Raw genomic sequence first — 57,671 nt, 5'->3', positions numbered from 1 at the left:
TTGGGATGGTAGGGTTACGCATTTAAACGAACAAGCGCAAGGGCCCATCCAGTCTTCTTTTGAAATGGGGGCTGATCCCAAAGTGGTGGTAGAAAAAATCAATTCCATGCCAGGCTATGTCAAGCTCTTTAGAAAAGCTTATGGCTCTAAAGTCAAAATTGATTTTAAATTGATCGCTGATAGTATCGCTATGTTTGAAGCCACGCTTATTACCCCAAGCCGTTATGACGATTTTTTAAGAGGTAATCCTAAAGCGCTCAGCAAAGCCGAAAAAGAAGGGCTGAATTTATTCATTTCTAAAGGCTGTGTGGCTTGCCATAACGGCATCAATCTTGGGGGAACGATGCAGCCTTTTAGGGTGGTCAAACCTTATAAATTCGCTAATGTAGGCGATTTCAAAGGCGATAAAAACGGGCTTGTGAAAGTGCCTACTTTAAGGAATATCACCGAAACGATGCCCTATTTCCATAACGGGCAATTCTGGGATGTCAAGGATGCGATTAAAGAAATGGGCTCTATCCAGTTAGGCATTGAAATCAGCGATGAAGAAGCGAAAAAAATTGAAACTTTCTTTGGAGCCTTAAGGGGTAAAAAACCTAAAATACTCTATCCAGAACTCCCTGTAATGACAGACAAAACCCCTAAACCCTCTTTTTGATTTTAAAAAGTCCTTTTAAGGGGGCTTTGATTATGAAAACTCTAGGGTCAAAACAACTTAAACTCTAAAAGCCTTAAGTTATCTTGATTTATCATAATTATCTTTCTTTAGCCTTTCTTTCTTGTTCTTTTTCCTCAAAAATTTTTCTATGATACGCCAAATATTGCATTCTTCTATCATTTAATATATCTTTAAAAATGCCGTTATTTAGATTAAGTTGCGATTTGAGTTTGTGGTTATTTTCCAATAGATAAGAGAATTTTAATTGCTTGTTTTCATCAATAGTAATAAAATGTTTATCAAATAAAGCGTCTGCATTAGCGACTAACAATAAGCCATTATTAATATCGTATTTTTCTTCTTCATCGCAATCGCTATAGCCTTTAATATGTGATGCTCTGAATAAAGTTTTCATATCATCAAAATCAGCTTCAATATAAGTTAATGGGCAAAAAATAGACCTATCTATCGTAGTGTAATTCATCATCTCGAACGCCAACGCTTCTCGCCATTTGTTTTGGTGTTGTCGTTGTATCTTTTCTTCTTGAAATAGAGTGGATTTTTTAGTGGCTAGATTATTTTCTCTTTTGAGTTTTTGCTCTTGATAAATTTGCCATTTAGAATTAGTTACTCCTAAAAGGCTAAAAAATAAAGGATTTCTAAAAGGCATAATAAATAAATTCTTTTTCGTTTGAGTTTTTTCTATCAAAAGATACAGTAAGTCATTCTTAAATAGGTTGTGTCGCAATTTGTCAAATTCTACATCTTCAGCCATACCTATGCCATGCACAGCTTGACGGAGTTCTATAGGCGTAAAATCTTGATTATTAAGGATCGGATACGACATGGTATTGGCGTTAAATTGTTTAGGGTTAAAATTTTTATGGAGTTTTTCAAAGATTTTTAAAGTGTCTTTAAAATGGAAGTTCTCTAAAACATCATTGACTAAAAACACTTTAGCATAATCGTTGATTTTAATGTGGTCCTCTCTTGTAACTTTGCGTTTTTTAACGCTATCTCTAGGATTTGGCATATCCAAATCTTTCCAAAATCTTATGGACATGCCAATATTAGATTGTTTAGCAACTTCAAACTTTCTATTTTCTCGTTGCTCTATCTCTTGCATTTCTTTTGTGCTTAAATAATAGAGTAAATTTTTATCCAAACTTTCATCATTTTTCATTTTGGCAAAGTTAGGCAAATCTGAATGGCTTAACATTTTATAGTAGAGAATATACTCACTGCTTCTATATTTATCCATATAATCATATAAAGATTGAGACTTATCAACAATGATTTCTTGAATTTCCTCAAAATTTTCCACTCTATAGATGTTTTTCTTTTGCTTAGAATTACCCATTTTTAACCCTTTTTTAAAAATAATTCACAATGTTTTTTAATCGCTTTAGCTAGAGCGAAGCTTACATTCACACTGACTGCATTACCAAATTGCTTATAGCTTTGAGTGTCAGAGACAACTTGTTTGAAATTGCTAGGAAACCCTTGTAATTTTCTAGCTTCATTAGGGGTTAGACGCCTAATAATAGAGTAATTATTGTCTTTATAGCGTTCCCAATTTTTTAAATCCGTGTAGTAGTTATCTTGACTAGCTCTGTGGCATTTATGCATAGTAGCTGTGAGGGTTTTTGCAATGGGAGTATCTATGCTAGGCTCTACAATATAGCCTTTTGTCCCTTTTCCTAAAATGGTTTTAATCATTTTTTGAGAGATGAAATATTTTAATTCCACTTGTTTGTCTAATAAGTCTAAAGCGCTTATTTTACAAGGGATTTTTGCAGGAAAAACAAATTCTAGATTTGTGAAACTATTTTTTCTTAAGGCAACAATAAATACACGATTGCGCTGTTGAGGGATACCAAAATCTAGGGTATTTAAAATATCGTAATTAACTTGATAATCAAGCTCATTCAATTCAAAAAGGATGCGTTTAAAACTCTCCCCCTTATTGTGATTGATTAAATTTTTAACATTTTCTAAAACAACAATCTTAGGTCTATGTTTTTTAATGATTTCACAAATAGTGAAAAATAAAGTTCCCCTCTTATCTTCAAAACCTTGCAAAGAACCTAAAGTGGAAAAAGGCTGACAAGGAAAACCACCTATTAAAATATCATGCCCACAAATATGGTCTTTTTCAATTTCAATATCACCTAAGATAATATTTTGTCCTATATTAGCTTTATAAGTCTCTACTGCATGCTTATCAAAATCATTCGCCCATACAATTTCAAAGCCATTTTGTATAAACCCTAAATCAATCCCTCCAATACCACTAAACAAACTTGCAATTTTCATCAAATAACCTTAATGATTTCTTTAATTAGGGCGATTAAGACATCTACTACAATAGAATTGCCTGCCTGTTTGTATCCTTGAGCTTTAGAAACGACAATTTTATAATCATCATCAAAGCCCATAAGCCTATGAGCTTCTCGCACGCTTAAAGAACGCACTCTATCATTAGTGGTAACATAATTGTTCACGCTTGAGCGGTGGTGGTTTCCCATAGTAGAGAGCAAAGCTCTTGCGATAGGCAAATCAATTTTAGCATCAGCATGATAGAAGTTTTTTGTGCCTGCACTCAAGCAGTATTTAAGAAGTTTCTCACTTAGAAAATACTTTTCATCCACTAATTCCCCACCCAAAAAGGACTTGGTATCTAAAATAGCGTTTTTGCTCAATAAATTCCCCTCTTTAATATTGTCTTGCAATAAATCTTGCATAGTGATAGTGAGTTCTTTAGGACTAGGGAATGTAAAATTAGCGCATTTTTCTTGTTCTTTAAAACCCACCAAAAATAAACGCCTACGCCCTTGTGGAATGCCATAATTTCTCGCATCTAAAATTCCATACTTATAATGATAATCCAAACTCTCAAAAGCTTTTTGGATTACTTCAAAAGTTTTCCCTTTATCATGCCTTAGCATCCCATAGACATTTTCAAAAATAAAAACCTTAGGCTTGATTTCATTTAGCACTCTAATATAATCATAAAATAAAGTGCCTCTAGTGTCTTCCAATCCTAGTTTATTCCCAATACTTGAAAAACTCTGGCATGGACTACCACCCACTAAAATATCCACTTTACCTATGAAGTCTGTGCCATCAAGCAACTTAATATCTTGAAAAAAACAATCATTTTGAATAGTATAGTTAGCTAAATAAGATTGTTTAACGAAATTAGTTTTTCTGCTATGTTGTTTATAGAGATTATTTGTGTAATTTTTCTTTTCTTTTATACTAGAAAGACTTTTGATTTTATTTAATTCTGCATCATAATCTAATTTTAAATCAATATTTCCATTATCACAAGCAAATAAAATTTCATGTTCTAAATCTAGACGCTTTAAAGCCCATTCAAACGCTCCTATACCACTAAATACACTAGCTACTTTTAGCATTAAACCAGTGCAAACCTATTTGTTTCATTTAATCTCAATTGAAACCCTAGAGAGTTTAAAACTAAAAAGAATACTTTAGTGCAAGGATTTTTCTTAATTTTAAATTCCCTATAAATACAACTTCTATTCAAAGTCGTTTCTTTAGCAATATTATCAAAGCCTTTGGATTTGACCAATTGGTATAAAGCAGTGCAAAATTCATCTGTTTTTTCTTTTTGAATCAATTCATTGAGATACAACAATACTTCTTCTTTAGTGGTCAAGTAATAAGCTACTTTAGTGTCTAATTGTTTTAATTTGATAGGTTTCAAGTTTTCCCTCATTTTGCTCTTTATGGTGTGCGTAATCTTTTGCTATAGATTAGGGGTAACTTTGAGTAAATAGATCTTGCATAAAATCCCTTGAGTGAAAAGTTAAAAAAATTATAGCGTAAAATTTATGTTCAAATTATTGATTGTAAAAAATGCTTTTAGCATTTTTTAGATTTTATGACTAACATTCCATTGGATCAAAACAAAAACCCCTATATTACAACACAAAACATAAACTCATGGCGTTTTCAAATAAATTTTCATTTTTTGGTTGTCTAAAATGAGCGTGTCCTTGCCCTTAGTTACCGTAAAATTACCCTTAAAATTCTCCATAAATTCTAATTCAAACGCCATTAAATGCTCATCTTTACACACTTTTCTTGAAATCCCGCTATCTTCAATCCCAATGTGCCTATCGCCCTGCCATACATAGCTGGCAAAATACCGGTTGCAATAGCCTTTCCCATAAATACGATTTTCTTTTTGATCAAACACAAACTCTCCCATAGAGTTTTTGGGCTTTGGCTTCTTTTTAAAAAGCTCATACCAGTGTTTTCTTTTTTCTTTTTGCTCTTGCTCTTTGGCTTCAATCGCTATTTTATCTTCAGGCAAAGCGGTATTTAGAGAGGGATCTTGCTCTTCTTCATGCTCTCTAAAAGCGCTATCAGCGAGCATGGTTTCAATGTCATAGACTTGATGGTTCATTTCTACTTTTTGGATATGCCAATCGTTGCTAGAAAGTTTTTTATCAAACATTTTTAAAAAAAAACACCCCGAAAAGACACAAGCCGTTAAAACGCTTGCTCCAGCCAATCGTAAATTCAAACAATTCCTCCTTATTTTTTTAATGGGCTTACGCTTTGCGCTTCAATGGCTTTTTTAATCAAAGAAATCGCTTCTTGCATCGCTTGCACGCTTACATGTTGGAGGGATTGTATCGCGCTTTCTTGAAAATCTTGATTGCCATTTTTACTCGTTTTGGTCGTTTTATTTTCCAAGCTAGAAATATTTTCATGCTTAATGATCACTCCAGAATGCGAATCGCCTTTCACGCTAATATCATAGCCTAGCGCAAATTCCGCCCTATAGGTAGAATTTTCTTTTTCTAAAAGAGAAAACGATAAAATCGTAAAACGAACCGCATAAGTGGGCGCGCCCGCACCATAAGGGGGCAAAGCCACGCCTAAGCATGCTTTTTGCGCTTCTTGCATGAACATGGTTTTTAACATGTTGCGAGGCAAGTCTATCCATTTTTGGTGCTTCCCATGCGTGATCTGCCCGTCTTGCGCTTTAAAAACGATCTCTTTAGTGTTGAATAAATCCGCACTCAAAATACTAATGAGCCTCACTTCAGTCAAAGGTTTAGGGCATTGCGTGATTTCAAAAGAACTCGCATTCAAATCATAAGTTCTGATCTCTGGCAGCATTTGTTTTAAATTGATGCTCAAGCAACCCTGAAGCAATAGGGCTAATGCTGATGAGAGTGAAAAGATTTTTATCGCCGTAGCTCTCATGATTATTTCCTTTCTCCAAAAATCGTTTTATAGGGGTTAGCGTCAAATTTGTCTATCAAAGCAGAGCCTTTTTCCACAAAATTATCAATGTTTCTTAAGCTCAACTGCGCTTGCATGATTAAGGGAGTGAACATCGCCTTAAAGTCGTATTGCCCCTGTTTGACGCGCTTATCCACATCTAAAGCCACATTATTGACATTAGAAACAAGGTTGTTAGCGTTGTTGATCAAAGAATCAAATTGAGTCTTTCTTGAATCCAAGTTAGCGATGAGATCATCTACTGAAGCGAGAATGTGCTTGAATTTTTCCACATTTTCATCGTCTAAAATCCTATTCACATTCCTAATCGCTTTCATCACTTCTTGCACCACTTGATTAGCATCACCGCTCAAGCGATCCATAAGCCCTTCTTTAAAGATTAAAATCCGCTCTCCCTTATCGCCACTACCATAAAATTCTTCATTGTGGCTTTGCTCTAAGGCTAAAAATTTTAACCCCATAAACCCTCTAGAAGAAACCGCCACTTTGGAGTCTTTACGGATCTTAACGCTGGATTTAATCATCAAATCCAAACGGACCACCCCCACTTTATCCTTTGTAAAACCCACCTTGATGACATTACCCACTTGAATCCCTTTGTAATTAATGGGCGAGTTGGTCGCAATGCCTCCCAAGTCTTTGTCCGTATAGACCACATATTCATAATACTTTCCGTCATCTAATCCCAAATGGCCTAGCCATAAAATAAAGCCTACCATGCACACTAAGCATAAAAAGAAGAGCCCGCCGATTAAAGTGTAATTCACATGCCTTTCCAAAATTTCTCTCCTCGTGTTGAATTGAATAAATTGCCTTCATCTAGCCCTTGAGTTTGAGCTTTTTTGATAAAATCTTTTAAATCCCCATTAAACTCTAATAGCCCGTCTTTGAGCATGATAAACCGATCCACGCAATCATGCACGGAGTCTAAATCATGCGTAATCATCACCACCGTAAGCTGCAAGCTCTCTTTGAGCGTCATGATCAATTCGTCAAATTTGCCCGCGCTATAAGGATCTAGCCCGCTTGTTGGCTCATCTAAAAATAAAATCTCCGGATTAGTCGCCATAGCCCTTGCTATACCCACGCGCTTTTTCATCCCCCCACTCAATTCATAGGGGTAAAGGTGGTAAGCCCTAGGGGGCAAACCCACTTTTTCAATCCACATTTTAGAAATTTCTTCAACAATTTTTTTAGAATAAGCGCCGTATTGCTCTAGCATCACGCCCACATTTTCTAAAACCGTTAAAGAGCTATAGAGCGCGCCAAACTGGAAGCAAATCCCGCAGCGGTTAAAAATCTTTTGCTGCTCTCTTTCTTTGAGTTTCCATATATCTTCCCCAAAAAGCAACACTTCCCCCTTTGTAGGGCGATTGAGCAAGATCATGCACCTTAAAAGCGTGCTTTTACCGCTCCCTGAACCCCCTAAAATCGCCATCACTTCGCCCTTATGCACGCTAAAACTCACGCCCCTATGGATAATGGTGCTTCCAAAAGCGCTATGGAGATCCTTCACTTCAATTAAGACTTGATTGTTAGTAGCACTCATCATATATTCAACTTAGAAAAGAGAATAGAAAAAACAGCGTCTAAAAAAATGATCCAAAACAAAGCGTTCACGACGCTAATGGTGGTCAAGCGCCCAATGCTCTCGGTATCCCCCTTGACTTCAAACCCGCGCATGCACCCCACCATCGCAATCGCAAACCCCCAAAAAGGGGCTTTGACAATCCCTACCAAAAAATGATTCCAGCCCACTGTGTCATGCAGTCTATCTATATAACTCGGGAAGCCCAAATCCAATTGGTATTTAATCGCAAACATGCCCCCAAGAATGGCGAACGCATCAGCGATAAACACCAATAAAGGCAAAACAATCACTAAGGCTAACACCCTAGGCAACACTAAAAATTCAAAAGGGTTAAAGCCCATGGTTTTCATCGCATCCAATTCTTCAGTGATCTTCATCACCCCAATTTGGGCGGTAAAACTGCTCGCGCTCCTCCCGGCCACCACGAGGGTTAAAATGAAAGGGCCGATCTCTCTTAAAGCGAGTTTAGCCGTCATTTCCACCGACATTAAAGGCGCGCCCATGTCTTGTAATTGTAAAGCCCCTTGTAAAGCAACGGCAAACCCCACGATAAACACCGTTAAAATACTCACCGGCAAAACCTTAAACCCGGATTCATTAATATGATAGAGCAAAGGAGTGATGCAAAAGCGTTTGGGGTTGAAAACGCTTTTAATGAAGTAAAATAAAATCATGCCGCAAAAATTGAACGCGTTTAAAAAGGTGTTATAAGTTTCTACGATACTCTTACCCAATTTAGTGATCATGAGTTCGTATTTTTTGCCCGCTTTTTTAGATTCCAAATCGTCTTCTTTTTCAAGCCAGTCTTTAACCACTTTCAAAGCACAAGCGTTATTCTCGCTCACATTACACAATTCAATGTTTAAAGAACGCTCCTTGATGAGATCAAATAAAAACATGCCAAAAACAAAATCTATTTTTTGGCACCCTGAAAAATCCATTCTTAAAGACCCTTGATGATCCAATAAATTTTTTTTCAACTCATCTAAACGAAACACGCTCGTTCTAAAATCCCAATCCCCTCTTAAAATCAGCACAGAGTTAGCCCCATCTTTACGCATCTCTAAAAATTTTTGTTTCTCTGTCTTCATTAAAATACATTCTCTCTTAGATTAGGTAAAATCTATTAACAAAATTTTGTTTGTTAAAACGACTATTTTAACACAATGATAAACCAAAAAGTTAAACAACATTCCGTTTAATAAAGGATTAATTATTTTTAAAATGTTTAAAAAAATCATTTTTTTGTGCGTTTTTTTGATAGGGGGATTTGTCATTCCACCCCTTGATGCCATGCCTATTTTGCGCAATAAAACCCCCAAAAAAAATTACCAAGAAGCCCATGAAAAGCTCTATAGAAGCATCATTAACCGCCAAAAACTCACACGTAAAAAAAGCGGGTGGTATTTTTTAGGGGGGGTTGGCGCTGTAGAAGCCATTAGAGACTATCAAGGCAAGGAAATGAAAGATTGGATCGCCACGCTCAATTTAAAAACCGGCGTGCAAAGTTTTTTTAAAAAATACATCGGGATTAGGGGGGTTTTTGCATGGGATCTTGGGTCAGGAAAAGTGAATTACCAAAGCCATAAAGATCCTACCAACTCTTTTTTTACCATGCTTGCGGTGGGTTTGGATGTGATTATGGAATTCCCTTTAGGGAGTTATAAGCATTATTTGGGGGCGTTTGGGGGAGCTAGGGGGGCTTTAGTCGTTTATACAGACAAGCAAAATTTCAAGTTTTTTAAACATTCGGTGGTTTCAGGGGGCTTAGCGATTAATGGGGGGGTTATGCTCACGCTTTTTTTAAGACACCGCATTGAATTAGGGTTTAAAATCTTACCCACCGCCAGATTGCTTTCTAGCTCCAAACGCTTTGAGACTTCGCCCTTATTTTATGCGGCATACAGCTATAAATTTTAACCTTTTAGCCAACTTCAAAAATCCAATCTTTGGGGGCTTCTTGTTCGCCTTGTTGGATGGATAAAAGCAAGTCATAGAGTTGTTTAGTAATATGGCCCGGTGCTTCAAAAAAATAAGACTTGTTGTTATGTGCGATTTCTTTAATGGGCGTAATGATTGCGGCTGTCCCACACGCTCCGGCTTCTTTAAACGCGCCCAACTCATCCATTAAGATTTCCCTCTCTTCTGTGTTCAGGTTCAAATATTCTTTAGCCAAAACCATCAAACTTTTTCTGGTAACGCTTGGTAAAATGCTTGGCGAATGCGGGGTGATAAAGGCATTATCATGCGTGATGCCAAAAAAATTCGCCGCCCCCACTTCTTCAATTTTAGTGTGCGTGGCAGGATCTAAATAAATGCAATCATCATAGCCTTGCTCTGTAGCCATTTTATGGGCTAACAGGCTTGCAGCATAATTCCCCCCCACTTTCACCCCACCGGTGCCTTTAGGCGCGGCCCTATCAAAAATCGTAGTGATAAACCTAGCCCCTCCTTTTTCTATACCCCCCTTAAAATACGCCCCCACCGGTGCGCAAAACACGACAAAAAGGTATTCATTAGCCGGCTTTACCCCCAAATTATCCCCCACGCCTATGACAAAAGGGCGCAAATACAAACTCGCCCCGCTTTTATAAGGAGCGAGCCATTTTTGATTCGCTTTGACTACTTCAGCGCATGCCCTTAGAAACAGCTCTTCGCTCACTTTGGGCATGAGCAGTCTTTCGCATGAAGTTTGCAAGCGTTTGGCGTTTTCTAAAGGGCGAAAAAGTAAAGCTTTCCCCTTTTGAGAGCGGTAAGCCTTCAAGCCTTCAAAACAAGCCTGCCCGTAGTGCAAGACCGGCGAGCCTTCGCTGAGCTGTAACACATTTTCGCTCACCAATTCGCCTTGCGACCACGAGCCGTTTTTATAAGTAGCGATAAAGCGGAAATCCGTTTTAATGTAGCTAAAGCCTAAATTTTTCCAGTCTAAATTCTCTAAATTTGGCATTTCACACCTTTAAATGGATAGTTTCAGGTGTGATTGTATCTAAAAAGGGGTTAAAAATCCCTCAAGTAACTGATTTGAAACGCATAAACTCTGCGCACATCAGCCTGCAAGGTGTATCCCTTTTCGTTGGTGATAGAGAAAAGCCGGTGCGTGATCGTAGGCACTTTAATCCCTAATTCCAAACTATTGTGTTTAGCGATATGGGTGCGGATCCCAAACTTCCATAAAAACTGGAAATTCGCCGGGCTATAACTGGAATTGCTGTGGTGCTTTGCATAATGAGCGATCTCTTTACTGATGCTCGTTGCCCAACTATCCCCAGCCAATTGGATCCCCACCACAAAACCAAAAACCATGTTTTCTTTATTCACAAAATTCCACAGCGTATCTAGCCCCACACCATAAGTGAATAAATTGACATAGTATTGCCCTTGATAGGAATCCCTTTCGGTTAAAGTCGTCCCTCCAAAACTAAAGCTATTGTAAATAAACCCGCTCTCGCCCACCGGAATACCCTTTTTCATCACGCCAAAGCGGTTGTGTGCGTAGTCAAAAAACCCATAATAACGCGCACCAAACCATTTTTTCTTGCCAAAAAATTGCTTATAGCCCGCTTCAAAACCCGCTCCTGCGTAAGGCGGGAACTTTATCAAAGGCTTTTGCAAGCCGTTGTCATTCACCATTTTAGTCTGATTTTGTATCATGCTCACCTGGTAATTGACTCCCACAAAAGCCGCGCTCTCTTCAGCGCTCGCTAAAACACCCAAAGCCCCTAATAATATAATTCTTTTCAGCATTCAGTCTTTTCCCTTTATTTTTTGATAACCACTTTATATTATATTAGCTTAACATGGTTAAGTATTACTTATAAAGAAATAATAATATATTTTTTCTTAAACTCAATTAAAAAACTAACCTTTTAGTTCATTCCAACGCTTAGCTACAAACGCGCTCGTTTCTAGCGGCACCCTCAAAGGATACACTTCATCATTAAGAATGCGTTGGATTTCTTGCTGCAACTCTGAGGCGTTTTTTTCTTCAATCTCAAAAATCAATTCGTCATGCACTTGTAAAAGCAGCCTCACTGAAGGGTTATTTTTGAAACGCTCGCTCACTTTGAGCATGCCTAATTTCAATAAATCGCTCGCGCTCCCTTGAAAAATCGCATTCACGCCCTCTCGCAAATAATTGCCCTTGATGTAATCATTCACGCCATTAAAATCAAACACCCGATAACGCCCAAGCAAAGTGAAGGCTTTAGAAGTTTTTAAAATCTCTTCTTTCATGCGGTTTAAATAATCTTTGATGCTAGGGAATCGTTTGAAATACGCTTCTATGTAGCTTTTAGCCTCATTTAAAGAGATGTTTAAAGTTTCGCTCAATTTCTTACTCCCCATGCCATACACCAGCCCAAAATTAATGCTTTTAGCGATGGATCGTTTTTCTTTGGCCAAATCTCCACCAAACAACGCCTTAGAAGTTTCTAAATGGATGTCTCGCCCCTTTAAAAACGCCTCCATTAAATCCTTATCCTGGCTGAAATGGGCTAATAAGCGCAATTCAATCTGCGAATAATCCACCCCTAACAAACAATATTCTTTAGAGCTAGCAATAAAGCCCTTACGAATGAGTAAGCCTTTAGGCGATCGCACCGGGATATTTTGCAAATTAGGCGAATGCGAGCTTAAACGCCCGGTAGCTGTGCCGGTTTGGATGAAAGTGGTATGGATTTTATCGTCTTTGTCTTTTAGGCGCAATAAGGGGGTGGTATAAGTGTTAAAAAGCTTATTCAATTCTCGGTATTCTAAAATCAAAGGGATGCTTGGGTGCTTGTCTAGGATTTTTAACAAGTTTTTTTCATCGGTAGAGTGGCTTTTATTTTTAGGAGGCCCTAATTTTTCATACAAGACTTCGCCAAGTTGCTTAGGCGAATTGAGGTTAAAATCCACGCCGATTAGATCCAAAATTTGGCGCTCTAAAACTTTTAATTCATCTTTAAACTCCTGCTCTAAGCACTTGAAATAAGGCGCATCAATCTTAAAGCCTTGAAATTCCATGCCCATTAAAACTTTCACAAACGGCGTTTCAATGTCTCTAGCCAAAGTGAGCAAACCCTCTTCTAGCCCCCCTTTTTCAAAGTATTCGCACAAACGCTTTAAAGCGTTTAATTCCAAACTCAATCGCTCTAATTTTTCCGCCTTGCTTGTTGTTTTAAAATCTTTGATTTTTTCATGCGGGATTAAATCTTCTTTTAAGTATTCCTTTAAAACCTCATCAAACCCCACTTTTTCCGGATTCTTTAAAAACGCTAAAATTTGAGTGTCCTGGATGCGGATATTTTCCAAAGACACCTGGTATTTGGCTTTTAAAAAGCTCAATAAGGGTTTTAAATCATGCCCAATGATTTGCGCATGCTGTAAGATTTGAGAAAAAGCGTTTTCTAAAAACTCTAAAGAAAAGGGCGAAAATAACGCCTCTTCTAAAGGTAAAAAATAGCCTTGATCTTGTAATAAAAACGCTAGGGCCAGAATTTTTTTGTCTTTATCTAGCACCAAGCGCATAAAAACCCTAGTGTTAGGGTTTTCTAATTTTTCTAAAAACATGCTAAAAGATGCGGCACTTTCTAAAACGATCATGCGCGATTTTTTAGTGGCGTTGTCTAAGGCGGGGGCGTTTTCTAATATAGGGGCGTTTTCTAAAATTAAGGGCGTAGGGGAATTTTCTAAATCCCTTAAAGTGGAAATAAAACCATATTCTTTCAATTCGTCTTTAATTTTCAATAAGGGGTTTTCGCTAGGAAAAGCGCAACTTAAAAAATCAAATTCTTTAATGCATTCTCTTTCTAAAGTGGCTAATTCTTTGCTTAAAAACGCGCTCTCTTTGTCGTCTATAAGGGCTTGATACATTTTAGGGCTGAGTAAATTTTTCGCCAAGTCTAAATTTTCATAGATTTTTTCCAAACTCCCCAATTGCTGTAACAATTCCTTAGCGTTCTTGCTCCCAATGCCTTTAACCCCCTTGTAATTATCGCTGCTATCCCCCACAATGCCCTGATAATCCGTGAATTGACTCGGCAAAATCCCGTATTTTTCCACGCAATCTTTCGCCAAAAACTCCGTTTTGCCATCAAAAAGCGCGATCTTATCGCTCAAAAGCTGGTTAAAATCCTTATCTTTAGAATAAATGCGCGTTTTATAAGGGCTTAGCGTGGCTAGAGTGGCGATCACATCATCAGCTTCAAACCCTCCCACTTCCACGCAAGTAAAACCCATTTTTTGCAACCATTCTAAAGCGATAGGGATTTGTAAAAGCATCTCTTTAGGGGCGTCTTTGCGATTTTGTTTGTATTCGCCCAATTTTTCAGCTCTTTTAGTTTTAGTCTGGCTTTCTAGAGCGAACACGATAAAAGGCATGTTTTTTCTGTCTTTATAAAATTTTTTAACCATGCCCACAAGCCCCGTTAAAAGCCCTGTAGGAAAGCCCTTATCGTTCGTTAAAGGCTTATTTTTAGCGCTCATGTAATAGCTTCTAAACAAATACGCAAAAGTATCAATTAAAGCTAAAGTCCCCTCTTTAATGACTGGCTGCTCCATTCAATCCCTTTTTAATCAAGCGAATTTTAAATTTATTGTAACACAAGCTAGCGCACTTAAAACCCCTTTTAAAATAACGAGTCTTTTTGAACGGGTGTTTCTTGGCTGATGATTTCTTTTGTGGCCTGGATTTTAGCGTTGCAGTATTGAGCCACGCCTTGAATAATTTGTTTCATCAAGGCGTTGATTAGGGTGCGCATGAAATGAAAATCAATATCCTCAAGGGTTTGAGCGTTAGCGGTGGGTTTTAGGGGTAGTTGGATTTTTTGCTCCCTAAAAGTTTTATCAATATCCCTAACCAATACGCTTAATAAAGGGCGTTTTAAGGCGTTTAAAAGCGTTGTGAAGTAGTGGGCTATGCGTAAATTAATTTTATTTTCAATTTCAGTTTTTGGCGTGATTTTTCGCATGAATTGTCCCGCATACCATGACTTTTTACGATAGAAAAAATCCATTTGTAAAAGCCCTAAACTCCAAGTAAATGGTGGGTTTAAATTTTCTGCATTGACAAATCCTGTGGTTTGCAAAACGCCTTGATTTTGAGAAGTTCTTGTAATATAATCGTAATCTTGTCCTTGAGTTAAAGCGTCTTTATTAAAGCTTAAGGTTTTTTCAATTTCAAACAAATCCCCTAATCTGAAGTGTTGCCATGTTAAGCCGCATGGGGTATTACCCCCCCCCCAGAATTATTGAAAACGTTAAGGGCGTTTTCTTCATCGCTAGAAAGGGTGGTGTTTTCTAGCCCTGTAGCTTTTAAGTAAGCCTCAAGTTCGGCGAGCCGACACTGCTCAAGTTCGGCTATGAATTTTTCCATGAAATCAAAATCAATATCCTCAAGGGTTTGAGTTTTAGCGGTGGGTTTTAGGGGTAGAGAAATTAACTCGTTTTTAACTTTATTCCACCCTGCTTTATTTGTCCATTCGTATTTACTATTATTATAAATAACTTTTGAAATAGCACATACAAAAAATAAATATTCTTTATCGTTAAGCTTTTTATCGCCAATAAATTCAATAGCGTAAGCGTCTTGTAATACGCAAAATTCATGGGGTTGGTAAAATGTAGCCCCGGTGTTAGCCCCATTAGCAGAAATTGAAATAACATTTTTTAAAACCGTGGCATTTTCTTTTGGCACAAAATTATTTAACCCTTGATTTAAAATCCCTGCAGTTAGGGCTGGTAATTCATGCGTTGGAGTTTTTTCCTTTGGTAATTGTGCAGTTTGATAAGGTAATGGCTTTATAATAATTTTTTCAAACAAATCCCCTAATCTGAACTCGCCCCACTTAATAGCGTTGAGTTGGCTACTAAGGGGGCCAATCACTTTGGGGGCGTTTGGTTTTTTAAAATCAAGCCCACTTCATAAGAAAGGTAATCGGCTATCGTTCTTTTAAAATCCTCTAATTCGGGTTTGGTGTCGGTGGGTTTATTTTGGTTCCAATCGCTCCCGTTTTTGGGGTCTATGGTGTTTTCATAATAGTCATCTTCGCTTAAAAATTTCAAACATGATTGGCCAATATGGACTAAATCCACGACTTCGTTGTAGCGCTCTTTGGCGTTATGCGTGTCTTTTAAATTGTGGCTGGCTTTGGCTTTTTTACGATTCGCTCTAGCGTAGCCGTCGTTACTGAAATTAATAAATTTCACCCTTTGCTTAGCGTCATGCTTTTCATTGACTCTAAAAACATAGATATGGGTTTGAACGCTGCTTTTACCGATGAATAAATCTAAAGGCATTTTAATGCTCGCTAAAAGCGTGTGTTTTTCTAAAATCCTTACATTGTATTCTTTGGCTTTGCCACTGCCGGCGCTTGATTGGATGATCACGCTCGCATAACCGCTTTGCATTTTTGCTAAAGCCTGCTCCACAAACACCATGCCATTACCGCTAGCGGAATAAGGTGGGTTTAAAACAAAGGCGTTAGCTTTAAATTCTTTATTATTGACTTTGCCATCAAAACCGCTCAAGCTGTTTTGGTTTAAGATTTGACTGCTCCCATCGCCCATTAAAATCATGTTTAACACCGCTAAAATATAGATTTTTTGTAATTTTTCTATGCCTAAAAGTTGCTTGGCTTTAATATGGGCGATTTTTTGCTCTAATTCCTCTGGACTAGTGATACGCTTTTTAGCGTCTTCTATCATTAAATTCATGCTTGCGACTAATAACCCGGTGCTTCCGGTAGCAAAATCCCACACGAAACTATCCTTATTGACTTTGGAGAGTCTGGCTAAAAGCGTGGCGACATAAGGGGGTGTGAGCACCACATCGTTTAATTGGTCTTGCGTGAAACCCAGCCAGCGATACATTTCATTGAACAATTTACCGGTAAAATCCGTGCTAAGACCGATTTTATAATAAATGCCCAAATTATCCACGATTTCACTAAAACAGCGCTTCAAACGGCTTTCGCCATCAATGGCTTTGTTGTCGTTTTCGTTTTTTAATAAAGGCTCTAATAAAGAAATAATGCTTTGCTTTTTTTCTTGGGGCAAATGTTTATGCTCTAAAAAGGATTGGATTTTTCTGAGCATGATGTCGCCATCTCTTTGATGGACCTCATCGCTGGATTTTAGATCTTCTTTTTTTAGGGGGGCTACCAAATTAGAGATGCCTAAATTAGCGATAATGCTTGCAACAACTAAATACAAGCGATCTTCTTCGCTTAAAGAAAGCTTTTCTTTTTTATAAATATCATTATTGAGACGAGTCAAGCAGTCTTCTATTTCTTGGTTTTTCTTTTCTCTAATGCGCTCTAAATCTTCATCGCTTAAAGAAAGGGTGTCTACTCGTTTAATAAAGTCGTTAAAATGCTTACGGCTTAAAAAGGATAGATCGCTATAACCTTGCTCGCCTTTTGAAACATCTATCCCCATGCCCAAATTGCTTTTATTCACATAATAGACAGCGATTTGAGAGCATATACCGCCCTTATTGTCTTTATAGCCTGTGATGCCTATGGCGATGCATTCAGTGTAGCTCGTGTGGTGTAAAATCGCATTAGCGTAATGTAAAGCCCCATTTAGGGCGTATTCTCTAATGTTTTTATAATGAGGTTCATGATTTTTAAAATTTTCTACCAGTTTGTTTTTGTCTAATTTAATGAGCTTATCTTTTAGCCCTTTGTATTCTATTAAAATAGGGACTCTTCTGTTGGGGTCTTGTGTGTTTAATAAAAGTTTCACATCAGGGCGGTTACCCCCTAAACCCCCATTTTTAGAAGCGTAATTTTTTAAAGCTTCATCAATTTCTTTATTTAAGCTTTCTTGCTCTAATTTGTAGTTTAGTTGGTATTTTCTCAATTCGTTGTTGAACTTATCAGCGATTAAAGGCTCAATGGATTGAACTTTATTCATGGGTATCCTTTTAAAAAACAAAATTATAACTCATTCATCCGCACTGCAAAGCGCTATCGCAAAGTGGGCTTTGATGTTTAGAGTTTTAAGGTATTTTAGGGCTTCTTTTAGGGTGGTGCCGGTGGTGATAATGTCATCTAATAAAAAATAATCTAAACTTTCATCGCCTTTGAAAGTGAAATCCCGTGGGTTATTGGCGCGAAATTCTAGGCTTTTCCCGGCATACGAAACAGCGTTAGCCGCCCTTAAAGTCCCATAAGTGGGTTTTAAATTCCCTTGACAAAAGCCTTTTAAAAGCGCGGCGGAATGCGAGTAAAAGGATTTGATTTTATCATCAATGGCGATGCCATAAAGGGGGATATTCAAGCCTTGTTCTTGCAGGATTTTCACAAATTCCGCGCCGGCTTTTTGAGAAAGCAAGGGCAAAATGCGAGAGCCAATCAGCGCGTATTTGCTTTTAATGAGCTCTTCTATTTCGCTATAAGCGTAAAAACTATACACGCTCACGCCCTCTAAAACCCTTACTTTTAAGCTTAAGGGCAGATCGTTTAGGCAATTTGGGCAAAGGGGCTTAAAAGAAAGCTTCAAACAAGTTAAACAACGCATTTTATAAAAGCGGTGATTTTTTCGTGCAAGTTTTTAGCGCTTTCTTTAGCGTTTAGTTCCAAAACTTCGCACCCGAATTTTTCTTTTAGCGCGTAAGCGTGGGTTTTGAGCTTTTGCTGGATATGAAGTAATTTTTCTATGCCTTGGTTTTCTATTTTGTCTAAACTTTTAAGGCTTAAGCGCTGTTTTAAGCCCTCTTTGTCTATCACTAAAAGAACGATTTTTGCAGGCAAGATGCTTTGAGTGGCAAGCAGGTTTAATTCTAAGCTTGAAAATTGGCTATAAGCCATGCCAGAAATCAAGCTCCTGTCGCTAATGATGAGCTTTTTTTCTTTCAATGCCGGTTTGATCACGCTTTCTGTATGCTCAGCCCTATCGCTTAAAAATAAAAACGCTCGGGCTAATTCGCTGATATTTTCATTCAAAGCGATATATCTTAAACTTTCGCCCATTCTCGTCCCCCCTGGCTCTTTGGTAAAAAGGGCGTTTTTAAACCGGTCTTTTAATAATCCTACTTGAGTGCTTTTGCCCGCGCCATCAACGCCTTCTAACACCACATACATTTTTTAAACCTTTGAAATCAAAGGATAAATTTCTTCAGGCACTAAATGGCTCGCATCGCCCTTATGCACGATAATGGATCGCACGATAGAAGAGCTGATGAAAGCGTTTTGTAAAGTGGGCATGAAATACAAGGTCTCTAATTCGTGGTTTAAGGATTTGTTCGCATAGCCCATTTGCAATTCGTATTCAAAATCGCTCACCACCCTTAAACCTCTCACTAACACCTTACAATGGTATTCTTTAGCCAGATTGGCTAATAGCCCTTCAAACGCCACGCATTCTACATTTTTAAAACTTTTAGTGGTCAGTTGCATCATTTTCAAGCGTTCATCTAAACTGAACATGGGGTTTTTAGCGCTTGAGTGCGCCACAGCGACAATGAGCTTTTCAAACAATTCGCTAGAGCGGTGGATAATGTCTATATGCCCGTTAGTGACCGGATCAAAAGTGCCTGGGTAAATGCCGATTTTTTGCATCAGTTCATTCCCCATCGTGGGTATAAGTCATTTTCTATCCCTAGGCTGTCAAACCACTTCCCCACTAAAAAATCTTGCATCGCTTCTAAAGTCTTGCTCTGGGTGTAATAAGTCATCATCGGCGGCGCAATGATCGCATTAGAATGGGCGAGTTTGAGCAAATTTTCCAACATAATAGCACTTAAAGGCATTTCTCTAGGGGCAATGAGTAAGGGGCGCTTTTCTTTAAGCATCACAGACGCGCTCCTAGAGATCAAATCCCCCCCAAAGCCATGCGCGATTTTAGCCACCATGTCCATGCTCGCTGGAATGATCGCCATTTTATGGATACCATAGCTCCCTGAGGCAATGCTCGCATGAATGTCTTGCTCGTTGAAAAAAGTAGCACTAGGCCGTAAATCTTTCATGGCGTTTTTAAGGTTGATGTTAGATTCTTCTAACGCCACGACATGCGCATTTTTAGACGCCACGACAAAAACTTCAATTTCTTTGGGTAATTTTTCTAAAAACCGCAAGGCTAGGGGTATCCCGCTCGCTCCACTGATGCCTAAAACCAATTTCATGAATGTCCTTTATAAGATTTGCGCTTTAGAGCTGCTCAACACTTTTGCTTTGAGTATTTTATTGCTTTCTAAATTTTTCGCTTGAATGATTTGATTAAGCGCGCCATTTTCTAGGGCTTTTAGGCTTATTTCTATGCTGATTTGCCCCTCTTCATACACCCCGGTGATGATGTCGTTTTTACGCACGATGATTAAGGCTTGGGTTTTATCCGTGCTTAAAAGCGTGTTAGGGGGGATAAAATTTTTCGCGCTCACTCTATCAATCGCGCCCTCTAATAAGGGGTTAGAAAGCGCGCCAAACGAAACGCGCTCTTTTTGAGTGTTGTTAGCGGTGATGTTTTCATCTTTTTTAATCGCGCTTATGCTTTTAAAAGCCTGCATGCTGCCTATCACGCTATAACGCACCGGTAGGCGTAAATTAGGCTCATTTTCCAATCTTAAAAACACGACCCCATCTTTTTTAAGCTTGTTAGAAGTGCTCAATTCATAGCTTAAAATGAAAGCGTGAGAAAAACGCTCCGGGATTTCTAAGTTAATGGTTTCAATTTCCAATTTTAAGTCTTGGTATTCTTTGAGGTAAGCTTCTTTAATCTCTGCTTTAAGCGCGTTTGAATCCAGAGCAAATAGCGCGTTTAAACAGATAAAAAAAAGGATTAAAATTTTCAAAACTCGTTATCCACTTTTTCCACAAATTTTTCTGAGATTTTATCATAGACATTCCCTCCGCAATTGATTTTCAAGCACAAACCGCTCAAGCCTTTTTCTACGCCTAAAACCCTCCCGGTGCCAAAAATCTTATGTTTGATCAAATCCCCCACTTTAATGGGCGCGTCTTTTTGGTGATTTTGTTTAGGGGTTTGATCGGTTTGGAGCAGCTTGGCTTCTTCTAAAAACACAGAGGGCGAGCAAGAAATTTTCCTCCCAAAATACGAACGCTCTTTGACATAAGAGAGCTGCAATCCTTCTTTAGCCCTAGTGATCGCCACGTAAGCCAAGCGCCTTTCTTCTTCCAAATCGCTTTCTTGATTGAACCCCCTATGCGGGAAAAACCCTTCTTCTAACCCGATCACAAACACATGCTTAAACTCCAATCCCTTACTCATATGCACGCTCATGCAACTCACTTTTTGCGCGTTTTCTGTATTATGGACATCCAGCGCGCTTTCATTCAAAAAATCCAACAGAGAATGCGTGGGGTTAGTTTTAAAACGCTCTTTCACTAAACTTAAAAGCTCTTTAACAAAACCCTCTCTTTCTTCGTAATTGTCTTCTTTTTCATAGCTTTTTAAAAGGTTAGTTTCTTCTAAAAACCGCTCGCAAAACTTCTCTACTGAAATTCCAAAAGCCTCCCTCAAACGCCCTATCATGGCCATGAATTTCTTTAAAGCGTATTCGTTTTTAGGGTTGAGTTTGTCTTTAAACGCCCCAATTTTTAGCGCTTCTTCTAAATCCAAACCCTCTTCATCTAAAAGAGAAAAAATCCATTCTTGAGTGATCTTGCCAAGGCCTCTTGGGGGCTTGTTTAAAACGCGCTTAATAAAAAAGCGATCGTCTTTTTTCGCCACTACATGCATGAACGCCAAAGCGTCTTTAACCTCAGCTCTTTCATAAAAACTCACTGCACCAATGAGCCTATAAGGGATATTCAAAGCGTTCAAGCTCTCTTCAATGCTACGGCTAAGCCCGTTTAAGCGGTACAAGATAGCGATATTTTCTAAATTCTCGCCTTTCTTTAAAAGGGCTTTGATCTGATAAGCCACATCCAAGCTCTCTTCTTTTTGCGTGGGGTATTCTTTACAAATCACGCTTTTGTGCGAGCCTTTGAAACTTTGAAGCGTTTTAATGTGGCGGTGTTGGTTATGGCTGATGAGAGAGTTAGCGCACGCTAAGATTTCAGCGCTAGAGCGGTAGTTGGTCTCTAATTTCACTATTTTAGCCCCTTTAAAATGCTTGGAAAAATTTAAAATGTTAGAAATATCGGCCCCCCTAAAACCATAAATGCTCTGATCGTCATCGCCCACCACGCACAAATTATGGTGCGTGCAACTCAATTGTTTTAAAAATTCTAATTGTAAGGCGTTCGTGTCTTGATACTCATCTACCATGATGTAATGGTAGCGTTCGCTAGTCTCTTTGGCGAGTTTTTCATTATCTTGTAAAATCTTAAGGCTTAAACAAAGCAAATCGTCAAAATCCACTAAATTGTCTTTTTTGAGCGCGTTTTGATAAAGCTCATACGCTTTATAGCATTCGCTATCTTGCATGCTCAAATCCATCATGCCGTTTTTGATTTGAGAAATATTGGCTCTAAAGTTTGAAATTTTGAGCTGTTTGCAGAGCGTTTTCACTTCATCGCTATCTAGCACCGAAAAATCGCACGCCCTTTTTAAAAGATTCATGTGTTGCCTTAAAAACAGCAAGCCAAAACGATGGAAAGTGCAAAGCAAGGGGGGGATAAGGGCTTGGTTTTTCAACAATTTCAAAGCCCTTTCTTGCATTTCTTTACTCGCTTTATTGGTGAAAGTGAGCGTTAAAGTGTTTTCGCTAGGCACGCCACAAGCGCCAATCAAATACGCTAAACGGCTCGTTAAAGTTTTAGTCTTACCGCTCCCAGCTCCCGCTAAAATCAATAAAGGCCCTTGAATGTGGCATGCAGCGATTTTTTGCGCTTCGTTCAAATTGTCTAAAATGCTTTTTTCAAAACCCATTATTCTAAAAACTCGCCCTTTTCTTCTTGATTCAAACGCTCTTTTAAAAGGTTGGTATCAATTTCAAAATCAAAATAGGGCGAAGAAAAATCAGAGGTTTTAATGGCTAAAAAATGGTTTAATGCTGATTTCAAGTCCCCCTTTCTTTGATACAACAACCCTAAAGCGTAACGGATATTTTCATTATTCGGATCGTCTAATTTCCCCAATTCTAGCCATAAAGCGGCGTTATTGTAATTGCTTTGCGCGATATAAGTCAAACCCGCTAGGATTTTTAAACGCACCTCATTATCCTTAAGCCCGCTAATTAAGTTTTGATACAACGCGCTCGCTTTTTCATACTGGCCTTGAAACAAACTCACTAGCGCTAAATTTTCTAACCAATCGTTAGGGGCTTCGCCCTCTTCTAAACTGGCGATTTTTTGCTCTAATAATCTTTCTTGGTGATCCAAATCATTGACCATAAATCCCATGTAAGTGTAGAAATGACGCCCTAAAATGGGCCCTTGCATGGTTTGATCCCAACTGATTTTACGCGAATCTAAAAGGGTGTAAATGCTTAAAGTGTGGCGGATACTCGCATCATAATACGAGACGATTTCATAAAAGATATTAGAGATGAGATCTTTAGGGAGCATTTTTTTTAAATTCCCAAAAGATTGCACCATCAATTTTTTATCCTTGCTCTCTTTAGCGAACACCGCTTCTAGCGCGTAATAAAAAGGGAGTTTTTTAGGGGCGTTTTTAAGCCAGTCCATATCCCAATTGGTGCGGTAATTCAAATAAGCGATGAGCGAAGAGAGTAAAGCTTTTTGCGTGGGGCTAGAAAAATCCTGACTGTAAAAATTCTCTGTGATTTCTCTTAAAAACTCCGTGGTGTCTTCGTGGGTGAAATGCGAGGCTAAAATCGCAAAAACCGCGCTCAAATAATCCGCAGAATTCAAATGAAAAGCCCTTAAAAAATGGAAATAAGCTTTGTGGTAATTTTCCAATTGCGCATAAATCAAGCCCGTATTATAATGGAGGAGCGCGTTATTGGGGCTGTTTTTTAAAGACAAATCAAAAAAAGAAAGGGCTTTTTTTAAGCGCTTGTTTTCTAACGCTTTCAACCCTTTGAGCGCGTTTTTATCCGCTATCGCCATCAAACGCCCTCTTTTAAAAGCAAGGCTTGCCCCCTCTAAATCCTTTTTTGCATCAGAGTCTAAAAGAAACAGCCCCTCTTCAATCACGCCTAAGGTTTCTTTAGAGTCTAAAACCTTAAAAGGGGCGTAATAAAACAGCAAGCGGTAGATAAAATCCCTTTTACCTTCAAAATATTGCGTGTTCCAAAAACGCTCTTTGGCCCTTTCTTTATCCAAAAAAACAGGGTTTATCGTGGGCTTGATGGGGTAAAAAGAGTTGGCTAATAGCGTGTCTTCTTTTGTGTGGCTGGCTAATTTTAAGGCTTCGCTCGCTTTAAGAGTGTCGCCTTTTTTCAAACTCACCAATTCCAAAGCCATTAAAGCGTTTAAATCTTTAGGGTAGTTGTGCAAATAATGCTGCAAATGCTCCAAAGCATGCTTGTAATGGCCCAAACGGGCCTGCAAAAGCCCTAAAGCGAGCTCATCTTGGGCGTTTGCGCTTTTTTGTAATTGCTTGTAAGCGTTCGTTTCATCTTTAAACATCAAAAACAATTTAGACGCTAATCGCGCGTTAGGCTTTAAAAAAGCGTTGGAATTAGGGTGCATTAAAGGCGAAAGGGCTTCAAAATACTCCCCGGCGTAATAGGATTTGAGCGCGTAAGCGTAGGAATAAAAAGACTTTTTATAGTCTTTATACAAAGTGTCTCTCACAATTTTTAGATAATGATAATACAAATCCTCATCTTGCAAATGATAAGCGCTCACTAACGCATCAATCGCGCTCACGCTCGCGTTTTCTTTAGAAGCGATGCTAGAATCAAACAAATCCAACGCCTCATTAAAGTCCTTTTCCTTAAACTTAATCACCCCTAAATTATGGCTCGCAATCCCTTGCGAAAAAGAAGCGGCTTTGTCAAACAGGTGTAAGGCTTCATCTTTTTGCCCTTGCTCATACAAAAGGCTCGCTTTTTTCATGATCGCATCCACTTGATTTTCATCGTTTCGTTTGAGAGAGTCCTTGCCGATTAAATCGGGTAAGTCTAAATTCTCTATTTGCCCCTCGGCTTGTGTGTTGTTAGCGTTGTTGGTGTTATTAGGCGTTTCGTTATTGGTGGTGGCGGTATTAGTTTGTAAAGAAGCGGGTTGGCTTTCTTTTTTATGCCCTAGCAACAAACTCAAAGCCACAATGAGCGCGATGAGTAAAAGCAATGCTCCAAGCGCGATATAAAGCTTTTTTTTATTGTGTAAAATCTGTTTAAAAAACTCTTTAGAACTTTTGATTTTATTGAGCGTCTGCTCCAAAGCCTGCTTCAAAGAGGGGATTTTAGAATGAATGCCCTTTAGGGGGGTTTCTTTTTCGTTTTTGTTTTCGCCCCCTTTTTCTTCTAATGAATTTTGCTCTTCATTCAGCACAAACTAGCCTTAAAGGTATTTTTCTAACGCCTTAGGAATGTGGATGCTCCCATCCGCTTGCTGGTGGTTTTCCATTAAAGCGACCATCGTCCTGCCTACCGCTAAAGAAGATCCGTTTAAGGTGTGCGCTAATTGGTTTTTTTGATTTTCTTTGAAGCGGATTTTGGCGCGCCTGGCTTGAAAATCCCTCGTGTTAGACACGGAGCTGATTTCTCTGTAGCAATTTTGCCCAGGCAGCCACACTTCAATATCTATCGTGTTGCTCGCGCTAAAGCCTAAATCCCCACTGCACAATTGCACGAACCGGTGCGGTAATTCCAAAGCCATTAAAATTTCGCTCGCGCTCTCTAGCATATGCTCTTGCATGACATCGCTTTCTTTAGGGTGCGTGATAGCCACAAGCTCTACTTTATCAAATTGGTGTTGTCTTATCATCCCCCTTGTGTCCTTGCCCGCACTCCCTGCTTCGCTCCTGAAACAAGGTGTGTGCGCGGTCATTTTAATGGGGAGATTTTCAACGCTAATAATGGTGTCGTTGTATAAATTGGTGAGCGTTACTTCAGCGGTGGGGATCAGATACAAATTTTCATTTTCTATTTTGAAAACATCTTCTTTGAATTTGGGTAATTGCCCGGTCCCAAAAAGCATTTTTTCATTCACTAACGCCGGCGTGTAGATGATTTCAAAGCCATTTTTTTCATTAAAATCCAGCATTAAATGAATGAGCGCGCGATAAATTTTCGCCCCAAAACCCCTAATGACAGAAAAACGGCTTTTGGCGAGTTTCACGCCGCTTTCAAAATCAATCCAGCCATTTTGTTGAGCGAGTTCAAAATGCTCTTTGGGTTTGAAATTAAAAACCCTTGGGGTTAAGATTTTTTTAATTTCTATATTGTATTCTTCATTCACGCCTAAAGGGGTTTTTTCATCCACTAGATTGGGGATTATGGAAAGCTTTAAATCTATTTGTTGCTCCAATTCGCCCACGCTTTTAGAAAGATCATTCAGTTTGATTTTATTGTTTTCTAGCTCTTTTTTGAGATCGCTTGTATCCACTTTTTGAGCCATTTTGATACCAAATTCTTTAGAAACCTTGTTTTGAAAGGCTTGCAAGCCTTCCAATTCAATGAGTTGCTTTTTATAATGCGTGATGACTTCGCGCAAACGCTCCAACTCATCACCCATCGCATCGTTACGCTTTTTTAAAGAAAGAGCCACCTTGTCAAAATCTTGCAACAAAAGTTTTCTATCAATCATTCAACCCTCTTTAATCGTTCTAAAATGCCACAATTTAGCCCATTCGTCTATATCGTTTTTATCCATTTGAGCGCTCAAAGCCCCCATTTTACCCTCTAAAGAATTTTCAATAGCGCCATTAGGCAAGGCCACAAAACTATCCCCATAAAATTTCCACAAAAATTCGTTTTTTTGATTTTCTTCTACAATGATTTGGCGATACGCTCCGATCCTATTAGCCCTAACCACCACGCAAGAAGCGCAAAAAGCGCGCATCTGGCACAAAAGCCGCCACCTTTCATTGGATTCAAAAGTGGCCACGCTGCTTAAAAGCACCACATCCACGCCCTGATTTTTAGCCTGAACCCATATTTCATCAAAATGCGCTTCAAAGCCAAACAAAGGGGCGATTTTTAAGCCGTCTCTTTCAAAGACGAGCAATTCTTTAAAAGCGCTTTTCTCATTGTCAAAAAAGCTCTCTTCATCCCAGTGAGGATAGGGAATCAGGCGTTGTTGCATGTAATACTGGATATTTTCCTTAGAAATGAGGGCGATTTTTTTATAGATTTTAGAACGTTCTTCTAAAAGCACCGGGGCTGAAACAATCAAATCTAATTCTTCGCATTTTTGCGATAAAAACTCAACTGCTCGCGCAGACTGCGCGTTGATTTCATTCACATCTAATCCCATGTTATGGTGGAAAAAGGGGTTGATCACGTATTCAGGCAACACCACCACGCTTTGCTTGGGCATGGAGTTGAATAAGGATTGCATGAGGGTTTCTTCAAAAGACTCTAGCTGTAAAGCAAACACTCGCATCCTTTAAGCCTTTTGGTCTGTCGTTTGGAGTTTTTCATGCTCTAAATAAGCGTTTTCTAAGAGCTTTTGAGCCAAAAACAACTCTTGCATGGCCGTTTTATACAAATCCATCCCGTCTTTTAAGGATAAATTGGGATCATTCAAGCGATCTATGGCTTGCTCTAGGGAATGAACATGCTCTTCAAAGCTTTTTTTAGGGGCGTTTTTAGTATTTTTAGCGTTTTTTGGGGGGGCTTTTTCGGTTTCAAATAATTCATCTTGCATGACATTCCTTTAGCTTTTTTTAACAAGCATGGTCGTTGAAATTTGAGCGATAGAATCTTCAGTTCTTACAATCTCAAACCCTGCGTTTTTTAATTCATGTTTCAAGCCCTCCAAACTCAAAAACCCCTCAATGGATTGCGGTAAATAAGAATAAGCACCATAATTTTTACTGATAGCCCCTCCCACTAAAGGCAAAACCTTATTCGTGTAAAACCCTGAAATTTTATCCAGCCATGTGGGGTTGTCTTTTTTTAAAAATTCTAAAATCACTAAAGCGCCCCTGGGTTTTAACACCCTAAAAAACTCTTTTAAGGCCTCTTGTCTTTCCACGACATTACGCAAGCCATACGCAATGGAGAGGATATCCACGCTGCTATTTTCAACGCCCTTTAAATCTTTGGCTTGAGCTTGGATGAAAGAAACTTTGTTTTCAAGCTCTTCACATTTTTTAATGGCCAATTCAAGCATGTTATTAGAGGGGTCAATCCCCAAACATTCCTTAAACTCTATGCCGCAATTGAGAGCGCTTTTTTGCCAAGCTATAAGCATATCCCCCGTCCCGCATGCCACATCTACAAGTTTCAAAGCTTTCTTATTCTCCAAAAACAAAAACGCATGCTCGCAAGCCCTTTCTCGCCATTTAACATCTAAACCAAAACTCATCAAGCGGTTGGCTTGATCGTAAGAGCTGGCTATATCATCAAACATGTTGATGATTTTTTCTTGCTTGAGGTGCTTTTCTTTTTTCATGGCTTGTCTTTAAAAAGGCTTGACAACCACTAAAATCACAATGAGAATCATTAAAATCGTGGGTATTTCATTAAACACACGATAAAACCTTGCGTTTCTTCTTGTGGGGTCTTTTTCTAGCTCGCGCATGCATTTTTTGCAATAAAAATGATAGGCTAAAAGTAAAACCACTAAAGCCAATTTAGCATGCAACCAACCCCCACTTTTAAAGAGCGTAGGCTCTATCAACAGCATTAAAATCCCTGTGATAAGCGTGAAACCCATGGCCGGTGAGGCGATAAAGGAATAAAGCTTTTTTTCTTGGATTTTAACCACTCCTACAAACTCTTTTTTATGCGCGTTTTCTGCATGATAGACAAAAAGGCGCGGCAAATAAAATAACGCCGCCATCCACGAAATGACCGCTATCACATGGAAAGCCTTAACCCATAAAAAATACCCGCTCAAAAATTCCATACCACTCTCCCTAATTTATTTTATTTTGTTGTAAAAACGCTTGCAAATTTTCTCTTTCGCCGCTGATTTCCACTTCCACGCTTTGGTTTGAAAAATTCTTTTTGCTTAATTGTAAGCTAAATTTCTTAATTTCACGCTGAAGAGCGTCTAATTCTTTGTAAGAATAATGAGCGCTTAAAGTTTCCAACTCCACAAAATCCTTCAAAGCGTTTTCTTTTTGAGCGTTTTCTACGCACAATAACGCGCTCTTAGCATAAGCCTTCATCAAGCCCCCCACCCCTAAAAGCGTGCCTCCAAAATAACGCACGCTCACTAATCCTATATTGATCAAACCCTCTCGCCTTAAAACGCTAAGCACAGGCATGCCTGAACTCCCCTTAGGCTCGCCATCATCGCTAAAACCCTCCGTGATTTTGCCCTCTAAAGAATAGCGGAACGCCGTTACAAAATGCGCGGCTTTAAAATGCTCTTTTTTCAATTGCAAAAGAGTTTTTTCAAAATCATCAAAAGGCATGAGATAGCCTAAAAAGCGGGACGCTTTAGTCTGGTGCTTGGAGGTGATAAGGTTTTTAAGCGTTTTCACAAGCTTTCTTTAAAGAACTGAGTTTAAAGACACTCCCTATAAAACTCGCAATAAAAATCGCAATAAGCGCATAAAAATGCACAGAAACATCTATAAATTCCGCATGCATTTGATTCAATCGCCCTAATAAACTGATCCCATGATAAGCTGGCACTATTTGAACGAAAACCTGTAAATAAGAGGGCAAGGATTCAAAAGGCCACACAAAACCCATCATAAAAATCAAGGGCAAAGAAGAAATCAAAACGATTTGAGTGGTGTGGGCTTCATTTTTAATCCATGCGCCTAAAAACGACCCCAAACTCAAGGTTGCAAGCATGAAGATGGAGCTATTCAAAAACACCATTAAAGCGCTTCCATGCCGTTCGATCCCATAAAAAGAAAACAGCGCCCCAAAATACAACAAAACAAAAACGCTAAACGCTGCCATAAACACCAAGAGTCTTGCGCACAGCCTTAAAGCGATTTGCTTTTTATCTAAAAGGGCTAATTCCAAATGCCTGGAGCTAGTAAACATGCTGCTTGCAATGAGCATCACCTGGTGCAAGATGAAGATAAACACGCTAGAGAGCGCGTAATTCAAATACCCCTCACTAGGGTTATACAAAGCGATAGGCTTAATCTTAATCCCATCTGTCCCTAATTCAGCTTCTTCCATTTGGGCGTTGCGTTTGAACCTTATTTCATCGTTTAAAGCGTTGATACTTTCCACCACCGCATTCGCTAACGCGCCATAAATCAAAAAGTAATTGGCGTTCGCATAAAAATCTATCGTTACAGGCACTTGTTTATGGATATTGGCTTCAAAATGCGAAGGGATATGCAAGATCCCATAAATTTTTTCTTCTTTTAAAAGCTTTTTGGCTTCCAGCATAGAGGGGCTAAAAAAAGCGATTTCTAACTCGTTGGAGCTTTGCGCCATGAAGGCTAATTGCCTAGAAAGGAAGGAGTTGTCTTCATCTACAAGGGCGATTTTTTGCTGCGTTACGATGTCTTTCAAATAAGGCAAAGGGTATAATAAGCCATAGATTAAAGGAGCACCTATAAGGATCAATAAAACGCCCTTATGAGAAACAATGGCTCTTAACTCCATTAAAAGGATTTTAAAAAAATTCATGCGCTAGCCTTGTCTTTTTTAAAAGAAAAATAAAAAACCAAAAGCCCTAAGACTAAAAAGATTAAAAAGAACAAAAGGGGCATTAAAGAATTTAAAGATTTCGTTAAATCCGTCTTATAATAAGCCTCTTGTAAAAAGAATCTCATAAAATGGCTAATAGGCAAGCAATGGCTCCAAAAATCCCCAAAAATTTCCATGTTGTTTTGCGGGTAAGTCACCCCAGCAAACGCAAAGCTTGGAGCGGTATAGACCCCAATCGCACCCGCAGTTTCAATAACGCTTTTTGAAATGCCATAAACTAGCACCACAAACCCGCTCATAATGAGCGTCATTAAAACTACCGCCAAAAAGACCAACAACAAATGCGCATAATTCCCCTGCATGCCAATGAAATTAAAATAAAACGCCATGCCCATCCCCCAAAAACTAAACACGCACGCATTCGCCAAAATACTGATCAAAAGCTCGCGCATGTTAGAGGTTTTTTGAATGAAATTGAGCATGCCAATCGCAATGAAAATAAGCCACATGCAAGGCAGCATCACGCTTAAAAGGTATTGCGTGTAATTGTTTTCTTCATTGTATAGGGCATGCAATTGCAAAACAATAGGCATTGCTTGGGCTTTAGCCAAAATCAAATTGGAATCTCGCACTAAAGCTTTGGTGGCTAAGGTTTTAGCGTCTAAAGTCAAAGCGGTTTGTAAGAAGGCGTTTTTGAGCGTTTTCCCCACCAAAACATACTCAGCGTTATAATAAAAGGGCAAATCCACCTTTCGCCCCATTTTGATTTTTTTCTCTAAATCTCTAGGCAAAACTAACGCCCCATACGCTTCAGCGGAGTTTAAAAAGCGTTTGGCTTCTAAAAGGCTAGCCACTTGGTATTTGATTTGAAGCGCGCTCGTTGCACCTAATTCAAACGCCACTTGATGGCTTGTCGTGGTTTTATCCAAATCCACCACCACGATAGGGAGCTGTCTTGGGATTTCTTGTTTAAAGATTTGCGTGCCTAAAACCCCTAAACAAAAAGGCAATATAAAACACACGATAAACAAGAACTTGTCTTGTAAAACCCATGCGCTTATCAATTTGAACAAAACAATCCTTTCTAAGGTTTAATGGTAACTAACACGCTCATCCCTACCCTAAAATTTTCCAGCTCTTCTAAGGGTATGGCCTCCACTTCATAGCTTTTCATGTCGTAAGTGTTGGAATTATTCGTCGCTTTCCAGGTCGCAAAATCCCCCATCACGCTCAAATATTTGACCCTAAATTTCGCGCTTTTTTTCAACGCTGGGATATAGCCTTCAAATTCCTTGCCCACTTTAAACTCGTTCAAATACTTTTCAGGCACGCTGATTTTTAACCAACTATCCTTTAAATCTATCATGAGCACCACAGGAAAGCCCTTAGGGCTAAGCTCGCCACCGCTTAAAAGCACGTTACTCACTTCCCCGTCAATTGGGGCTGTCGCTTTGACATCTTTTAAATAAGACTCCACTTCATTCACTTGCCCTAAAGCCGCGCTCTCTTTAGCCTTAGCAGCAATCTTACTTTCAGAACTCGCCCCCCCTAAAGCCATTTTATACTTTTGGTAAGCCGCGCTCTCGTTGTATTTGGTGCTTTCATAGGCCGCATAGGCTTCATCGCGCTTTTGCAAACTCGCCACGCCGTTATCATACAAATCTTGAACGCGCTTATAAGTCTCTTTGGCTAGAGTCGCTTGGGATTTTGCCGCTTGCCAAACGTCTCTTGCAGAATTGATCGTTTCGTCTCTTGAGCCTCTTTTGACTTCATCGCTAAGCGCTTTAGCGGCTTTATGCCCGGCTTCAGCTTGAGCGAGCTTGGCTTCTAATTCAGGGCTAGAAATGCTAAAAACCAAATCGCCCTTTTTAATGTGATCGCCTTTTTTAACAAACACCTTTTCAATGCGCCCAGGGACTTTGGAACTCACGCTGTATTCTCTGGCTTCCAAAAACCCTTGCAACACTTCAGCCTTAGGGCGATAAGCTAAATAAAAAAGCACGATTAGCCCTAATAATAAAGCCCCACCCCCTGTAAGAATCGCTTTATTTTTATCCAACATGCTGTTTGACATGATTTTTTCCTTTAATAAACAAATTCATAAAATAAATCAATATGATCGCTTAACGCCATTAAATTCGCTAATGAAACGATGTATTTATAAGCCACGCTTTTTTGCTCCACGATGATAGAAGAAAGCGTGTTCCTCGCATCAATGACTTGAGCGTTCGTGCTTAAGCCTTGTAAAAAAGCCTGCTCTTGGAGCTTTAAGTTTTCCTTAGCTAATTCCACGCTAGAAAGCAAGCTTTTGTATTCTTTCAAATAAGAAAGCGTCTCTTTATAAGTCTTATTCACTAGCAACTCCATGTTTTTTTTAGCTTGGATTTGTTCGCTACTTGCTTGCAACTCGGCTAATTTGCTCGCTTGGTATTTTTGGATACGCCCTGTGGGAGAAAGAATAGGCATGCGCCCGGCCACGCCCACAAACCAACTAGGGATCATGTCTTCAAACACCGAATTGTTTTGTTTCATGAGATAAGAGCCAAAAAAACTCACTTGGGGCAAGAATTTAGCGATCTGTAGTTTCGTGTTTTCTTTAGAAATTTGAACCTGATTTTCTAAAGTCTTTAAAGCCGGGTAGGAATTGAGCGTGGAAGCAACAAAAAAGCTCAAATCGGGCAGATTTTTCTCGGTGTGGATCTCTAATTTGCTTGAAGGCGCTAGATCATCCTTGCTAGATAAAATGGAATTGAACGAGAGCTGCGAAACTTCTAACACATCTTTAGCCTTAACGCTAGCGATATGGGCCTTATCATAAGCCACTTGAGCACCTAAGGTTTCTACCCTAGCGATTTGCCCTACTTTTTGCATTTTCAAAGCGTTTTGGAAATGCTTATAATGGCCTTTTTCCACCTCTTCTAAAGTTTCAGCCACTTCTGCGTTTAACACCATGCCATAATACACGCTCACAAGCTCTTGAAAAGTGGAAAGCTTTTTCAAACGATACACTTCATTGGCGTCTTTTTGCATCAAATCCGCAATGCGCACCATCGTGAATCTTGCCCCACCCATATAAAGGGGATAAATAATGCTCAAAGCCCCAATCACCACATTTTGCTTAGAAAACAATAAGGGGGCTTCTAAAGTGCTGCTCAAAGCCCCAAAACCTTGCATCACCCCTTGCATGCCCGCTTGGATTTGAGGGGTTAATACTTGAGGGGGGATATTTTGCTGGATGTTTTGCAAGCCTTGATGGATCTGGTTGGTGGCTTTTTGCACACCCGGTTGTTTTTGGCTGGCAAAATCCATTTTAATGGGGTTAGAGAGGTACACATAAAAAGCGCTCAAATCAATTTGAGGTAAAAAAGAAAGCTTAGCCGCTAATTTCATTTTACTCGCTCTTTTAATGGCGTATTCTTGCGCATGCAAGCCTTCATGGTTAGACAATACCCTATTCCATGCGTTTTTTAAAGAGAGTTTTTGGGCGTTAGGGTGGTTCAAAGGTAGGCTATCTTCAGCCAAATTCAAAGAAGAAGGCTCGGTTTGAGAAATCCCATCAACAGCGCTTAAAGAGCTATTGAATAATAAGCCCAATACAAAGAGAGTTGTTTTTTTCATGCTTCATTTTCTCCCTGATCTTGTTTAACCGCTTTCAAGCGTTTTATCCTGGCCCCATCCACGCTTAAGACTTCAAAAGCATACCCATGCGAAACGATTGTATCCCCCTCCATAGGCATGCGCTCTAACAAGCTAAAAACATAGCCCCCAAGCGTTACCTGCTCGCATTCTTTGTCAAATTCAATATGAAGCACTTCTTCTACGCTTTCTAAATCCAGCATGCCCTCTAATTCAAACACGCCCTCTTCAAGCTTGTTCACGCCCTCTTGTTTCAAGTCGTATTCGTCGCTAATCTCGCCCATGATCTCTTCAATAATGTCTTCCATAGTGAGCAACCCGGCTGTGCCGCCGTATTCATCAATCACCAAAGCGGTATGGATTTGCTCTTTTTTCATTTTAATAAGGATTTGAGAAATAGACGCGCTTTCAGGGACGATGATCATTTTCCTAACGATTTGATTGAAATCATGCATTTTGGGGGTAAAAATAGAGCGAGAAAGCAAGTCTCTGATATGCACCATGCCGATAATGTTGTCTTTAGAGCCTTTACAATAAGGGTAGCGCGTGAAGTGGCTTTTTAAAACAATGTCTATATTTTCTTCATAGCTGTTTTCTTCGTCCAAACACACCATGTCTTTTCGTGGGGTCATGATTTCTTTAGCGCTCGTGTCAGAAAAATCCACCGCGTTTTTAATGATTTCGCCCTCCACCGAATCAATAATGCCCTCTCTTAAGCTCTCGCCCACAATGATTTTTAACTCTTCTTCAGAATGCGTGCCATCATGCTCTTTAGGATTGATGCCCACTTTTTTTAAAAAGAAATGAGCGATCACATCAAACAAGCGCACTACCGGGTAAAACACCACCCAAAACACATGCAAAGGGCGCGCGGTAAAAAGAGCGGCTTTTTCAGATTTAGCGATCGCTAAAGATTTAGGCACAATCTCGCCCAACACGACATGCAAAAAAGTGATGCTTAAAAACGCTATGACCACGCTCATTGAATGGATAAAAATAGGATTTTCTCTCAAATCCATAGACTCAAACAGCGCGGCTAACAATTTTGCGATAGCGGGCTCACCCACCCAGCCTAAAGCTAATGAAGAAAGGGTGATGCCTAACTGCGTGGCGCTCAAATAAGTGTCTAGTCTTTGACTCATCTTTAAAGCGAGTTTAGCGTTGGAATTACCGATTTTAACCAGCTCTTCTAAGCGGGTTTTACGCACTTTCACAAGGGCAAACTCCGAAAGCACAAAAAAAGCGTTCAACAGCACCAATAAAAAAGCAACCATCAACATCAAAATCGATTCAGACGGATCCAAATAAGCTCCTTGATTCCTCCCCATGATTTAAACCTAAAACCTAACGATAAATATAAAATATATAAAATCTTAGAATTTTAACATAAAAGATTAAGCCTAACTTTAAAAATCAATCCTTCAAAAACCCTAGAAATACTTTTCTATAAAACCAAGAGCCACAAACAGAATAGCGCCTAAAAGCGCAGAAACCGGCACGGTTACCAACCAAGCGGTAACAATCTTTTTTAAAATGGAGCGTTTGATCACTTCTTCTTTATACACTTTTTTAAGCGACTTTTTTTCTTTCTTTTTCAATTCCAAAGCGATGGCGGTGTTCTTGCTTTTTTTCAAGCTCTCTAGCATGAGCGATTTTTCTTTCAAATTGGCTTTATCAAAGCGCTCTAAAAAGCCTTCAATTTCTTCTAAATCTTCCCCAAAGTGCGCCGCTACAATGTTGTCTCTGATTCTAGCAAAACGCCTTCTGGATTGCTCCCTTAAACGCTCCCTTAAAAAGCCCACCCCAAACACCGCGCCCACCACAATATGCGTAGAGCTTACCGGTAAGCCTAATTGAGAGGCTAAAAGCACGGTGATGACTGCAGAAAGCGCGATGCAAAAAGCTTGCATTTTGTCTAATTCTGTGATTTCAGACCCCACCGTTTTAATGAGCTTTGGCCCATACAAACTCAAGCCTAAAGCGATCCCAGCCGCCCCCACTACCATAATCCACAACGGCACAGAGCTTAAAGTACTCCCCATAGGGCTATTCGCATCTTCTAAAGTTTGACTGATAGCGGCTAAGGGGCCAATAGCGTTAGCCACATCATTAGCCCCATGCGCAAAGCTTAAAAGCGCAGCAGCAAAAATCAAAGGGACATTGAAAAGCTCATTGACGCTTTCGTGGCTGTTTTCTAATTGTGGGGCTTTTTTTAACACAAATCTTTTAAAAAGGATAAAAATCAAAAGCGCAAGAATACAACCGCAAGCCAGCTGGATTTCAAAACCCACCGCATAGAGGCGTTTTAAAACCTTAACCATCAAATACCAACTGAATGTTAAGCTCATCAACGCTACCAAATAAGGCACGACCTTTAAAGCTGCGCTCTTTTTATCTTCTTTATAAGCGATAGTCTTTTTAATGAGCATTAAAAAAAACATGGCTATCAAAGCCCCCATTAAAGGCGAGACTACCCAACTAGCCACAATGCCGGATAAAAAATGCCAATTGACTGCTGCCATTCCAGCTGCTGCCATTCCAGCCCCCATAATCCCCCCCACTACAGAGTGTGAAGTGGAAACGGGAGCGCCTATTAAAGTCGCCACATGCAACCACAACGCCCCACTGAGTAAGCTAGCCAACATGACATTAATGAAAACATGCGCATCATTAATAAATTCAGGCGAAACGATACGACCCTTAATCGTAGAAACCACTTCCCCCCCAGCAATGATCGCTCCAAGCATTTCACAAATCGCAGCAATCAAAATCGCCCCACCCATGCTAATGGCTTTAGAGCCTACGGCAGGGCCGACATTATTAGACACATCGTTCGCGCCAATATTCATCGCCATATACCCCCCAATCACAGCCGCAAAAATGAGCAACAATCCCTTAGAATTAGCCTGCCCAAAAATGAGAGCGAGCAAAGCAGCGCCAATGAGAAACAAAAGAGCGAGAGCGATCTTTAAAGTGTCTTTTTGGAGTTTTTTGGAAGCTTTTTCAAACTCTTTGATGTTTTTAATTTCCATATCGTCATCAAAACCTTATTCTAATAGTGGTCTTATTCTATCCAATTAGCCCTTGAGCCACTCTTAAAAAGCGTTGTTTGATAAAAATGGCTCATTATATGGTATCTTAAAGTAAAATTTTAAAAATAAGGTTTTTAAAAATGATAGAATTTAGCGATGAAGATTTACAAAAACCGGTGCGTATTGTGATAGAAAAGATCCGCCCTTACTTGCTCAAAGATGGCGGTAATATTGAAGTGCTAGGGGTGAAAAGCATGAAAATTTATGTGGCTTTAGAGGGAGCGTGTAAGACTTGCTCTAGCAGTAAGATCACTTTAAAAAATGTCATTGAAAGGCAGCTTAAAATGGACATTCACCCCAATTTAGAAGTGGTGTGCTTAGAAAACGCTAAGGAGTTTGATAAGCTTTAAGGATTATAGGCATGCAAAAGTTTGATTATGAATTTAAAAAGCGCGCGTTGATTAAAGATGGCTTTTTAGCGTTCAAACAAGCCCATTACGCTGAAGCGTTACGCCTTTTTTCTGAAGTGTTGTTTTTGGATAAAGACAACCAAAAAGCCAAAGTGGGGGCGTTATTAAGCGACATCGCTAAGGATTTCCCTAAAGAAGCTCATAGCTTTTATGAATTGTATCAAAGCCTGATCGCTATGCAAAAACGAAGCTTAAAAAACCAGGCTGAAGAGCAAATCATCAATTTGATCGCTTCTTTTGATGAGGGACTAAACCAAATGACTGAAAAGATTGATGCGCAAATTTCTCAAAAAGGCGAGGAATTGAATGGCATTTTGTATGCGGATTTCAAACGCTTGAGCTTGGAGCGCGGCTTTAAGGAGGCGTTTGAAGATTTGATGTTCAGCTCTAGGGTGATTTTTGACAATAAAGAGGATTTTTATGAATTTTTGAAAGAATTGAACCATTATGGCTATTACGAATTAGCGATAAATTACATTGAAAACATGCATGAAGATTCTTTTATTTACGATAAATTTTTGCGCTCTCTTTTAGAAGACGCCTTAAAATCCAATAAGGCTTAAAAAATGAAGCTTAAAAAAACCTTAACTTATCGCAACCACACCTATTCTTTTTTAAGCGATAACACGCATGAAGTTTTAGAAAACCCTGAAGAAACCCTTTTTGTCAAAACGCCTTTAAATGAAAAATACGCCCCTTTAATCGCAGAAAAAAACCTGGCTATTTTAGATTTTAACGAGCTTAAAAACTACTTTGATTTTAAGATTAAAATTGTAGGGATTACAGGCACTAATGGTAAAACGACCACAGCGAGCTTGATGTATTCCTTGCTCTTAGATTTGAATAAAAAGACCGCTCTTTTAGGCACAAGGGGGTTTTTTATTAACGATGAACGCATCAAAGAAAAGGGCTTGACTACGCCCACTCTTTTAGAGCTTTATAGCGATTTAGAAGAAGCGATTCGTTTGGGGTGCGAATACTTTATTATGGAAGTGAGCTCCCATGCGATTGTCCAAAAGCGCGTTGCTGGGCTTGATTTTGCCCTTAAAATCTTAACTAATATCACAAGCGATCATTTAGATTTCCATCAAAACATAGAAAATTACAGGGACACTAAAAACAGCTTTTTTAAAGATGAGGGCTTGAAAGTGATTAACAGAGATGAAACAAACGCCCTTTTTAACCCCATTAACGCGCACACTTACGCGCTGGATAAAAAAGCGCATTTAAACGTTCAAGCCTTTTCGCTCAACCCATCCATTAGCGCGTCTTTATGCTACCAACAAGATTTAAGAAACCCTAATCTTAAAGAAATCGCTCTCATCCATTCCCCCCTTTTAGGGCGTTACAACCTTTATAATATCTTAGCGGGTGTTTTAGGGGTTAAATTACTCACTCAATTACCGCTAGAATCGATCACGCCGTTATTAGAAAACTTTTATGGGGTTAAGGGGCGTTTGGAAATTGTGCATTCTAAACCTTTAGTGGTTGTGGATTTTGCCCACACCACAGACGGCATGCAACAAGTTTTTGAAAGCTTTAAAAATCAAAAAATCACCGCTCTTTTTGGAGCAGGGGGCGATAGGGATAAAACCAAGCGCCCTAAAATGGGAGCGGTAGCGAGTTGTTACGCGCATCAAATCATCTTAACTTCAGACAACCCCAGAAGCGAAAACGAAGAAGACATTATCAAGGATATTTTAAAAGGCATCAATGATTCTTCTAAAGTCATTATAGAAAAAGACCGAAAAAAAGCCATTTTAAACGCTTTAGAAAATTTAAAAGACGATGAGGTGTTGTTGATTTTAGGCAAGGGTGATGAAAACATTCAAATCTTTAAAGACAAAACGATTTTTTTTAGCGACCAAGAAGTCGTTAAAGATTATTATCTCAATTTAAAACAAGGATAAACATGCAAGAATTCAGTTTGTGGTGCGATTTTATAGAAAGGGATTTTTTAGAAAACGACTTTTTAAAGCTCATCAATAAGGGGGCTATTTGCGGGGCGACGAGTAACCCTAGTTTGTTTTGCGAAGCGATCACAAAAAGCGCGTTTTATCAAGATGAAATCGCTAAACTCAAGGGCAAAAAAGCTAAAGAAATTTATGAAACTCTAGCACTAAAGGATATTTTACAAGCTTCTAGCGCGTTAATGCCTTTATATGAAAAAGACCCTAACAACGGCTACATTAGCCTAGAAATTGACCCCTTTTTAGAAGACGATGCTATTAAAAGCATTGATGAAGCCAAGCGGTTATTCAAAACACTAAACCGCCCCAATGTGATGATTAAAGTCCCAGCGAGTGAAAGCGCTTTTGAAGTCATTAGTGCTCTGGCTCAAGCCTCTATCCCCATTAATGTAACTTTAGTCTTTTCGCCTAAAATTGCCGGTGAAATCGCTCAAATCTTAGCCAAAGAAGCGCGAAAAAGAGCGGTCATTAGCGTGTTTGTCTCACGATTTGACAAAGAAATAGACCCACTAGCGCCAAAAAACTTGCAAGCTCAAAGCGGGATCATGAACGCTACCGAGTGCTATCACCAAATCAACCAGCATGCTAATAAGCTTACAAGCACCCTTTTTGCATCCACCGGCGTTAAATCCAACGCTTTAGCTAAAGATTATTACATTAAAGCGCTGTGTTTTAAAAACTCTATCAACACAGCCCCCCTAGAGGCTTTAAACGCTTATTTGCTTGACCCAAACACCGAGTATCAAACCCCTTTAAAAAGTGCAGAAATTGAAGCGTTCAAAAAAGAATTGAAAGCACACAACATTGATTTAGAAAACACCGCCCAAAAACTCCTTAAAGAAGGCTTGATAGCGTTCAAACAATCCTTTGAAAAGCTTTTAAGCAGTTTTTGATTTTTAAGGGTTTTTTGGATAGAATGAGCCCTTATTTTATTTTAAAGGATTGACATGTTAGAAGGCGTTATTAGAGAGAGTATTACCAAAGCTAACGCTAAAGCTTTAAAAAAAGATGGCTATCTAATCGCAAACGTTTATGGAAAGGGCATTGAAAACGTGCATTGCGCGTTCAAATTAAACCCTTTCATTAAATACCTTAAGGAAAAAAAGCATTTGATTTTCCCGGTGAAATTAGGGGATAAGACTTTTGAAGTCGTGGTTCAAGAATACCAAAAAAACCCCGTTACTAACGAGCTTATCCATGTGGATTTACTCGCTGTTGCTAAAGGCGTGAAGTCCAAATTTAAAGTCCCTGTCAAATACCAAGGCACTCCAGTGGGCTTGAAAAATAAAGGGATTTTGATGCTCTCTAAAAAGCGTATCAGCGTGGAATGCGCTCCAGAGCATTTGCCCGATCACTATTTAGTGGATGTAGCCCCTTTAGATGTGAATGAGTCTATTTTGGTGCGCGATTTAGAAAAACACGAGAATGTGAAGATCTCAGATCATGATTCTATCGCTGTGATCGGTGTGATTAAAGCGAAGTGATTTGAAGTTATGACGCTTTTAGTAGGTTTGGGCAACCCTACTTTGCGTTACGCTCACACCAGACACAACGCTGGTTTTGATATTTTAGATTCGCTCGTTAGCGAGTTGGATCTTTCTTTCGCTTTTTCTCCCAAACACAACGCTTATTTGTGCGTTTATAAGGATTTTATCTTACTCAAGCCCCAAACTTACATGAATTTGAGCGGCGAGAGCGTTTTAAGCGCTAAAAATTTTTACAAAACTGAAGAGCCTTTAATTGTCCATGACGACTTAGATTTACCTTTGGGCGTTGTGAAATTTAAAAAGGGTGGGGGGAATGGGGGGCATAACGGCTTAAAATCCATTGATTTATTGTGTTCTAATTCTTATTACCGCTTGAGAGTAGGGATTTCTAAAGGGATCAATATCACTGAGCATGTGCTTTCAAAATTCCACAACAACGAAGAGCCTTTAAAAAACGCTGCGTTTGAACATGCCAAAAACGCCCTAAAATTTTTTATAGAAAGCCATGATTTTAACGCTATGCAAAATCGTTTCACGCTTAAAAAACCTTTAAAAATAGAAAGTTAGGGGTTTAAAGTGCGTTTGTTTAGATTTGTGGGGTGGTATTATTTCAAATACTTTTTAATCGTGCTTTTAGCTTTAGAATTGTTTTTTGTAGGCATTGACAGCCTAAAATACGCCGATAAAATGCCTGATTCTGCGAACATGATTATTTTATTTTTCACCTATGACATCCTGTTTGCTCTCAATTACACCTTGCCCATTTCCTTGCTTTTGGCGATGGTTTTATTTTATATCGCATTCATTAAATCCAACCAATACACCGCCCTGCTCTCCATTGGCTTTTCCAAATGCCAGATTTTAAGCCCTATTTTTTTGATTAGCTTGTTTTTCACAGCCGTTTATGTGGGGTTGAACGCGACTCCTTTTGTGTATATGGAGGAAAAAACGCAAAATTTGATTTATAAAGACAATTCTTTGAGCGTCTCAGAGCATTTGTTAGTGAAGTATAACGATGATTATGTGTATTTTGATAAGATTAATCCCTTATTGCAAAAAGCCCAAAATATCAAGGTTTTTCGCCTAAAAGATAAGACTTTGGAATCTTACGCTGAAGCTAAAGAAGCTTTTTTTGAAGACAAGTATTGGATCTTGCATGACACCACTATTTATGAGATGCCCTTAAGTTTTGAACTGGGCGCCAACGCTTTAAACACCACGCGTTTAAAAACCTTTAAAACGCTCAAAAATTTCCGCCCTAAAGTTTTAGACACCATTTACCAAAACAAGCCCGCGGTTTCTATCACAGACGCTCTTTTATCCTTGCATGCTTTAATGCGCCAAAACGCAGACACGAAAAAAGTGCGCTCGTTTTTGTATGTGTTTGCGATTTTGCCCTTTTTCGTGCCGTTTTTAAGCGTTTTAATCGCTTATTTTTCGCCCAGTCTCGCCCGCTATGAAAACCTGGCCCTATTAGGGCTAAAGTTTATCATTATCACGCTCGTTGTTTGGGGGCTATTCTTTGCTTTAGGGAAGTTCAGTATTTCAGGGATACTCATTCCTGAAATAGGCGTGCTATCGCCCTTTTTTTTATTCTTAGCTCTTAGTCTTTGGTATTTTAAAAAGCTTAATAAGAGATTGTGATTTTTAAATCTTATATGTTACTAAGTGGTTTTATTCTCTTAGTTTAAAGGTGGCTAGTGGAAAAATTTAATCTAAAAAACCGCCGGTATATCGGCTCAAAAACCAAGCTTATAGAGTGGGTATTTGAGAGTTTAAAATTAAATAATACCAAAAGCGTGTGCGATATTTTTGCCGGAAGTGGGGTAGTAGCTGGTCAATTTGCCACTATTCCTAACATTAAAAACATCATTATAAATGATATTTTATTTTCTAATGAAATCATTTATCATGCTTTTTTTATGGGGCAAGACGCTGATTTTAAGGTGCTTGAAGAGCTGAAAGAATATTATACTCAAGCTTTAAAACTAGAAGAAAATTATTTTAGCCAACATTTTAGCGACAAATTTTTCAGCTATAAAGATTGTGTCAAAATCGGTAGCATTAGAGAGCATATAGAAAGCTTGAATTTAGATAAATTAAATAAAGATATTTTATTAACAAGCTTGATTTATTCAATGGATAAGATAGCTAACACGGTGGGGCATTATGAAGCTTATAGGAAAAAAGAGATTTTGCAAGATAGATTTATTTTTGAGCTTATTAGCCCTATAAAACATGATAAAAATATCATGATAGAGAGAAAAAACGCTAACGAATTGGCTAAAACCTTAAAAATAGACTTAGTCTTTATTGACCCTCCATACAATTCAAGGCAATACAGCCGGTTTTATCATCTCTATGAAAACCTAGTGCAGTGGAAAAAACCCAAACTCTATGGAACAGCTTTAAAGCCATTATGCGAAAACATGAGCGAATATTGCCGCTCTAATGCCAAGAAAGAATTGAGCGATTTAATTGAAAAACTAGATTGTAAAAGGATTGCTTTAACTTATAATAATACCTATAATTCTAAGTCTAGCTCTTCGCAAAATAAAATAGGCTTTAAAGACTTAGTGGAAATTTTGAGTCAAAAAGGAAAATTAAGTGTTAAAGAAAAGGCTCATAGCTTTTTTAATTCAGGAAAAACTGATTTTAAAGAGCATAAAGAATTTTTATTTATAGTGGAAGTGAAACCTTGAAAAAAGGTATTCGTTCTCCCTTTTTCTATGTAGGGGATAAGTATAAACTTATGCCACAACTCAATAAACTATTCCCAAATAACATTAATCAATTGATTGAGCCTTTTGTGGGTGGGGGTAGCGTATTTTTAAACACTAAGGCTAAAAGATACTTATCTAACGACATAGATACTAACATTATCAATTTGCATAAAACTTTAAGCAAGTTCAATACTTGTGAGCTTTTTGATGAATTGTCTAAAATCATCATTCATTATGGCTTGTCTTTCTCTTTTAAGGGGATTACAGCCCCTGATGAATTAAAAAAACAATATATAAAAACTTACTACGCCAAATACAATAAAATAGCTTATGAAAAACTAAGGGCTGATTTTAACTCCAATCAAAACAACATGCTCTATTTGTATTTACTTTTAATTTATGGATTTAATCACATGATTAGATTTAATTCTAAAGGGCTTTTTAATTTACCTGTAGGTAATGTAGATTTTAATGAAAATGTTTATAATGCCCTAAAAAACTACATAGATTTTATGCAACAAAACACCATTATTTTTCATAATGATGATTATATTGATTTCCTTAACCACACCACTTATTTAAAAAATGATTATGTTTATTTTGACCCTCCTTATTTAATCTCAAATAGTGAATACAACAAGTTATGGGATAGCGATAATGAGATAGCCTTATATAGTGTTTTAGATAGCCTAGATAAAAAGGGGGTTTTATTTGGTATAACCAATCTTGTTTATCACAAGGGAGAGACTAATTTTATTTTAAAAGAATGGGCTAAAAAATATTATATTTTTAATATCAAAAGTAATTATATCAGTTATAATGACAATACTATTAAAGAAGATAGTCAAGAAATCTTTGTAACTAATTATAGGTGATTAATTATGACTAAAAAACCGGCACGAAAAATTTTAAGCTTTTCAACCACTATGCGAAACCCTAAAAGAATAGGGCAATTTTTAGCTGTTTTAGGAAAGTTTGAAAATCAAATTCTTAATTCTTCAACGATCATGCAAATTGTCAAATCCGTTTTGGCTCATAGACTTTATAGACCTAATCCTCTAAATCAAAATAAAGAATTGAAAGAAAAATTTGACTCCAATGAATATATCTTTAGCGATGAAGAATTAGAACGCATTATAGAAATATCCCCACAACAACATAAAGAAATGGGCTTTGAGCATGGATGGGAAAGTCGGTTTGACACTTGGTATAAGCTTATGTGTGAGTTTGGTTTTTGCTATTATGCAAAATATGAGAAAATACTCATCAGTAATAGCGCTAAGATGCTTATTCTTGCTTATTATGATAAAGAAAACGAGACTTTTAAAGAAAGCGTTGATGAAAGCGTAGTTGGGGCTATATTTTTAAACGCTCTGTCTAAATATGAAGTAGGAAACCCTTACAAAAAGAACTTAAACCATAACAACCCTTTCAAACTATTGCTCTCGCTTTTAAAACGACTCAAAAATGCCCATCTAACCCCCCTATCTGTCAAAGAAATCCCTATTTTACTTTGTTGGAAAGACGATAACGCTAAAGGGCTTTATGACTACATTATTCGTTTAAGACAAGAAATTGTTACTATCAATAAAACAGAATTCAGTTACTCAGATGAATTTATCTATGAAAAATGCCTAAAACTTTTAGAAAGTGTTAATAAAACACGATTTAAAATGAGCCAAATCACTAATGAAGCCGTTGATGAATACATTAGAAAAATGCGTATTACAGGACTTATTTCATTGCGTGGTAATGGTAGGTTTATTGATATTAATACTAATGAAAATAATAAAATAGATTATATTTTACAAACCCATAAGGCTTTTAAAGGGGATTATTTAAACGACACTCAAGCTAACAGACTCGCCTTTTTTAACTACATGGCGATCGTGGATAACTTTCTTGTTAGCGTTACTCCAATCAGCGCTGATGAGAGCGTTAAATCAAGTAAATTGAATGAACTAGCAACCACTTATACCAAAGATTTTATCAAGCAAGAATTACTCATTACTTGCAACAAGCAAGAATCAAAAGATAGTTTTTTAAGACTCATTGATAAACCTTTACGCTTGGAATTTTTAAGCGCTATTTTCTTGAAACAACATTTTGAAAATTTAAGCGTGATACCCAATTATAAAAGCGATGATGAAGGCTTGCCCGTATACACAGCAAGCGGTAACAAACCTGATATTGTGGCTATGGACACAAAAACCCAAAGTTATATAGAAGTGAGCTTGATTAGAGATAGAAGTCAAAGTACCTTGGAAATGATACCTATTGCCAGACATTTAAAAGAATTGATTAAAAATAGCACTGATATTAGAGAAAAATTTAGTGTTTTTGTAGCTCCAAATATCCATGATGATGCCAAAGAATATGCGGAATTTGCCCAATTCAAAGACAATATTAATATATGTTGTTATGCTATTAATGATTTTATCAAAAAAGTAGAAAACAGCGCAGAGTTATTGCAACTCAATGACAACCTAAAAGCTTGAAAAATCAAGCTTTCATATATAAGTTATAAGTCTTACCCAAAAACCCTACCAAACTTAAAAAGTATAAACATAACGCAAATACATAGAATACTGACGGCGTAAGGTTTGGGTCAAGCTGAAATTGGTTTCTGATCCTGTGATAGTGGTTGGTTTGCCGTCTTTTAGCGGGCCTTGGCTTTGCTCTTTGATAGTGGTAGAACCTTTGAAAAAGTGGTTAGGGAGCGTGGGGATTTTGATGCCAAACTCAATGCCATGGTGTTCAAAAATATTGGTTCTAATGCCCACATTCACTAAAAATTGGAAAATCGTGTGATTCACTTTAGCGTTTAATTTTCCTGTGGTATAGACGCTATTAGGGTTAATCCCCACATTACAACTCGCCGGCGTCGTGTCCCCGCAAGTGATTGTGCCATCAGCGTTAGTCATGTAAGCGTCAGCGTCCGTATTGACGCCATAAACATACCCGTCCTTAAAATACCCCACACGATTATTAGTCCAAGTGTTACCCGCAAAATTCACGCCTAGAAAAAACCCGGCTGTGGCTTTAGGCTTGTCTATAATATTAAAAAGCATGTCTGTGCCAAAACCATAAGTATACATGTCCGCTTTTTGATCGCTCAAATAAAAAGGCGATATGGCGTTAGCGGCTCTGGAGTTAGAGAAATTGGTATGCCCATAATCAAAAAAGCCATAATAGCGCAGCCCAAACCACCTTTTTTTACCGATAAAATGCTTATAGCCTGTCATCACGCCTAGCCCATACATCGGCTGGTTACGGCCAGGAATGTTTTTATTGGTGCTTAGCATGGTGCGAGAAGTCCAATTGACCACGCAATTAGCTTTAGTATAGCCTGGCGTTCCTGGCGTCCCTGAAGCTGGCTGACAGCCACCGGTCTGCCCGTCAGGGACTTTGCCATCATCATTAGCCGAAACATCGCCAAAAGGCACTTGAAACAACTCGCCGTTTTTATAAGCGTTGGTCTTTTGATCAGCCCTACCCACTTCCAAGCTAATCCCCACAAACGCGCCATTCTTTTCATGGGCATTTAAGGGGTTTGTCAGCCATAACGAACTCAAAAGAGCGCCTAAAATTACCGAGCCTTTTTTAGAAATATCTAAAGATTGAGCTATCAAAACAGATTCCTTACGATTAAAATTTTTACAAACCATTTTGCAATCTTGCATTCTATTTTTCTTCTTTGTCATAAAATTGAGCATCACTCTCTAGGGTCTCCGTTTAAGTGTTACTTTTTTAATTATTTTATTATAGCTAATTGCAATCTTAAAAGTCAAACGAAAACCGCCCCTAAAATTCCCATAATAATGGGCTACTTGACAATAAAATCCTTTTATAGTAGATTAAAAACTCTTTAATTTTCCCATGAATAAAGGATTTTAAATGGATGCGATTTATCCTTATGTGTTAGTTGTTCATTTATTGTGTGCCATTATTTTTATTGGCTACTTGTTTTTTGATATGGTAATTTTCCCCAATGTGAAGAAAATGTTTGGCGAAGAGTTTGCCAATAAAGCGAATGCAGGAATCACTCAAAGAGCGGTTAAAATCATGCCCTTATGCGTTTTAGGGCTTGTTTTAACAGGGGGCATGATGCTTAGTCAATACATGGGGGGCGATAAAGGCTGGTGTGAAACCCCTTTTCAAAAGATACTCATGCTTAAAGTGATCTTAGCGTTAAGCATTTTTCTTTTGGTGCTTTTTTCTTTATTATGTAAGTTTTTGGGTAAGAAAAACCCTATTGGTAAATATATCCACCCTATCGCTCTAACTTTTGGTTTTTTAATCGCTATTTTAGCCAAAACGATGTGGTTTGTTTAAGAGCGTTTCAACCTCAAAGAATTTAAGACCACTAAGAGAGAGCTACCACTCATGCTCAAACTCGCTATCAAAGGGTTAATATATCCTAACATAGCGACTGGGATTAAAATAGCGTTATAAATCAAGCTCAAAACAATGTTTTGCAACACCACTTGATAGACTTTTTGAGCGTTATGAAACGCTTTTTCTAGCAAACTCAAATCCTCTTCTAAAAGCAAAATATCGCATGCGCTTTTACTCAAAGCGCTTTTTTCAAACCCCAAAGAAACGCTCGCTTTTTTTAAGGCTAGCGCGTCATTATTGCCATCGCCTACCATCGCGCACACGCCCTGATAAGAGCTGATGATTTGAGCCTTATCTTCAGGGGTCAAATGGGCATGATACTTAGAGATCCCTAATTTTTTCGCACACTCCTTAACCGAGCTTTCATTATCCCCGCTTAAAATTTCTAATTCCAAGCCTTTATTTTGCAAAGCCTGAATGACTTCTTTAGCGTTAGCTTTCAAACGCTCTTCTAAAATGAATAACGCGCATAAAGTCTTGTTTTTCGCAAAGCCTACCATGATATTAGCGCTCTCTTTAACCTTTAAATCAACCCCCATGGATTTTAAAAATTTCAAACTCCCCACTAGCAGGGTTTCGTTTTGATAGCTCGCTTTTAAGCCATGAGCGAAAAACTCTATCTTTTCTAAATCAACCTCATCGCCATGTAATGATTTAAGAATCGCATTATGGGCTAAGTGCTCCCTGGTTTTTAAAAGGCTCTTTAAAAGCCTTTCATCAAATTCTTCATGAATGATTTTTTCTTTTAAAAGGACTTCTTTTTGCGTGAGGGTGCCGGTTTTGTCTATAAAGATTTTTTTCACTTTAGCCAGAGTTTCTAAAAACAACGCTTCCTTAAACACGATCAAAGGGTTTTTAAACACCCCTATCACTAACGCAATGGGCGTAGCTAAAGCGAACGCACAAGGGCAACTGATGACTAACACGCTAATACACACCATTAAGGCTTTTTCAAAATTACCCCCCAAACCAAATTGCCATAATAAAAAGCTTACAAAGGCTAAAAACAACACCGCTTTAGAAAAAATATCCGCAATTTGATTCGCGCTGCTCTCAATTAAGGGCTTTTCTAAAAAACTCTTTTTTAAAGTTTCTAACAAACTAGAAAGGCGTGAGTTTTGAAAAGTAGCGCTCACTTGATAGCTAAAAGGCACGCCCACATTCACATAACCCCCTAAAATTGGATCATTAACCCCCAATTCCAAAGGTTTAAACTCCCCACTGATCAAAGACGCATCCACGCTCGCGTTATTTAAAAGCACGCCATCTAAAGCGATTTTAGCCCCGCTTGGCACCCAAACAACAGAGCCTATCGCCACATCTTTAGGGTGTTTTTCTGTTTGCTTGCCATTTTCTACAACGATCACGCTATGGATTTCATGCGATTCTAGGGCCAAACATTTTTCATTCGCAAACAGCCTGGCTTTTAATTCCAAAAACTTAGAGCCAAAAACAAGCGTTAAAATCGTGCCACTCGCTTCAAAATAAGTCTCTTGGGACACCAACATGGCATAAAGAGAATAAACAAACGCCGATAACGCTCCAAAAGACACGCTCAAATCCATGCCCAAAACGCCATTTTTTAGCCCATAAAACGCCCCCTTAATGAAAAAACGCCCCACAACCACTAGCACCAACAAGCTTAAAAAGAGCGATACGAGATCCAAATTCCTTTGCATAAGCTTATCCATACCGCTACCATAACTCGCACCGCCATAACTCGCGCTACCATAACTTGCATACTTGGCAATGGCAATAAACATCAAATTCATGGTAGCAAAAAACCCCACGCTTAAAGTGAGCAAGTAGGAGCGTTGCTCTTTTTGGGCTTTTAGGGTGTAATTTTGCGCATTATAAATTTTAGCCCCATAGCCCAAACTCTCAATCTTTTGAATAATCTCTTTAGGGTTTAAGGATTTGTCAAACACGATTTGCAAGTGGTGGGTGGTGAAATTCACGCTCACTTTTTTAACCCCCTTTAAGCGTTCTAAAACCTTTTGATTGAGCCACAAGCAAGCGTTACAATGCGTTTTTTCTAGCAAAAGATTGAGGATAAAATCGCCCTTATTGTTTTCTTCAAGGGCTTGTTCTAATTCCAAAGCGCTCATTGAATCCTGGGGCGTTACGGGGGCTAAAGTGGAATCGTTTAATTTGTCATAAAAGCTCTCTAAATTCAAATCCAATAATAACGCATACACCCTAGCGCACCCCGTGCAGCAAAAATACAATTCCTTATGATGGATCACTTCTTTAAAAAGCTCACTTTCTTTAAACTCCAACTGGCAATGCGAACATTTCATTTTTAATCCTTAATTTAGGGGTGCTAATTGAGAAGCGCTTTGATAGAATAGGTGTTACAAGTTTGATAGATGTTTAAAACTTCTTTGGTGTTGTCGCTTTGGTTTTTGGAATGGTGCGTGATTAAAGGGGGCAAAACTTTTAGGGCGCTTTTGGAATTATTCCTGGCCGCTCCAAGCATCAAATGGGCGTTTTTGTCTTTAAAACTTTGGACAAACCTTAAAGTTTCTAGCGTGAGTTTAACGCTTTTTAAGCTCTCTATTACCAAGCAAAGCGACAAGGCTTCATAGCAAAAAATAAAATACCCTTTAGGTTTTAGGCATTTTTTCACTTTAGCCACTAAAGAAGCGAAGTCTAATTCGCTCTGGTGCCTCGCATGCCCTTTAATTTGAGATTTAATAGATCCTAAGGCATAAAAAGGAGGGTTACACACAATCGCATCATACAAAATTGGAGGGTTGAAATCTAAAAAATCGCTTTCAAACACTTGAGCGTTAGGGAATTTAAGGGCGTTTTTTTGGGAGCAAAACGCCATTTTGCTATCCTTTTCCACTAAATGAACGCTCGCTAGCGGGTTGTCTCTAGCGCAGAGCAAGCCTAGAACCCCACACCCTGAGCCTATGTCTAAAATCGCGCCGCTGTTTTTAATCAAAGGGCGTGAAAAATCGTATAAAAAAAGCGAATCGCTGTTGTAAGCATAAGCGTTTAAAGGCTGGTATAATCTTAAGAGTTTTCTATCCATAAAAGGGCTTCATTTTCTAAGATTTGTGCATGCAACAACCGCCCTTTAAAAGGGGTTTTTAGAGCGAGCGTATTAAACGCTTCGCCAATCATAGACGCATGCGAATGCAAAAGCAATACATCAATTTTATCCCTCAAACTTTCAAACAATCCCCACCCCCCTTCAATGAAATTAAACCCCTTATCTAGGGGTAAATCTTTAGGGTCATGGAAAGTATTGACTAAGCGATTAAGCGCAGAAAAAACTTTTGAACTAGGGCTAATTGAACGCTTGGATAAAATAGCGATATTGGGGTTTTTACCTTGATAAAAATTATCGCAAAAGCGGGTGTCTAATAAGGGGTTATCCGTTCTTATGGTTTTCCCAGAAATGATGAGCGTGTCGCATACCGCTCGCTGGTTGTGCGTAAAAATAACGCTTTTTTGCCCGGTGATCTTGCCATGATGATAATCCCCATTCATCCTTAAAGCGAGTTTGAACAAATTAAAACGCCCCTTTTGTTCCATTATCCTAAAAGGCAAGAGCAAATCCTTAGCCTTGTTTTCTAAATTATGACAAATCATTGTTTCAATGTGAGCCTTTTGTAGCCTTGCTAACCCCCCTTTTTTGGCTTCGTTTTCTTCTGCGGCAATGATCACTCTTTTAGGTTTTAAGATTTCTAACAACCCGCTGCACGCCGGGGTTTTGCCATAAGAATTGCATGGCTCTAGGGTGATTAAAAAAACGCAGTCTTTAAAGGCGTTATCGTGGCGCGTTTTTAAAAAATCGCTTAAAATTTTAGGGTCTTCTAATTTTTCTAAATCGCTTTTTAAATGGGGGCGTAAAATCTTTAACGCCGATTTAGCAGCCAAGACTTCTGCATGCGGGGTTTTGGCTTTTTTATGGGTTTCTAAACTCAAGATCTCATGGTTTTTATCTAGCACCATGCAAGCCACGCTTGGATTTTCTAAGGCTAGGGTTTGATATTCCCACGCCTTATTCAAACAAATTTCTAATAAACTCTCATAAAGTCTCATGGTTTAACTAGGGAAAAAAGGCAAAAGCAAAAAGCCTTTAATCGCTAAAGCGTTAATAATATCAACAAAAAACGCTCCCACTAAAGGCACGACGATAAACGCTACATGCGATGGCCCGTAGTGGTTGGTGATGGTTTGCATATTCACCATAGCCGTTGGAGTCGCTCCAAGCCCAAAACCGCAATGCCCCGCGCACAACACCGCCGCATCATAATCCTTCCCGCATACCCTAAAGGTTACAAGCACCACATAAAGGATCATAAATACCACTTGAACGCTCAAAATAACCGCTAGTGGCACAGCGAGTTTTAACAATTCCAATAAATTCACGCTCATTAAAGCGTAGGCTAAAAACAAGCTCAAACTCACATTCCCTATGACTGAAACCTCTCTGTCAAACACGCTATGGATTTTAAAAAACGACAAGGCATTTCTTAAAATAACCCCCACAAACAAGCACCACACAAAAGTCGGCAAGGTGAAGCTTTTAGGCATCAAATGCGATAAAAAAGTCCCCACCAATAAAGCGATCGCAATCAAAGCTAAAGTTTCTACAAAACTGGATGCGGTGATTAGGCGCTGCTCTTTAGGGGTTTCAAAGCCTTTAGACGCCACGCCCTCTAAAGTGTCTTTTTCTTTAGTGTCTTTAGGCTCTAGTTTGTATTTTGAGATCAAATATTTAGCGACAGGCCCTCCAATAATCCCCCCGCTCACCAAGCCAAAAGTCGCGCACACCATACCCACTTCTAAGCTGGAGCTAAAATTATAAGGTGGTTGGGTGAAAAAATTAGCCCATGCCGCGCTAGTGCCATGCCCTCCCACTAAAGCGATAGACCCCCCTAAAAGCCCCATTAAAGGATTGACCCCTAAAAGGCTAGCGATAGAAATCCCCACTGCATTTTGGCACACCACAAACCCCGCCACAGCCAGCAAAAAAACCGCAAGCATTTTCCCGCCTTTTTGTAAAGATTTGAAATCCGCACTCAAACCAATGGTGATAAAAAAAGTCAGCATTAAAGGATCTTTTAAAGAAGAATCAAATTGCAAGCCAAAATGATAAAACTGACGCGCTAACATGATAAAAAAAGCGACTAAAACCCCACCCACAACAGGCTCTGGAATATCATAATCTCTTAAAAACTTGACTTTAGAAATCACATAACGCCCCAAAAGCAACACCAAAACCATGCACACTAAAGTGGCATAAATGTCTAATTTAATTTCTTGCAAGCCTGTATCCTTGTTATCAAATTTATCTTATTATAATATAATAGCCCCCTAAAAGAACGAGATTAGTTAGAAAGTAGGTGTTCCTTGCATACAGTATTACAAATTGGAGCTGGTGGCGTAGGCAGTGTCGTGGCACACAAAATGGGCATGAACAGAGACGTTTTTAAAAATATCATTTTGGCGAGCAGGAGCTTAGACAAATGCTATGCGATTAAAGAAAGCATGCTCAAAAAGGGTTTGGGGGAAATTGGCGTTGAGCAAGTGGATGCTGATGATACGCAAGCCTTAGTCGCTTTAATCCAAAAATACAAGCCTAAAGTCGTTGTTAATGTGGCGTTACCCTATCAGGATTTAACGATCATGCAAGCATGTTTAGAGACTAAAACGCATTACATTGATACCGCCAATTACGAGCACCCGGATTTAGCGAAATTTGAATACAAAGAGCAATGGGCGTTTGATAAGGCTTATAAAGAAGCAGGGATTTTAGGGGTTTTAGGGGCCGGGTTTGATCCGGGCGTTACGAACGCTTATGTCGCTCACGCTCAAAAACACCATTTTGACACCATCCACACTTTAGACATTTTAGATTGCAACGCTGGGGATCACAAACGCCCTTTTGCCACGAATTTTAACCCTGAAATCAATTTGAGAGAAGTCAGCTCTAAAGGGCGTTATTATGAAAATGGCAAATGGATTGAAACCAAGCCTTTAGAAATCAAGCAAGTGTGGGCTTACCCGCAGATTGGCGAAATGGATTCGTATCTTTTATACCATGAAGAATTGGAATCGTTAGTCAAAAACGTTAAAGGCTTGAGGAGGGCGAGGTTTTTTATGACTTTCTCTCAAAATTATTTAACCCACATGAAATGCTTGGAAAATGTCGGCATGCTAGGCATTAAAGAAATAGAGCATCAAGGCGTAAAAATCGTGCCGATACAATTTTTAAAAACCTTGCTTCCTGATCCAGCCACTCTAGCCAAAGACACCACCGGTAAAACCAACATCGGGTGCTATATGACCGGCATTAAAAACAACCAAGACAAAACGCTCTACATTTACAACGTGTGCGATCATAAAAAATGCTATGAAGAAGTGGGTTCGCAAGCCATAAGCTACACCACCGGCGTGCCAGCGATGTGCGCGGCTAAAATGATTTGTAATGACACTTGGAGTGCGGATCATTTTAGGGCTGGGGTGTTTAACATAGAAGAATTAAACACCGATCCCTTCATGGAAGAATTGATCAAACAAGGCTTGCCTTATGAAGTGATTGAGCGCTAGTTTTAGGCTTCAATTCTCACTTGGTGCAATAAACACCGATTCCCTTTCTATCGTAATATTCTTATCGTCTGTGCTATAAGCTTGTATAGTAATAGGGATTAGAGCGTCTTTAGCGCGTTTGTATTCTGTAGCGTTACTTTTTAGGGGTTTTCGTAAAATCACTACCGCTTTGATCTTTTGCCCGGCTTTAATGGCGATAGGGTTTAAAGGCTTTTTGATTTGAATGTCTTTTTGCCCTAAAATTTTGAAATAAAACTCATGGTCTTTATTGTCCGTGTTGTGGAATAAAAACACGTAATCGTTATCCACATACCCACTAGATCGCAATTCATACAGATCGCTGTTGCGGTTAATGTCTAAGAGCATGCGTTCTTTTTTAAACGAAGTGATGGCTAAAAGAGCTATTACAATAGCGATAACCCCCATGTAAGCGATCGTTTTTAAACGCACTAGGCGCACTTTTTGGCGCGTGTTAATAGCGTTAGTTGAAGACCATTGGATGAGTGAAGGGCGGTTGTATTTGGCCATGGTAATCGTGCATGCATCCACGCATTCTAAGCAATTGATGCATTCTAATTGCAAGCCCTTTCTAATGTCAATATGCGTGGGGCAAACCTGCACGCAATGCAAGCAATTCACGCATTCGTTTTCTGGGCTGCGTTTTTTGGGGGGTAAGGGAAAGAGATGGCCTTGCTTGTCATAAAGCACTCCGCCGCGCTTTTCATCATAAATAGGGTTTAAGGTGTCATTGTCATACAACACCGATTGCACCCTAGCATAAGGGCATAAATAAATGCAAAAACGCTCCGCAACCACCACTATATCAAATAGCACCACAGCCGTGCTAAAAAGCCAAAAACCCATAGCAATAGGGTGATCGCTAGGGTTTTTAAGATACATAAAAAAGTCTTCTGGGGCGATGAAATAAAAGAAAAACAACATCATTAGCCCCGCCACAACAGGAGCGAACAATAAAACGCTCAACGCTTTACGGATCTTATAGCTTGGGGTGTTTTTAGGGCTTTCTTGTTTGTTGCTGATCTTTTTATGGAGTTTGAAAATCTTGGTTTCAATCACATCTCTATAAAGCACCCTTAAAAAGGTTTGCGGGCAAGCCCAACCACACCACACACGCCCAAGGCTAGTGGTGATGAAAAAAATCCCTATAAAAAGCAAAATAACCATAAAAGGCATGACTTGCAATTCTTCAGCGCTAAAGATCTTGCCTAAAAAATGCAGTTGCTTATGCTCAAAGGAGATCAAAAACAAATGCACCCCATCAATACGAACAAAGGGCGTGATTAATAACGCTAAAGAAATCAATAAAAACCCTATATAACGCTTCAAACGAAACGATTTTAAAAAATGGCTAGAAGTTTCAAGCATTCTCAATATCCTAAAATTTTTAAGCCACTATACCCTAACAACTTAACGCTTTCACTTAAAAAGCAACATGTTATAATGATCGCTATTTTATTTGAAAGGGTATTTATGGAAAGCGTTTTAAATTTCCTAACCAATATCAATGTGATTTTCACCCTTTTGGGTTATTTGATTGGGGGGATTCCTTTTGGCTATGCGTTAATGAAAATCTTTTACGGCATGGATATTACTAAAATCGGATCGGGGGGCATTGGCGCGACGAATGTCTTGCGAGCCTTACAAAGTAAGGGCGTGAGTAACGCTAAACAAATGGCCTTATTAGTTTTAATCTTGGATCTATTCAAAGGCATGTTCGCGGTGTTTTTGAGCAAATTGTTTGGGTTGGATTATAGTTTGCAATGGATGGTCGCTATCGCTAGTATTTTAGGGCATTGTTATTCGCCTTTTTTGAATTTCAATGGAGGCAAGGGCGTTTCTACGATCATGGGCTCTGTGGTGTTACTCATCCCTATTGAAAGCTTGATCGGCTTGACGGTGTGGTTTTTTGTGGGTAAGGTGCTTAAAATCTCTTCACTCGCTAGCATTTTAGGGGTAGGCACAGCGACTGTTCTTATCTTTTTTGTGCCTTATATGCATATCCCAGATAGCGTCAATATCCTTAAAGAAGTCGGCACGCAAACGCCTATGGTATTGATTTTTATTTTTACCCTTATCAAGCATTTGGGCAATATTTTTAATTTATTGACCGGTAAAGAAAAGAAAATCTTATGAAAACTAAACAAGGCGTCCATATCCACCATTTGGTGTTTGAAACGATTTTAGGGATTTTAGAGTTTGAACGCTTAAAACCCCAAAAAATAAGCGTGAATGTGGATCTTTTCTACACGGAATTACCCAATAAGGCTTATTTAGACTACATGGAAATCCAAGAGCTTATTCAAAAGATGATGCAAGAAAAACAATATCTTCTCATTGAAGACGCCCTGAAAGATTTGAGCCATGTTTTAAAAACGCGCTATAGTGAAATCTCTGAGCTTTTTTTGAAAATCAGCAAGTTAGAAATTTCTCCCAATTCTCAAGTGGGGGCGAGCGTGAAAATTTACTATGAAACCAATCTTTAGCCTCTTTTTCCTCGTTATTGTTTTAAAAGCGCACCCCATAAACCCTTTATTAGAGCCGTTATATTTCCCCAGTTACACGCAATTTTTAGATTTAGAACCTCATTTTGTCATTAAAAAAAAGCGCGCTTATAGACCCTTTCAATGGGGGAACACCATCATTATCAAACGCCATGACTTAGAAGAACGCCAGAGCAACCAGCCAAGCGATATTTTCCGCCAGAACGCTGAAATCAATGTGTCTTCTCAAACTTTTTTAAGAGGGATCAGCAGCGCTTCTTCACGCATAGTGATCGATTCGGTCGCTCAGTAATCAGCCACTCAATAAAATGCTAAAACTTTTTTAATCACATTTTTCTTCATATTTTCTTAATCCTAAAACAAATTTAAGGTATTATTAAATAGAATAATGTAATAATAACCTTAGGTTTAAAACTTGACTAAATTTTTAGAAGAAAGTAAATAAAAAGGCTAAAAGAAATGCTTAGAAATCAATTTCGTATCGTGTTTGTCTCTTGTATTGTCGCTAGCAATTTGCAAGCTCAAGAAACAACCCACACTTTGGGTAAGGTAACCACTAAGGGTGAAAGGACTTTTGAATACAACAATAAAATGTATATTGAAAGGAAAGAGCTCCAACAGCGCCAAAGTAACCAAATCCGTGATATTTTTAGGACTCGAGCGGATGTGAATGTGGCAAGTGGGGGCTTGATGGCGCAAAAAATCTATGTTAGGGGGATTGAGAGCCGTCTCTT

At 38.7% G+C, this 57,671-nt stretch carries 58 protein-coding genes and 1 pseudogene (2 of these 59 running past the window's edge); 18 read left to right on the top strand and 41 right to left on the bottom strand.

What is annotated here, in order from left to right; all coding sequences use genetic code 11:
• A protein-coding gene (locus I6852_RS01340; protein ID WP_197291606.1) for a cytochrome-c peroxidase crosses the window boundary here: on the top strand, window positions 1-658 show its 3' portion. Its footprint begins 395 nt before the window's first position; 658 of the gene's 1,053 nt are visible here — the last part of the coding sequence; the start codon falls outside the window, past its left edge; it ends in the stop codon at window positions 656-658.
• Window positions 659-755: 97 nt separating this feature from the next.
• On the opposite strand, the gene I6852_RS01335 is transcribed toward I6852_RS01340, so the two are convergent.
• The 10 genes and pseudogenes from I6852_RS01335 to I6852_RS01295 form a co-directional block, all read right to left on the bottom strand.
• Window positions 756-2,018: an HNH endonuclease signature motif containing protein gene (locus I6852_RS01335; RefSeq protein WP_000528418.1), complete on the bottom strand. Its 1,263-nt coding sequence runs from the start codon at window positions 2,016-2,018 to the stop codon at window positions 756-758.
• A gap of 2 nt (window positions 2,019-2,020) precedes the next feature.
• Window positions 2,021-2,974, bottom strand: a complete 954-nt coding sequence (locus I6852_RS01330) for a DNA cytosine methyltransferase (RefSeq protein ID WP_150144427.1) — start codon at window positions 2,972-2,974, stop codon at window positions 2,021-2,023.
• On the bottom strand, window positions 2,974-4,080 hold the full coding sequence (locus I6852_RS01325; RefSeq protein ID WP_150144425.1) for a DNA cytosine methyltransferase: 1,107 nt from the start codon (window positions 4,078-4,080) through the stop codon (window positions 2,974-2,976). Before I6852_RS01325 ends, I6852_RS01330 begins: the two co-directional genes overlap by 1 nt.
• Entirely contained in the window at window positions 4,080-4,403 is a 324-nt protein-coding gene (locus I6852_RS01320; RefSeq protein WP_231626078.1) for a helix-turn-helix domain-containing protein, read from the bottom strand. The genes I6852_RS01325 and I6852_RS01320 overlap by 1 nt, the downstream gene beginning before the upstream one ends.
• Before the next feature lie 37 nt (window positions 4,404-4,440).
• A pseudogene (locus I6852_RS08255) lies at window positions 4,441-4,513 on the bottom strand (type III restriction endonuclease subunit R); the annotation flags it as partial.
• Window positions 4,514-4,628: 115 nt separating this feature from the next.
• A complete protein-coding gene (locus I6852_RS01315) occupies window positions 4,629-5,216 on the bottom strand; it encodes an META domain-containing protein (RefSeq protein ID WP_197291608.1) in 588 nt (195 codons plus the stop codon).
• A gap of 11 nt (window positions 5,217-5,227) precedes the next feature.
• Window positions 5,228-5,905 (bottom strand): hypothetical protein, encoded by a 678-nt coding sequence (locus I6852_RS01310; protein WP_001202845.1) that lies wholly within the window; start codon window positions 5,903-5,905, stop codon window positions 5,228-5,230.
• Between the two features lie 2 nt (window positions 5,906-5,907).
• Window positions 5,908-6,723, bottom strand: a complete 816-nt coding sequence (locus I6852_RS01305; RefSeq protein WP_197291609.1) for an MlaD family protein — start codon at window positions 6,721-6,723, stop codon at window positions 5,908-5,910.
• Entirely contained in the window at window positions 6,708-7,493 is a 786-nt protein-coding gene (locus tag I6852_RS01300) for an ABC transporter ATP-binding protein (protein WP_024114292.1), read from the bottom strand. Before I6852_RS01300 ends, I6852_RS01305 begins: the two co-directional genes overlap by 16 nt.
• Window positions 7,493-8,626 carry an ABC transporter permease gene (locus tag I6852_RS01295; RefSeq protein WP_197291610.1) on the bottom strand — a complete coding sequence of 378 codons (1,134 nt, stop codon included), beginning with the start codon at window positions 8,624-8,626 and terminating at the stop codon, window positions 7,493-7,495. The genes I6852_RS01300 and I6852_RS01295 overlap by 1 nt, the downstream gene beginning before the upstream one ends.
• Before the next feature lie 133 nt (window positions 8,627-8,759).
• On the opposite strand from I6852_RS01295, the gene I6852_RS01290 reads away from it, so the two are divergent.
• On the top strand, window positions 8,760-9,455 hold the full coding sequence (locus tag I6852_RS01290) for an outer membrane protein (protein ID WP_197291611.1): 696 nt from the start codon (window positions 8,760-8,762) through the stop codon (window positions 9,453-9,455).
• Between the two features lie 4 nt (window positions 9,456-9,459).
• Here I6852_RS01290 and ilvE read toward each other — a convergent pair whose 3' ends face one another.
• The 25 genes from ilvE to I6852_RS01170 all read right to left on the bottom strand — a co-directional run bounded on the left by ilvE (window position 9,460) and on the right by I6852_RS01170 (window position 36,797).
• On the bottom strand, window positions 9,460-10,482 hold the full coding sequence (gene ilvE, locus I6852_RS01285) for a branched-chain-amino-acid transaminase (RefSeq protein ID WP_197291612.1): 1,023 nt from the start codon (window positions 10,480-10,482) through the stop codon (window positions 9,460-9,462).
• Between the two features lie 50 nt (window positions 10,483-10,532).
• A complete protein-coding gene (locus I6852_RS01280) occupies window positions 10,533-11,279 on the bottom strand; it encodes an outer membrane protein (RefSeq protein WP_197291613.1) in 747 nt (248 codons plus the stop codon).
• 114 nt (window positions 11,280-11,393) lie between these two features.
• On the bottom strand, window positions 11,394-14,075 hold the full coding sequence (gene polA, locus I6852_RS01275; protein ID WP_197291614.1) for a DNA polymerase I: 2,682 nt from the start codon (window positions 14,073-14,075) through the stop codon (window positions 11,394-11,396).
• Between the two features lie 68 nt (window positions 14,076-14,143).
• On the bottom strand, window positions 14,144-14,701 hold the full coding sequence (locus I6852_RS08155) for a restriction endonuclease subunit S (RefSeq protein ID WP_331458743.1): 558 nt from the start codon (window positions 14,699-14,701) through the stop codon (window positions 14,144-14,146).
• Between the two features lie 26 nt (window positions 14,702-14,727).
• A complete protein-coding gene (locus I6852_RS08150) occupies window positions 14,728-15,399 on the bottom strand; it encodes a restriction endonuclease subunit S (RefSeq protein ID WP_331458742.1) in 672 nt (223 codons plus the stop codon).
• A complete protein-coding gene (locus I6852_RS01265; RefSeq protein WP_197291615.1) occupies window positions 15,396-17,432 on the bottom strand; it encodes an N-6 DNA methylase in 2,037 nt (678 codons plus the stop codon). Before I6852_RS01265 ends, I6852_RS08150 begins: the two co-directional genes overlap by 4 nt.
• Window positions 17,433-17,462: 30 nt before the next feature.
• Entirely contained in the window at window positions 17,463-18,038 is a 576-nt protein-coding gene (locus tag I6852_RS01260; RefSeq protein WP_197291616.1) for a ComF family protein, read from the bottom strand.
• The gene (gene tmk / locus I6852_RS01255) at window positions 18,026-18,601 is read right to left on the bottom strand and encodes a dTMP kinase (RefSeq protein WP_197291617.1); all 576 of its coding nucleotides are present in this window, start codon (window positions 18,599-18,601) and stop codon (window positions 18,026-18,028) included. The genes I6852_RS01260 and tmk overlap by 13 nt, the downstream gene beginning before the upstream one ends.
• A 3-nt stretch (window positions 18,602-18,604) precedes the next feature.
• A complete protein-coding gene (coaD, locus tag I6852_RS01250) occupies window positions 18,605-19,078 on the bottom strand; it encodes a pantetheine-phosphate adenylyltransferase (RefSeq protein ID WP_197291660.1) in 474 nt (157 codons plus the stop codon).
• On the bottom strand, window positions 19,078-19,641 hold the full coding sequence (locus I6852_RS01245) for a UbiX family flavin prenyltransferase (protein ID WP_000780111.1): 564 nt from the start codon (window positions 19,639-19,641) through the stop codon (window positions 19,078-19,080). The genes coaD and I6852_RS01245 overlap by 1 nt, the downstream gene beginning before the upstream one ends.
• A gap of 9 nt (window positions 19,642-19,650) precedes the next feature.
• A complete protein-coding gene (gene flgA / locus I6852_RS01240) occupies window positions 19,651-20,307 on the bottom strand; it encodes a flagellar basal body P-ring formation chaperone FlgA (protein WP_197291618.1) in 657 nt (218 codons plus the stop codon).
• A complete protein-coding gene (gene uvrD, locus I6852_RS01235) occupies window positions 20,304-22,349 on the bottom strand; it encodes a DNA helicase UvrD (RefSeq protein WP_197291619.1) in 2,046 nt (681 codons plus the stop codon). The genes flgA and uvrD overlap by 4 nt, the downstream gene beginning before the upstream one ends.
• Window positions 22,349-24,883 carry a tetratricopeptide repeat protein gene (locus tag I6852_RS01230; protein WP_197291620.1) on the bottom strand — a complete coding sequence of 845 codons (2,535 nt, stop codon included), beginning with the start codon at window positions 24,881-24,883 and terminating at the stop codon, window positions 22,349-22,351. The genes uvrD and I6852_RS01230 overlap by 1 nt, the downstream gene beginning before the upstream one ends.
• A 9-nt stretch (window positions 24,884-24,892) precedes the next feature.
• Entirely contained in the window at window positions 24,893-26,140 is a 1,248-nt protein-coding gene (serS, locus tag I6852_RS01225; protein WP_197291621.1) for a serine--tRNA ligase, read from the bottom strand.
• On the bottom strand, window positions 26,141-26,938 hold the full coding sequence (locus I6852_RS01220; RefSeq protein ID WP_197291622.1) for a carbon-nitrogen hydrolase family protein: 798 nt from the start codon (window positions 26,936-26,938) through the stop codon (window positions 26,141-26,143). It abuts the gene before it with no gap.
• A 3-nt stretch (window positions 26,939-26,941) separates the two neighbouring features.
• Window positions 26,942-27,202, bottom strand: coding sequence for an exodeoxyribonuclease VII small subunit (locus I6852_RS01215; RefSeq protein ID WP_197291623.1), 261 nt, complete (start codon window positions 27,200-27,202; stop codon window positions 26,942-26,944).
• A gap of 9 nt (window positions 27,203-27,211) precedes the next feature.
• Window positions 27,212-27,952: a bifunctional demethylmenaquinone methyltransferase/2-methoxy-6-polyprenyl-1,4-benzoquinol methylase UbiE gene (gene ubiE / locus I6852_RS01210; protein ID WP_197291624.1), complete on the bottom strand. Its 741-nt coding sequence runs from the start codon at window positions 27,950-27,952 to the stop codon at window positions 27,212-27,214.
• 9 nt (window positions 27,953-27,961) lie between these two features.
• On the bottom strand, window positions 27,962-28,408 hold the full coding sequence (hemJ, locus tag I6852_RS01205; RefSeq protein WP_000395100.1) for a protoporphyrinogen oxidase HemJ: 447 nt from the start codon (window positions 28,406-28,408) through the stop codon (window positions 27,962-27,964).
• Between the two features lie 10 nt (window positions 28,409-28,418).
• Window positions 28,419-28,991, bottom strand: a complete 573-nt coding sequence (locus I6852_RS01200) for a YigZ family protein (protein ID WP_041050114.1) — start codon at window positions 28,989-28,991, stop codon at window positions 28,419-28,421.
• On the bottom strand, window positions 28,978-30,108 hold the full coding sequence (locus I6852_RS01195; protein ID WP_041050116.1) for an ABC transporter permease: 1,131 nt from the start codon (window positions 30,106-30,108) through the stop codon (window positions 28,978-28,980). The genes I6852_RS01200 and I6852_RS01195 overlap by 14 nt, the downstream gene beginning before the upstream one ends.
• Entirely contained in the window at window positions 30,105-31,193 is a 1,089-nt protein-coding gene (locus tag I6852_RS01190) for an ABC transporter permease (RefSeq protein WP_197291661.1), read from the bottom strand. The genes I6852_RS01195 and I6852_RS01190 overlap by 4 nt, the downstream gene beginning before the upstream one ends.
• 20 nt (window positions 31,194-31,213) lie before the next feature.
• On the bottom strand, window positions 31,214-32,203 hold the full coding sequence (locus I6852_RS01185; RefSeq protein ID WP_000071819.1) for an HlyD family secretion protein: 990 nt from the start codon (window positions 32,201-32,203) through the stop codon (window positions 31,214-31,216).
• 11 nt (window positions 32,204-32,214) lie between these two features.
• Entirely contained in the window at window positions 32,215-33,747 is a 1,533-nt protein-coding gene (locus I6852_RS01180; RefSeq protein ID WP_197291625.1) for a TolC family protein, read from the bottom strand.
• Window positions 33,744-35,093, bottom strand: coding sequence for a hemolysin family protein (locus I6852_RS01175; protein ID WP_197291626.1), 1,350 nt, complete (start codon window positions 35,091-35,093; stop codon window positions 33,744-33,746). The genes I6852_RS01180 and I6852_RS01175 overlap by 4 nt, the downstream gene beginning before the upstream one ends.
• Window positions 35,094-35,195: 102 nt before the next feature.
• Window positions 35,196-36,797 (bottom strand): inorganic phosphate transporter, encoded by a 1,602-nt coding sequence (locus tag I6852_RS01170; RefSeq protein WP_197291627.1) that lies wholly within the window; start codon window positions 36,795-36,797, stop codon window positions 35,196-35,198.
• A 140-nt stretch (window positions 36,798-36,937) separates the two neighbouring features.
• Here I6852_RS01170 and I6852_RS01165 point away from each other — a divergent pair, with 140 nt between their 5' ends.
• The 10 genes from I6852_RS01165 to I6852_RS01120 are packed head-to-tail and all read left to right on the top strand — an operon-like array spanning window position 36,938 to window position 45,945.
• Window positions 36,938-37,207 carry a NifU family protein gene (locus I6852_RS01165; RefSeq protein WP_000569296.1) on the top strand — a complete coding sequence of 90 codons (270 nt, stop codon included), beginning with the start codon at window positions 36,938-36,940 and terminating at the stop codon, window positions 37,205-37,207.
• Between the two features lie 11 nt (window positions 37,208-37,218).
• The gene (locus I6852_RS01160) at window positions 37,219-37,830 is read left to right on the top strand and encodes a hypothetical protein (protein ID WP_001168590.1); all 612 of its coding nucleotides are present in this window, start codon (window positions 37,219-37,221) and stop codon (window positions 37,828-37,830) included.
• Between the two features lie 3 nt (window positions 37,831-37,833).
• A complete protein-coding gene (locus I6852_RS01155) occupies window positions 37,834-39,177 on the top strand; it encodes a UDP-N-acetylmuramoyl-L-alanyl-D-glutamate--2,6-diaminopimelate ligase (protein ID WP_197291628.1) in 1,344 nt (447 codons plus the stop codon).
• Window positions 39,178-39,179: 2 nt separating this feature from the next.
• On the top strand, window positions 39,180-40,130 hold the full coding sequence (tal, locus tag I6852_RS01150) for a transaldolase (RefSeq protein ID WP_197291629.1): 951 nt from the start codon (window positions 39,180-39,182) through the stop codon (window positions 40,128-40,130).
• A 54-nt stretch (window positions 40,131-40,184) separates the two neighbouring features.
• On the top strand, window positions 40,185-40,721 hold the full coding sequence (locus tag I6852_RS01145) for a 50S ribosomal protein L25/general stress protein Ctc (protein WP_197291630.1): 537 nt from the start codon (window positions 40,185-40,187) through the stop codon (window positions 40,719-40,721).
• Between the two features lie 9 nt (window positions 40,722-40,730).
• Complete coding sequence (gene pth, locus I6852_RS01140) at window positions 40,731-41,291, top strand: aminoacyl-tRNA hydrolase (protein WP_197291631.1); 561 nt, start codon at window positions 40,731-40,733, stop codon at window positions 41,289-41,291.
• Between the two features lie 9 nt (window positions 41,292-41,300).
• Window positions 41,301-42,368 (top strand): LptF/LptG family permease, encoded by a 1,068-nt coding sequence (locus tag I6852_RS01135; protein WP_001236104.1) that lies wholly within the window; start codon window positions 41,301-41,303, stop codon window positions 42,366-42,368.
• A gap of 56 nt (window positions 42,369-42,424) precedes the next feature.
• Window positions 42,425-43,426, top strand: a complete 1,002-nt coding sequence (locus I6852_RS01130; protein WP_197291632.1) for a DNA adenine methylase — start codon at window positions 42,425-42,427, stop codon at window positions 43,424-43,426.
• Complete coding sequence (locus I6852_RS01125; RefSeq protein ID WP_197291633.1) at window positions 43,423-44,322, top strand: Dam family site-specific DNA-(adenine-N6)-methyltransferase; 900 nt, start codon at window positions 43,423-43,425, stop codon at window positions 44,320-44,322. Before I6852_RS01130 ends, I6852_RS01125 begins: the two co-directional genes overlap by 4 nt.
• A gap of 6 nt (window positions 44,323-44,328) precedes the next feature.
• The gene (locus I6852_RS01120; RefSeq protein ID WP_197291634.1) at window positions 44,329-45,945 is read left to right on the top strand and encodes an AlwI family type II restriction endonuclease; all 1,617 of its coding nucleotides are present in this window, start codon (window positions 44,329-44,331) and stop codon (window positions 45,943-45,945) included.
• A gap of 54 nt (window positions 45,946-45,999) precedes the next feature.
• On the opposite strand, the gene I6852_RS01115 is transcribed toward I6852_RS01120, so the two are convergent.
• On the bottom strand, window positions 46,000-47,163 hold the full coding sequence (locus I6852_RS01115) for an outer membrane protein (RefSeq protein ID WP_197291662.1): 1,164 nt from the start codon (window positions 47,161-47,163) through the stop codon (window positions 46,000-46,002).
• Between the two features lie 181 nt (window positions 47,164-47,344).
• On the opposite strand from I6852_RS01115, the gene I6852_RS01110 reads away from it, so the two are divergent.
• Window positions 47,345-47,782, top strand: a complete 438-nt coding sequence (locus I6852_RS01110; RefSeq protein WP_097694843.1) for a CopD family copper resistance protein — start codon at window positions 47,345-47,347, stop codon at window positions 47,780-47,782.
• Here the strand turns inward: I6852_RS01110 and I6852_RS01105 are convergent.
• Genes I6852_RS01105 through gltS form a run of 4 tightly spaced genes read right to left on the bottom strand, consistent with a single transcriptional unit; the run spans window position 47,779 to window position 53,131 of the window.
• Window positions 47,779-50,145, bottom strand: coding sequence for a heavy metal translocating P-type ATPase (locus tag I6852_RS01105; protein WP_197291635.1), 2,367 nt, complete (start codon window positions 50,143-50,145; stop codon window positions 47,779-47,781). The two genes, I6852_RS01110 and I6852_RS01105, sit on opposite strands and share 4 nt — an antisense overlap.
• A gap of 23 nt (window positions 50,146-50,168) precedes the next feature.
• Window positions 50,169-50,885: a tRNA1(Val) (adenine(37)-N6)-methyltransferase gene (locus I6852_RS01100; protein WP_197291636.1), complete on the bottom strand. Its 717-nt coding sequence runs from the start codon at window positions 50,883-50,885 to the stop codon at window positions 50,169-50,171.
• Window positions 50,867-51,901 (bottom strand): dihydrofolate reductase family protein, encoded by a 1,035-nt coding sequence (locus I6852_RS01095; protein WP_197291637.1) that lies wholly within the window; start codon window positions 51,899-51,901, stop codon window positions 50,867-50,869. The genes I6852_RS01100 and I6852_RS01095 overlap by 19 nt, the downstream gene beginning before the upstream one ends.
• A gap of 3 nt (window positions 51,902-51,904) precedes the next feature.
• Window positions 51,905-53,131: a sodium/glutamate symporter gene (gene gltS, locus I6852_RS01090; protein WP_079340187.1), complete on the bottom strand. Its 1,227-nt coding sequence runs from the start codon at window positions 53,129-53,131 to the stop codon at window positions 51,905-51,907.
• An 84-nt stretch (window positions 53,132-53,215) separates the two neighbouring features.
• On the opposite strand from gltS, the gene I6852_RS01085 reads away from it, so the two are divergent.
• Window positions 53,216-54,415, top strand: a complete 1,200-nt coding sequence (locus tag I6852_RS01085) for a saccharopine dehydrogenase family protein (protein ID WP_197291638.1) — start codon at window positions 53,216-53,218, stop codon at window positions 54,413-54,415.
• 9 nt (window positions 54,416-54,424) lie between these two features.
• Here the strand turns inward: I6852_RS01085 and ccoG are convergent, their stop codons facing one another.
• Window positions 54,425-55,801 carry a cytochrome c oxidase accessory protein CcoG gene (ccoG, locus tag I6852_RS01080; RefSeq protein ID WP_197291639.1) on the bottom strand — a complete coding sequence of 459 codons (1,377 nt, stop codon included), beginning with the start codon at window positions 55,799-55,801 and terminating at the stop codon, window positions 54,425-54,427.
• Between the two features lie 105 nt (window positions 55,802-55,906).
• Between ccoG and plsY the strand changes: the two genes are divergently transcribed.
• From plsY to I6852_RS01060, 4 genes are all read left to right on the top strand, one after another.
• Window positions 55,907-56,569, top strand: coding sequence for a glycerol-3-phosphate 1-O-acyltransferase PlsY (plsY, locus tag I6852_RS01075; RefSeq protein ID WP_231626076.1), 663 nt, complete (start codon window positions 55,907-55,909; stop codon window positions 56,567-56,569).
• The gene (locus I6852_RS01070) at window positions 56,566-56,919 is read left to right on the top strand and encodes a FolB domain-containing protein (RefSeq protein ID WP_079295751.1); all 354 of its coding nucleotides are present in this window, start codon (window positions 56,566-56,568) and stop codon (window positions 56,917-56,919) included. Before plsY ends, I6852_RS01070 begins: the two co-directional genes overlap by 4 nt.
• Entirely contained in the window at window positions 56,903-57,229 is a 327-nt protein-coding gene (locus I6852_RS01065; RefSeq protein ID WP_147745736.1) for a Plug domain-containing protein, read from the top strand. The genes I6852_RS01070 and I6852_RS01065 overlap by 17 nt, the downstream gene beginning before the upstream one ends.
• 167 nt (window positions 57,230-57,396) lie before the next feature.
• Window positions 57,397-57,671: the 5' end (the start) of a TonB-dependent receptor gene (locus tag I6852_RS01060; RefSeq protein WP_197291640.1), read on the top strand. It continues 2,317 nt past the right edge of the window; 275 of the gene's 2,592 nt are visible here — the first part of the coding sequence; it begins with the start codon at window positions 57,397-57,399; the stop codon falls past the right edge of the window.

This window comes from Helicobacter pylori (assembly GCF_015904775.1).
Lineage (GTDB): Bacteria > Campylobacterota > Campylobacteria > Campylobacterales > Helicobacteraceae > Helicobacter > Helicobacter pylori_DM.
Note: the sequence above shows the minus strand (reverse complement) of the source record. Positions and strands in the feature narration are given on the sequence as shown.

Excerpts from the sequence above, each read along its gene's own strand:
- I6852_RS01160 (WP_001168590.1), top strand. The coding sequence starts at position 37,219 with ATGCAAAAGTTTGATTATGAATTTAAAAAGCGCGCGTTGATTAAAGAT.
- I6852_RS01300 (WP_024114292.1), bottom strand. The coding sequence starts at position 7,493 with ATGAGTGCTACTAACAATCAAGTCTTAATTGAAGTGAAGGATCTCCAT.
- tal (WP_197291629.1), top strand. The coding sequence starts at position 39,180 with ATGCAAGAATTCAGTTTGTGGTGCGATTTTATAGAAAGGGATTTTTTA.
- pth (WP_197291631.1), top strand. The coding sequence starts at position 40,731 with ATGACGCTTTTAGTAGGTTTGGGCAACCCTACTTTGCGTTACGCTCAC.
- I6852_RS01335 (WP_000528418.1), bottom strand. The coding sequence starts at position 2,018 with ATGGGTAATTCTAAGCAAAAGAAAAACATCTATAGAGTGGAAAATTTT.
- I6852_RS01290 (WP_197291611.1), top strand. The coding sequence starts at position 8,760 with ATGTTTAAAAAAATCATTTTTTTGTGCGTTTTTTTGATAGGGGGATTT.
- I6852_RS01310 (WP_001202845.1), bottom strand. The coding sequence starts at position 5,905 with ATGAGAGCTACGGCGATAAAAATCTTTTCACTCTCATCAGCATTAGCC.
- I6852_RS01100 (WP_197291636.1), bottom strand. The coding sequence starts at position 50,885 with ATGGATAGAAAACTCTTAAGATTATACCAGCCTTTAAACGCTTATGCT.
- I6852_RS01065 (WP_147745736.1), top strand. The coding sequence starts at position 56,903 with ATGAAACCAATCTTTAGCCTCTTTTTCCTCGTTATTGTTTTAAAAGCG.
- I6852_RS01295 (WP_197291610.1), bottom strand. The coding sequence starts at position 8,626 with ATGAAGACAGAGAAACAAAAATTTTTAGAGATGCGTAAAGATGGGGCT.
- I6852_RS01165 (WP_000569296.1), top strand. The coding sequence starts at position 36,938 with ATGATAGAATTTAGCGATGAAGATTTACAAAAACCGGTGCGTATTGTG.
- I6852_RS01115 (WP_197291662.1), bottom strand. The coding sequence starts at position 47,163 with ATGCTCAATTTTATGACAAAGAAGAAAAATAGAATGCAAGATTGCAAA.
- I6852_RS01220 (WP_197291622.1), bottom strand. The coding sequence starts at position 26,938 with ATGCGAGTGTTTGCTTTACAGCTAGAGTCTTTTGAAGAAACCCTCATG.
- I6852_RS01105 (WP_197291635.1), bottom strand. The coding sequence starts at position 50,145 with ATGAAATGTTCGCATTGCCAGTTGGAGTTTAAAGAAAGTGAGCTTTTT.
- I6852_RS01245 (WP_000780111.1), bottom strand. The coding sequence starts at position 19,641 with ATGAAATTGGTTTTAGGCATCAGTGGAGCGAGCGGGATACCCCTAGCC.
- I6852_RS01120 (WP_197291634.1), top strand. The coding sequence starts at position 44,329 with ATGACTAAAAAACCGGCACGAAAAATTTTAAGCTTTTCAACCACTATG.
- I6852_RS01185 (WP_000071819.1), bottom strand. The coding sequence starts at position 32,203 with ATGTCAAACAGCATGTTGGATAAAAATAAAGCGATTCTTACAGGGGGT.
- I6852_RS01265 (WP_197291615.1), bottom strand. The coding sequence starts at position 17,432 with ATGAATAAAGTTCAATCCATTGAGCCTTTAATCGCTGATAAGTTCAAC.
- tmk (WP_197291617.1), bottom strand. The coding sequence starts at position 18,601 with ATGTATGTGGTGTTAGAAGGCGTTGATGGCGCGGGCAAAAGCACTCAA.
- I6852_RS01330 (WP_150144427.1), bottom strand. The coding sequence starts at position 2,974 with ATGAAAATTGCAAGTTTGTTTAGTGGTATTGGAGGGATTGATTTAGGG.
- I6852_RS01280 (WP_197291613.1), bottom strand. The coding sequence starts at position 11,279 with ATGCTGAAAAGAATTATATTATTAGGGGCTTTGGGTGTTTTAGCGAGC.
- I6852_RS01170 (WP_197291627.1), bottom strand. The coding sequence starts at position 36,797 with ATGGAAATTAAAAACATCAAAGAGTTTGAAAAAGCTTCCAAAAAACTC.
- I6852_RS01215 (WP_197291623.1), bottom strand. The coding sequence starts at position 27,202 with ATGCAAGATGAATTATTTGAAACCGAAAAAGCCCCCCCAAAAAACGCT.
- I6852_RS01325 (WP_150144425.1), bottom strand. The coding sequence starts at position 4,080 with ATGCTAAAAGTAGCTAGTGTATTTAGTGGTATAGGAGCGTTTGAATGG.
- I6852_RS01110 (WP_097694843.1), top strand. The coding sequence starts at position 47,345 with ATGGATGCGATTTATCCTTATGTGTTAGTTGTTCATTTATTGTGTGCC.
- I6852_RS01145 (WP_197291630.1), top strand. The coding sequence starts at position 40,185 with ATGTTAGAAGGCGTTATTAGAGAGAGTATTACCAAAGCTAACGCTAAA.
- I6852_RS01195 (WP_041050116.1), bottom strand. The coding sequence starts at position 30,108 with ATGAATTTTTTTAAAATCCTTTTAATGGAGTTAAGAGCCATTGTTTCT.
- coaD (WP_197291660.1), bottom strand. The coding sequence starts at position 19,078 with ATGCAAAAAATCGGCATTTACCCAGGCACTTTTGATCCGGTCACTAAC.
- I6852_RS01260 (WP_197291616.1), bottom strand. The coding sequence starts at position 18,038 with ATGCGTTGTTTAACTTGTTTGAAGCTTTCTTTTAAGCCCCTTTGCCCA.
- ubiE (WP_197291624.1), bottom strand. The coding sequence starts at position 27,952 with ATGAAAAAAGAAAAGCACCTCAAGCAAGAAAAAATCATCAACATGTTT.
- polA (WP_197291614.1), bottom strand. The coding sequence starts at position 14,075 with ATGGAGCAGCCAGTCATTAAAGAGGGGACTTTAGCTTTAATTGATACT.
- I6852_RS01180 (WP_197291625.1), bottom strand. The coding sequence starts at position 33,747 with ATGAAAAAAACAACTCTCTTTGTATTGGGCTTATTATTCAATAGCTCT.
- I6852_RS01175 (WP_197291626.1), bottom strand. The coding sequence starts at position 35,093 with ATGGGGAGGAATCAAGGAGCTTATTTGGATCCGTCTGAATCGATTTTG.
- I6852_RS01320 (WP_231626078.1), bottom strand. The coding sequence starts at position 4,403 with ATGAGGGAAAACTTGAAACCTATCAAATTAAAACAATTAGACACTAAA.
- I6852_RS01070 (WP_079295751.1), top strand. The coding sequence starts at position 56,566 with ATGAAAACTAAACAAGGCGTCCATATCCACCATTTGGTGTTTGAAACG.
- ilvE (WP_197291612.1), bottom strand. The coding sequence starts at position 10,482 with ATGCCAAATTTAGAGAATTTAGACTGGAAAAATTTAGGCTTTAGCTAC.
- I6852_RS01155 (WP_197291628.1), top strand. The coding sequence starts at position 37,834 with ATGAAGCTTAAAAAAACCTTAACTTATCGCAACCACACCTATTCTTTT.
- uvrD (WP_197291619.1), bottom strand. The coding sequence starts at position 22,349 with ATGGGTTTTGAAAAAAGCATTTTAGACAATTTGAACGAAGCGCAAAAA.
- hemJ (WP_000395100.1), bottom strand. The coding sequence starts at position 28,408 with ATGGAATTTTTGAGCGGGTATTTTTTATGGGTTAAGGCTTTCCATGTG.
- serS (WP_197291621.1), bottom strand. The coding sequence starts at position 26,140 with ATGATTGATAGAAAACTTTTGTTGCAAGATTTTGACAAGGTGGCTCTT.
- ccoG (WP_197291639.1), bottom strand. The coding sequence starts at position 55,801 with ATGCTTGAAACTTCTAGCCATTTTTTAAAATCGTTTCGTTTGAAGCGT.
- plsY (WP_231626076.1), top strand. The coding sequence starts at position 55,907 with ATGGAAAGCGTTTTAAATTTCCTAACCAATATCAATGTGATTTTCACC.
- I6852_RS01095 (WP_197291637.1), bottom strand. The coding sequence starts at position 51,901 with ATGAGACTTTATGAGAGTTTATTAGAAATTTGTTTGAATAAGGCGTGG.